We start from the raw sequence: 56276 nt of genomic DNA on the forward strand, positions 1-56276 counted from the left end.
CGCAGCATTTAGATCTGATCATGGACGTTTTGTCCGACATGCTTCTCAATTCAAAATTCGAACAGAAAGAGATTGATAAAGAACGTGGCGTTATCGGGGAAGAGCTGCGTATGTATCTGGACCAACCAATGCGCTACGTTGCGGAAATTTATGAAGAGCTTCTTTATGGGGACCAGCCTTTGGGTTGGGATACAGTTGGTACTCTGGAGTCTTTGACCAATATCAACCGAGATCAGTTTCTGGGTTACTTAGACGATTATTACCATCCGAACAACATGCTGGTTGTCATCGCCGGAGATATTACTGAGGAGAAAGCAGAAGCCCTGACCGATAAATATTTTGGTAGTTTGCAAGATAAAGAGACAAAAAAATTTCTTCCGGCCAAATTTTCACAAGCTCAGCCCGCAGTCCGGCTCTTTGAAAAAGACACGGAACAAGCCCATTTTTGTCTTGGGGTTCGTTCTTTGCCTTTGGGAAATCCAGATAGATACAAAATATCAGTTTTAAACACTGTTTTGGGAGCGGGAATGAGCAGCCGTCTTTTCCTTGAGGTCAGAGAGCGACGCGGTCTGGCCTATTACGTGCGTGGTAGTGTTGATGAGTACTTAGATGCAGGAGCAGTCACTTTTCAAGCCGGGGTCGAACCAAAGAAAATTGAGGAGGCAATCAAGGTTGTTTTGGCAGAGCTCAACAAAATAGCTGAGAAGGGGCTTTCTAGTGTAGAATTAAACAAAGCCAAAGAGTATATGAAAGGAAAACTTGTCCTTGGCTTGGAGGACTCAAGGGATGTGGCCATGATGTTTGGTCTGGAACAACTTCTGGAAAAGAAGACACGGACTCCGGAGAATATAGCTTCAGAAATTGATAAAGTAAGAGAGGAAGATGTTCAAGAAATGGCCAAGAATTTATTCAAAAACGAAGGCCTGAATTTAGCCGTAATTGGCCCTTTTAAAGACCAAGAAAATTTTGCTAGTATCACTAAACTTTAAAAATATCGTAAGAGCAACTAATAGAGAGCAAATTAGCAATTGTGCAAACTAATTGCTAGGTTAAAACTCAAACCTAGAAGGAGGTAAAAAGTGGAAAAAGTTGTTGTCATTATCAAACCAGATGGAGTCAAAAGAGCCCTAGTGGGTGAAATTATTGGCCGACTTGAAAAAGTTGGCCTGAAGATAGTTGCGATCAAGATGCTTTTGCCGGGTCGCGAGTTAGTAGAGAAGCATTATCCAGACAACCGAACTGAATTTTTGAAGGGAATGGGGGAGAAGACTCTCAAAATTTACGCTGATTTCGGCAAAGACCCGAAAGATGTTTTTGGCACAGTTGATCCTCTAGAAATCGGGAGAAAAATTAACACTTGGAATGCCGATTTCTTTACTTCTGGGCCAGTGGTGGCGATGCTGCTTTCGGGTCGTCATGCGGTCGAGAACGCACGAACCGTTGGTGGGGCGACGATGCCGATGGCCGCTATTCCGGGAACCATTAGAGGCGATTTTGCTAGTGATTCAGCTGCCTATGCCAACCCAGAAAAAAGAGCAGTCCAAAACTTAGTTCATATCTCTGGTTCAGCGCAAGAAGCAGAGTATGAGGAAGACATTTGGTTCAAAGAAGAGGAAAAAAACTCTTACAAAAGGGCCGATGAAGGCTTAGTTTAGTTAGTTGGGTCGACCTTGTAATTATAACCGGTTGTTCCACAGATAGTTACACTTGGATCCTGATAGTGGACATCACCGCTTGCTGGGGCGATTTCGAGACGTGCGTAGAGAGTAAAGGTTTGATTGGCACTAGCACTTTTGTAGCAATAGGTTGGCCAAGAATTCCTCGCCAGCGGATCCTTTGGCATGTCCGAGAGGTAAGTTTTACTCGTCCCGCCACTTATCGGAGTACAACTGAAAGCATTAACTTGTGTACTGTTGCTCCAAGTTACATTACCACTTACACAATTAAATCTAGTTCCCCCGGTGGTATCCGCAGGGTCGTTAGCCGGGTACTGGTTTCCGTCGGCATAATATTTCGCTAGTTCAGCTTGAATCACCTTTAAATCTGTAATTCTCTGAGTATCGCGGCCTTTTCTCTGAGCAGTTGTGTAAGAGGCTGCACCAAGAGAAATCAAAATAGCAATGATCGCAACTACGATCAGAAGCTCTATTAGAGTAAACCCTGACTGCGTCAGCGACTGCTTCGCTAATCGCGAAGTAAACCCTGCGGATTTATTTGACTTACTTTTTGGCAGCATACTTCTTTAATTAAAAGGCAAACTAGGTTTAAAGTCAACCTTCCTCGAAGAAATCTTCTTTAGCCACGAATTAAACAGGCAAGCTGACAAGAAATTGCGATCGAAAGCCAGTGTACTAGCTAAATTAACTTTTTTTCCAGTTTACCTCAGAGTAAAGTAATTTATCGAAATAAGCTTGTATACCTGTTTTTACCGCAGGTATAAGGTTGTTTGGAAGCTCATCTAAAGGAAACCAAGAAAGGTCGTCGCATTTATCAGGTTCTAAGTTTTTTGCTTCTCCCGACCAAGATTTTGCAAAAAAGAATATATCAAAACGTTCCTCATCACCGCTTAAACGGTGCATCAAATGATAGAAATCAAGATCTTTTTCTTTTATATCAACACCAATCTCTTCTTTAGCTTCCCGAACTGCTGCTTGAGTTGCTCTTTCACCTTGATCTACATGGCCGCCGATAAGGGTGTAGTTCCCATCCTCATAACCAGTTTTGTAGCGCCTTTGAAGGAGAACTTTGTTGTCTTGAATAAAAAGTAGATAAACGGCAGGAATAACTTTGTGATAGTCTTTCATATTTTGATCTATTGGCGGCCCCGAGAGGAGTCGAACCTCCAACCTCACCCTTAGGACGGGTTTGCTCTATCCATTGAGCTACAGGGCCAGTTAAAAATCTCCTTCTCTTATATAAGCCTTAGAAAAAATCTTGGATTCTACTTGAGTAAAAACCTTCAGAACCTGAACTTCTAAAGTAGTTTTGTTCTTTTCCAAAGTTAGTTTGTTAACTTTCAATTTTCCCAAGTAAAAATAGTCTTCATCACAAAACTCAATGGGTTTGTGGAGAGGAAAAAGTCTTTCACCAGACTTTTCTACCTTGAACTTTAAGCCTTTCCTGAGCTTCTTTTTATCAAGTTCCTTTCTATTCAACTTTAGGAGACTATTGAACTCTAATTGGTAACCCATTTTATTTGGTCGGGGTGACACGAATTGAACGTGCGACCTCTGCGTCCCGAACGCAGCGCTCTGCCCCTGAGCTACACCCCGAGGTAATCCGAGGGATCCAGGACCTTTTTTGATCAAGCTCTCAAAAAAGTCCTACACCCCGAATTTGTTAATGTCATTCTGAGGCAAAGCCGAAGAATCTCCTAGATTCTGAAACAAGTTCAGAATGACTTAATAAAGAGATTCTTCGCTTGTAGCTCAGGATGACAGAAATACTGTCAGTTCTTTGGAATTTTAGTCTAATTTGTGCTAGAATTCAAACGCTTTCGCGTTTTGCATTCATTAGGCGAAAGTCAAACCCACAATGGCAATTGGACACAAAAAACGCTTTTGGCTCTTTGTTTTTATACGAACTCTCGCTAACACACTGATCGTGGTGGGGGTAATTTTTAGTTTCATTGCTTTTTGGCCCTTTATCTCTTCTGAAATTCGTTACCGTTGGGATCAATGGCGAGATCAAAAGTACAGCATTGATACTGCGGCGGTCCCGAGTAGCGGTTTGGGAGGGCTTTTAGGCAAGCCGCCACCGATCAAGATCACCCCAGTCAACAAAGATTTCGGCATTATTATCGAAAAAATTCATGTTAACGCTCCTGTAATTACTGATGTTGACTCGACCAAGTACGCGGTTTATATCGACGCTCTCAATCGGGGAGTGGCCCATGCTCGCGGGACTGGAAAGCCTGGAGAGCCTACCAAAGAAGGCAACAACAACACCTTTCTTTTTGCTCATTCGGCAATAAATCCATTTTATGCCAAAAAATACAACGCTGTTTTTTACCTTCTGCGCAAAGTTGAAGTTGGGAACAGAATTGTGGTTTTTTACAAACAAAAAAGGTTTGACTATTTAGTTAAAGACAAACGGGTGGTGGAAGCCAGTGACGTGCGCTATTTGACCGAACCAAGCAAAAAACCCTTACTTACTCTCCAAACCTGTGACCCACCGGGTTCAAGCTTGCGGCGTTTGATCATTACCGCCGAGCCAGACCCAAAAACTACATAAAGTTAAAAAAACCTTTAGTGGAGGTCAATTGAATAGAGATTCGGTTGCTTGGCGATTGACGAGTTTAGACTGGTACTTATTATTAATTTCGAGCCGTTGGGCCAGGCAAAAACGGCCTCTAGATCAAAATTACCAGTATAAATTGTTGCTTGGTTGGATCCGTCAGATTCAATCAGACTGATTGAGGCTTTGCTGATCAAAATTAAGTGGTGGCTGTCATGACCGGACTGAGTTTCTTCCGGGTACCATAAATAAGAATCAGCTTTCGGTAAATTATAAATCTTAGCCTTATCGTCGAAACCAACGTAAGGTTTGGAGTCATAAACTAAGGCAGTGCCGTCCTTTTTTACGATCAAAACTCGCTCTTCGTCAGGAGAGAAAGAAACTGTCTTGGCTCCTTCGGAGAGTTTTTTGGCTTGACTACCGATGTGATTAAAGCGATCGCTAGTCTTTAAGGTAGAGTCTTGCAACCAACCTTTTTTGAGTTCGGATACTTTAGCACTAATATCGGTAAACTGCTTATTTTCACTGCTGGCATCGAGAAGAAAATTTTTCTCGACTTCAGCTACTTTTAAGGTTACCAAAACAGACTTTGAATCTGGGATCCACTGATATTCGGCCGAAGAAAATTTAAAAGTGCTTGAATCTTGCGCGATCAGTTTGGGTTCTTTCGAAAAGAACAAGGGTCGGTCGGAAAGATCAAGCACCCAAAGGCCTTCTTTGTCAGCGGAGTTGACCGCATAGACCAGCTTTTGGTTGTCCGGGGAGATTTTTGGCCCAAGGACTCCGGTGAAAGTAACTGCTTTCAAATTTGGGGCTGCTGGGAAAAGAAGAGCTTCTAGTGGTGTGACCAAACCGGCTCGGACTTCGACCTCCTTTTGCCAATCAATAAAACCACTCTTTTTGAGAGTGATTTTGTACTTTCCGGGGTGTAGGTTGGTGAGGTTTACATCAGTAGCTTGTTTGGGACTTTTTTCACCGTCAATGAGAACAGCTGCACCTTTGGGGGTGGTAGTGATTTGAATGATACCGGTGCCATCGATAGATCTATTTTTAAAATCAATTCGATAGCCCTTAGCATAAAGATAAGCAGCGGTTGTCACCGAAAGGGCAATAACTATCAATAGGGCCAAACCCAAAAATCTTTTTAGCATTTGAGTCTAAGTTTATCACAAGGGTGGATTCTATCCAATCAAGTAAGGTTTTGATCGTTTTAGGTAAATTTGGATCTAGTAGAGGAAAAAAGTCTTTTACAACCAAGGCGAAAAAAGTTAATATGGTTGGGCAATGTTTTCCAAGCGAATTGGTATTGATCTCGGTACAGCCAACTGTCTAGTCTATCTGGAAGGCTCTGGGGTGGTTCTCAACGAACCAACAGTTGTTGCGGTCAGTACAGAAGAAGGGGAAGTTTTGGCAGTCGGCAACGAGGCCAAAGAGATGCTCGGCAGGACTCCAGAGGGCATTGCTGCCTCACGTCCAATGCGAGACGGGGTCATTGCTGACTACTTGGTAACAGAAGCAATGCTGCGTTATTTTATCGACAAAGTTTGTGGTCGATCTAGGCTCTTTAAACCCGAAGTAATGATTTGTGTTCCTGCCGGTGTTACTTCTGTCGAACGTAGAGCAGTTTTGGATGCGACTCTCTCTGCCGGAGCCAAAACCGCTTATCTCATCGACGAACCTTTAGCAGCCGCGATTGGCGCCAAAATTCCGATCTCTCTTCCGAGTGGAAACATGATTGTTGATATTGGAGGAGGTTCAACTGAAGTAGCGGTTATTTCTCTGGGAGGGGTCGTAGTTCACAATTCAGCCCGAGTCGCCGGAAACAAAATCGATGAAGCAATCTCCCAGTATACTCGGCGCAAGTACAACCTTATTATCGGAGAACGTAGTGCAGAAGACATCAAACTGACAATTGCTAGTGCAAAAGTGGTTGACGAAGAAACGAGCATGGATGTGCGGGGTAGAGACAGCATTACCGGTCTACCGAGAACGATTGAACTGTCTTCAAAGGAGGTCACGGAGGCGATAAAAGTTCCTTTGAGCCAGATTCTTGACGCCATAAAGCAAGTGCTCGAGCAGACTCCACCTGAGTTGGCTGCGGATATCATTGAAAAAGGGGTGGTCATGAGTGGGGGGACGTCACTGCTCAAAAACTTAGACAAACTCTTTACCGACGTCCTTGGGGTACCCTGTCATATCGCCGATGAGCCTCTGCTTTGTGTTGTTCATGGAACTGGTTTGGCTTTGGAGAATATTGATTTGTACAAAAGAAGTATTATTAGAAGGTAGGAAACTAATTAAGAATGGAGAATTTTGTTTTAGTCGTTAATACACCATCATTAGTAGTTTACTATTGTACTTATATCGACCAAAAAGTTGTTTCTGAAAAACTTAAAAATTTATATTACGGTCGATATTTTCATTCACTAGGTTCATGAAAATTGGTATTGATGCTTCCAGAATCTCAATTGACGAAAAGTCAGGCACAGAAAACTATAGTTTAAACCTGATCAAGGCTTTGGCCAAGATTGATTCCAAAAATCACTATCAACTTTACTTCAACCATGACCCAAAGTTTTTTGAGCTACCAGAAACAAACTTTGCGAGCAAAATCATACCGGCCCGAAAGTTCTGGACTCAAGGACGTCTGGCTGCAGAGCTCGTCCTAAATCCAGTTGACCTGCTTTTTGTTCCAGCCCATACGATCCCAATCCTACGTCGCCCGGGCTTAAAAACCGTGGTCACGATCCACGACCTTGGCGCTGAGTATTTAGCCGCCTACCACAAGTTTCCCGATCGGATTTATTTAAATTGGTCGACTGCTTTTGTAGCCAACTATGCGAGCCACATTATTGCCGTCTCAGAAGCGACGAAAAAAGATTTAGTCAGAGAATTTAAAGTAAAAGAGGAACGTATTAGTGTCGTTTATGAGGGTGTTGATCGGAATTTTTTTAAAAAATCTCAACCAGAGCAAGTAGACCAAGTGCGAAAAAAATATGGTTTGAAAAAACCTTATTTTCTTTTCGTCGGTACGATTCAGCCTAGAAAAAATCTTTTCAACCTTATCCAAGCTTTTTCTGAGGCCAGGGTTGAGGCGGACTTGGTCATAGCTGGAAAGCCAGGCTGGTTGTTTAAAGAAATTTATGAAGCTCCAAAAAAATTTGGAATTGAAGAGAAGGTTAAATTCCTTGGTTTTACCCCAACAGAGGACTTACCGGCGCTTTATTCTGGTGCACTAAGCTTTGTCTTTCCATCACTCTACGAAGGCTTTGGTTTGCCACTTTTGGAGGCGATGGCCTGTGCTTGTCCGGTTCTAACGTCCAACCAGTCAAGCTTACCTGAAGTAGTCGGCAGGGCTGGTTTACTTGTTAATCCTAGGTCAAGCAAAGAAATTGCCCAGGCAATAGAAAAGCTCTTCAAAGACAAGCACTTGCGAGAGTCTTTGAGTCAAAAAGGTCAAGAAAGAACCCAAAATTTTTCTTGGGAAAAAACCGCCCGAGAAACGCTTGCAGTCCTTGAGAAAGTAGGGGAGTCGTGAAAAAAGAAGTTTTGGGGGTAGAAGTGAGTGACATCAGTCAAGCCGAAGCTTTGGTTCAGGTCAAGGACTTGATTGATCGAGGTGAGAAGGGCTATATTGTCACCCCCAATCCAGAAATGATTTTGGAGGCAAGGGTGGATAGTGAGTTTAGGAACAATTTAAATTCTGCTTTTCTCTCCCTTCCCGACGGCTTCTATTTGTTTCAGGCGGCAAAACTTCTTGGCAAAAATTTGCGTGAGGTGATCACCGGGGTAGACTTTACTTATTCTTTGGCCGCTCTAGCGGAAGAACACGGTTACAGGGTTTTTCTTTTAGGAGGTAAAGAAGGTGTAGCCCAAAAAGCAAAAGAAAACCTGCAAAAACTTTTTCCTAGGATCAACATTGTTGGCGCTTTTTCTGGAGGATTGCTAGAGAAAAATGAAGAAGAAATTCGGCAAAATGTTCAGAAAGAATCAATTGATATCTTAGTAGTTGCCTTTGGATATAAGAAACAAGAAGCGTGGATTGTTAGGAATTTGCCAAAGTTAGATACAAAAGTCGCGATTGGAGTGGGTGGAGCTTTGGACTATATTTCCGGAGAAGTAAATCGTGCCCCAGTTTGGATGAGAAAGATTGGTTTGGAGTGGTTTTACCGTTTGTTACATCAGCCAATCCGGATCAAACGCCAGATTAAACTACCCCTCTTTGTTTACCTCGTTTTAAAAGAAAAATTTTCGAAAAGAGCTAATTAGCAATACTTTAACCAAAGGAAAAGCCCCTGTCGGGGCAACTTTTCTTTTCGGCCCCGACAGGGGCCAAGGTTCATGAGGACATTTAGTCCTTTCTCCCGTCTCGCTTCTTAAAGCGGACGAGACGGTTCGGGCGCTGAGACCCCACCAAGTGGGCGGGGATTTATTTCTGAACCAGAGTTATTTTGACCCTGATTCGTGAGGCAGACAGAAAGACACAACTAAACAAATTTATCTCTAAAGAGGGCTGACTAACTCGACAGTGGAGTCGAGGATTTCGGCTCTTGTAAACAGGACAGGTTGTTAAAGTGCAGCTTTAGCCAAAATCCTTATGGAGGGCAGAAGGATTTTAGGTTCAATGTTAAACTGCTGCAAGCAGCCGTGGCTAGGAGGAGCAGTTTTCTGACCCGCCATTTTGCAGGGCTCACCTCACATTAGCGGGCTAGACAGTTAATTTTCCTGGCATTAAGCACAGAGTACTAGCTGTCTATATCAAAGTATTTCACAAAATTCTTGAACTGTCAATAGTAAAAACTAGCGTCAAAGAACCGAAAAAATTTGACCAAGCGGGGTAACTGCAATATAATACGACCCACTTTATGAAATCAAAACTTGACCAGAGAATTGAACTTACCCAACCGAAGGTAAGGTCCATTTATCTTTCTACTTACATACCACAGAAATGTGGCATTGCTACTTATACGAAAGACCTAACCAACGCTATCAACGTTCTTAACCCCTACAACCTTGCCGAAATCATGGCGGTTTCCGACAACGGTTATGACTACCCCTGGGAGGTCAAGTTTCGGATTAGCCAGGCAAAGAAAGAGGATTACCTTGCTGCGGCTGATTACATCAACAAATCTTCAGCTGAAATCTTTTGTCTTCAACACGAGTATGGGATTTTCGGAGGCAAAGATGGTGAGCTAGTTTTAGAGCTCTTAAAGAGAATCAAGAAGCCGGTAGTTACTACTTTCCACACGGTTTTAAAAAGTCCTAGTCCCTCACAAAAGAAAATTCTCAAGGCAGTTGCCGCTAGATCAAATGTAGTGGTTGTCATGATCGATACTATGGTTGATAGACTGACGAGCCTTTACGATATCCCGAGCGAAAAAATTGTCGTTATTCCCCATGGCGTACCGGATATACCTTACGGGCCAACACAATTTTACAAAAAGGAATTGGGCTTGGAAAATAAATTTGTTGTTTCAGTCAACAATTTGCTGGCTGACAACAAAGGCTTTGAGTACTTAATCGAGGCCATAGGAAAGGTTAAGGACAAAATTCCAGAAATACAAACAATTATTATTGGCGAGACACACCCAATTGTGAAAAAGTTTGAAGGGGAAAAGTACCGCAATTTTTTGGAGAGTAAAGTGAAACAGTTGAAACTGGAAAATTACGTCAAGTTTATCAACCGTTACGTTAGTCTAGAAGAGCTACTTAGCTATTTAAGAGCAACAGATGTTTACGTCACCCCTTACCTAGACTCTCAGGCGGCTGCAAGTGGGGCTTTGTCCTATGCGGTTGGGGCGGGAAAAGCCTGTATTTCAACACCATATATTTTTGCTAAAGAGGTGCTCAAGGACGACCGTGGTGTTTTGGTTCCTTTCAAAAACTCAGACAAAGTTGCCGCCGCCTTGTTAAAGATTTACCGTGAGCCCAAATTCCGCGCTTCCATTGAAACAAAATCTTACCAGCACGGTCGGACGATGATCTGGCCGGCAGTTGCTTTGCGTTACCTTGATCTTTACCGCCTTGTTCTTGGAGAGTCAGCTGCTGCCACAGCAAGAAGAGTGCTGACCAATATCATCAGTCCAATCTATTCTCGTGACAAACAAAACTAATTTTCCTTTAAACAAAGAAAAACTCTCAAACTCCTACAATTTTTTGGTCAAATTGACCAATCAGATTGGGATTATCCAACACACCAAGTACGGGGTTCAAGATCGAAAAAATGGTTACAGTTTGGATGACAACGCCCGGGCGATTATTGTCTGTTTGCAATGGTACAAACAGACCAAAAGCAAAAAAGCTCTGGATTTGGTCGCTACTTATCTAGCCTGGCTTTTTCATGCCAAAACTGATGAAGGCTTTTTCTACAATTTTTCCAGCTTTGACAATCAGTTTAAAGAAGTTTTTAGTGAAGACGGTTTTGGCCGGGCCTTTTGGTCTTTGGGACAGGCTTACCAGGCCAAGGCGCGAAATGATATTACTTCAACTGCCAAGACTCTCATCGATGAAATCAAAGGCAATCTAGATACACTTATATCTCCTCGGGCGATTGCTTATTGTATTTTGGGGCTGGTTAGTCTAGCCGAGGCCGAGAAGAAGAACCCAGAATGGAGTAGTTACTTGGAGAAACTGACTCGCAAACTAGTCAACTCTTACAAAAAAACCGAAAGCAAAGACTGGCATTGGTTTGAAGAGATCATTGCCTATTCTAACCATTTGTTGCCACTCTCACTTTTTGAAGCCTATTTAATTTTAGAAAAGAAAGAGTTTTTGGAGATTGCGACCAAAAGTCTTGAGTTTTTGGAAATAAATAGCGCTCTGGACGGGTTTCCTTCACCGGTGGGAAACCATGGTTGGTTGAAGAAGGGGCAGGAAAGGGCGGTTTTTGACCAACAGTCAATTGAAGCTTCTGAGGCGGTCTTGTGTTTTTTGAGCGCCTATAGGGTCAGCAAAGAAATAGGTTACCTGGAAAAAGCTCTTTCTTGGTTCAACTGGTACCACGGAAACAATATCAAAAAACTGTCTTTGATCAACAAGCAGACGGGTGGTTGCTTTGATAGTTTGATGAGCCAAGGTGTCAATGAAAACCAAGGGGCGGAATCAATCATTGCTTATCTCATGGCCGCTCTCGCGCTCTTAGATTTGAAGAAAAACCAAGAAAAAACCTTGCTTTCGCAAAGTTTGATCTTGTCATCTTAGGTCCCTTTCAAGGATAATATTGTTAATGCTGCCCCCAAACTCCAATACCAAATACGGACATTTTTCTCCAGACGGAAGAGAATACATCATTACTCGTCCCGACACCCCTAGACCTTGGATCAATATTCTGACCAACGGCCGCTATACGAGCTTGGTTTCTCACACCGGCGGAGGTTACAGTTTTCTTGACGAGCCAGTCTACAACCGGATTACTCGTGGTGTTCCCGGTGAACAAATCCTTCAAGACCGGCCGGGGCGCTATCTTTACGTTCGTGACAACGATTCTGGAGAATATTGGAGTATCAACTGGCAGCCGGTAATGGCGAAGCCGGAGTTTTGGGAAGCAAGAATTGGTTTGGGCTACAACAAAATCGTTTCTCTCAACCGCGGTATTCAAGGAGAAGTGACTTTTTTCGTTCCGGAAGGAATAAAGGCCGAGGTTTGGATGGTTAAGATCAAAAACACTACCGAGAGGGTGCGCAATCTTTCAGTCACTTCTTACGTTGAGTGGGTCTTGGGAAACTACATGAAGGATCTTTATGACCGTGTCTTCGACTCACTCTTTAATGATGCTTATTTTGAAGACAACACGGTTTTTGCTACCAAACGTCGTTGGGAGAGGCCGGACAAACCTGGTCTTCCCTGGAATCTGGTTGCCTACATGAGCGGGGATCTCGATTTTGAATGTTATGACTGTGTAAAGGAAAACTTTATTGGTCAGTACCGCTACCTCTCAAATCCAATAGCAGTTGAAAAAGGAGAGTGCCAGAATGCTTATGGAGAAAGCGAGGACGCCATTGGCTCACTGACCAAAATACTGACCCTTAAACCCAAAGAAGAGATCAGTTTTAATATTTTTGTTGGTGTCGAGCAGACAAAGAAAGAAGCCAAAAAAACGATAAAATTTCTTTCGAAAAAGGAAAATGTAATCAGAAAATTTAATGAAAGAGGGGTTTGGTGGGACAAATATCTTGATAAATTTGTGGTTGAAACCCCAGACCCTGATTTCAATTTATCCGTCAACATTTGGAACAAGTACCAGTCCTGGATTACCGCCAACTTAGGAGAAATGACTTCTTATTATCATGGCGGTGGTGATTTTGGTTTTCGCGATGAAGCCCAACATTTGTTTGGAGTTTTGCCTTTCAACCAAGATTTTGCCAAGGAATGGACCAAAAAACTTCTCGAGCACCAGGGCAGTGATGGTAAGGTCGCCCACAACTGGAACCTGACCACTGGGAAAGCAGTTGTGACTGACCACTCAGACGACCCACAGTGGTTGGTGATGGCGGTTTTGAACTTTATAAAGGAAACCGGAGAGACGCAGTTTCTTGAAGAAAGAGTTAATTTTTTGGACAAAGGAGCTGCCTCAGTCCTTGACCATCTCACTTTGGCCTTGGACTACACTCTTTATCACGTCAGTCCGAACGGAATACCTTTGCGCCGAACCGCGGATTGGAACGATGCTTTGGCAGGAGGGCACCTGGGTAAAGGGGAATCGCTGATGGTAGCGAACCAAGTGGCGAGCAATATTCTTGAACTCTTACCAATTTTGGACAAAATGGGCAAAAAAGCCAAGGCCAGAGTTTACGTCAACATTTACGATCACCTCAAAAAAACTATCAATGAACAGTACTGGGATGGGGAGTGGTATGTTCGGGCTACGGATGACGAAGGAAACTTCATTGGCAGTCAAAAAAATAAAGAAGGCAAGATTCATATCAACGGCCAAACCTGGCCTGTCATCAGTCACATTGCCAGCGGGGACCGAGCCGAAGAAGCAATGAACTCTTTGTGGAAGCATTTGCAAACTGAGTACGGGGCTTTGAGCTTTACACCAGCCTATACAAAAATGAACTCTGCTTTGGGAATCATTTCTCAATTTGCCCCAGGAACGAAAGAAAACGCAACAATTTTTTCTCATCCGAACGCCTGGGTCGTGATTGCCGAGGCGATTCTTGGTCGGGGAGACAAGGCCTACGAGGCTTGGAAGAGGAGCTCTTTTTTGACCCGCTCGAAGCAACCGGACATTTACAAAGTTGAGCCCTATGTTTATGCAGAGTTTAGCTACGGTCCACAGAACCCCCATTTTGGGCAGGGAAAATACTCCTGGATGACTGGTTCGGCGGCTTGGTTTTTGAGAGCTTGTACTGACTGGATTTTGGGAGTTCGGCCCACGGTTGATGGTTTAATCGTTGATCCTTGTATTCCCAAAAGCTGGCAGAGATTCAAGGTAAAGAGGGAGTTCCGTGGCGCAGTTTACAATATTTCAGTCAACAATGAGGCAGGGGTTTTCAAAGGAGTCAAGGAAATCAAAGTCGATGGGAAACTTTTGAAGGAAAAGATACTACCAGTTTTTAAGTCCGGGCAACACAACATCGAAGTCAAAATGGGAGAAGTAAATACTTTCAAAACTGTTCTAGAACAGTCTTCAAAAGCTAATAGTCGAACGGCAAAACAAATCAAGGTGAAAAGCTAGGTTAGAGACTGCTTCTAAACAACCTCATGTTTCATCTCACCCAAAAGCCAAAGAACCCCATCCTTTTTAAGTTTTCGAGTTTACGAGAAAACGCAAGAAAGCAAGAAGATTTGATTAGTTAATTTAGACAGTTTCCCTTTTCATTTCCCCTAATAACCAAAGCACAGCGTCTTCCTTAAGATTCGAGCAAAGCGAGAAGCGCAAGAAAGATCCAATATTTCTTACTTTTCGGACGAAGTGAGAAATGAAAAAGTGGGAAAGGCCAATTAAACGGTCTCGCGCTTCATCTCTCCGAGCAACCACAAAACCGCGTCTTTCTTATAACGTCGGTCCCCACGGGCATTGATTCTAATCGCGGGAAGCTTACCTCTTTTTCCCCAGCGCTTGATAGTCAGCGGGGAGACTCTCAAAAAGTTAGCCACTTCTTTTACAGTCAAAAGTTCTGGAAGATCATCACCTAAAGACATAAATTTATCCTAATATCCTTTCTGAGCAAGGTTCAAGTCGTTCCGACTAAGACCCTCAAATACTAAACTTAGTATGCATAGACCTACTTTAAATAAACAAAATGCCTATAAAAGATATCAGACTAAAAATTAAGATGTCAAGTGGCAAATCAGATACTGGCGGTAACATATACTAGTGTATCAGAAAAAGTACTTTACAGCGGTGGGCCTTTTAGACTCAAACCCTCTCAAAGTCCCATAGTAGTTGACTTTTAGCTTCATTTGTGCTATCATAAATATCCTTTTCGCACGCAGCAATTTGGCTGCATTTTTTGTGTTTTGTGGCTAAATTCTTGCTTGCGGGGAGTAGTAGGAGGGACAGCTATGGGCGATCACACGCCAATCTCATTGGATCAGGGACCAGAGGTGCCCAGTTGGGTACCGAAGGCAATCCTGACCCTAGTCATTGCGGTGGTCATTCTGGGTGGTATGTTCGCTGCCGGTTGGTTCGCTCACCGTGAGGTTAGCGCCGACGGTACGAAGGACCCGCAGCGTGACTTGATCGTACGGCTCGATCGCAACCGGCTCGGTTTGGTCAACTGGTCCGATGGATTTCAGGTGTGCGTCACTCTCTTGAAGAGTGATTTCACTCCTGAGGATCCGGTAGCCTGTGTCGACACTGACCAAGTCCTGAACTACACGGACTACGACTATGGACCTTCGGCCCTTCCGAGTCTCGGAGAGCTCTACGACATCCACAAAGTCGATGACCTTGGAGTTCAGAGTGGTTTGGTCTTTTACCTTCCAGGCAAAGGTCCGAACCCATTACCGACACCGACCAGTGCCGCTGAGCCGAGCCCAACACCTGGAGTGAATGTTCCCACAGCCACTCCAACCAAGTAACGGAAATCCCTCCCCGCACGTCAAGACCGCCGGGGTGCCTATTGGAACCAGTTTCCTCTAAAGGCACCCCGGCACTCCCATTTTTAGACCCCAAATTTAGTTAAAACAAACAAATTTCTTTACAAGTAAAGTAAAATACTTAAGCTATCCAGCACACGCGTTCGTTCTCCCAAACAACGAGAGGCTTGGGAAGAGCACTCTCAAAGGCGTGGGGGCGACAAAGACCGCTGGGGCAAGGAGAGAATCATGGACTGGGCAGATGGGCTCAACATAGGCCTTTTCAGTGGCCTCGCTTTTGGGATTCTCCTGACAGCGTTTATCTGGTGGAGAATTGAGTCCTCCAATGACAAGATAAGAAAAGGAGAAAAATTCCGCGCTGCTGAGCCCTTTCTTAAGAAAGAGTACTACCACGTGGCCTACCGGGCTTTCTCGGAATTTGACCGGCTTGGCTGGAAACGAGGTTGCCAGACCTGGGTCGGCTTTGTCACCTTTTTCAAGGCCGATAGGTTCCACAGGAACCCGCACATCGTCGAGCTCTTGGAAGAGGTCCACACCAAATTGGCAGCCGAGTTTCACGGTCGGGTGATGTTTGCTGGATGGGATGTGGTTTCCAACCAGTATCTCATCTACCCAAAGTGGACTTTTGAACTCTACGACAAGAAAGGAAAGCTGATAGCGCCGCAAGTTCGGAGCGACGTTGCCTACGCGAGAGAAGTCGATCACAACTCAGCTCAGCAGGAAGCTTGGCAGAACATGGTGCTAGCTCGAAACAACGCTGAGTCTGTGAAGATCTTCTACCCGGATGGAGAAATCTTCAGAATCCTTAACCGTCCGGAATTTCTACGAGCCAAGTAACATTGGTGAGGAGAACTTCGACCGCAAGGTCAGAGGCTTCCCCTCCTCGCCAAACCACCTTTTTAAACCTAATTTTCTATTTCCGAAGAAAATATATAAATATTGCTGTAAAGTTTATCAGCCTCGAATTGTGGCCTATATAATAGTAACCCTCAATATCCTTGTTATAGCCTCGGCTTTCCCAACAAAAAACCCCGGTTGCCCGGGGTCTTCTGTTGTCATTCTGAGCTATTAGCGAAGAATCTCGAGATCCTTCGTTTCACTCAGGATGACAGGTTTAGTTCAGCTCCGCTGAACGCAGGATCTTTTTTGATATAGCTCTCAAAAAAGTCCTATTTAAGTTCTACTTTAGCTCCAGCTGCTTCCAGCTTACCTTTAGCTTCGTTGGCAGCTTCTTTCCCAGCTCCCTCAAGAACTGGTTTTGGTGCGCTGTCTACCAAAGCTTTTGCTTCAGCTAGACCCAGAGTCGGGACGATTTCACGGACTGCTTTGATGACGCTGATTTTGTTTGCACCAGCATCCGCCAAAACTACGTTGAAGCTGGTCTGACCTTCGTCAGCGGCTTCGCCAGCCTCAGCTCCGCCAGCGGCAGGAGCTGCAGCGACAGCCATCGGAGCAGCGGCGGTGACGCCAAAGCGTTCCTCCAGTGCTTTAACTAAATCAGCTAGTTCGAGAACAGTCATGGTCTCGATGTCCTTGATGATTTTTTCAAGCTTGGCACTGACTGGTTTGGCTTCTTTCTTTGGCTCTTCTTTAGGTGTTTCCTCTTTAACTTCGGCCGCTACCTCTTTTACCTCTTCTTTGACTTCCTCTTTAGTCTCTTCAACAACTTCTTTCACTTCCTCAGCCGCCTCTTTTGCTTCCTGCGCAGCTTCGGTAGCTTCAGCTGCAGCATCTTCAGCCTTGTCAGCAGCTTCGGTAGCTTCGGCAGCTGCTTCCTCTACTTTTTTCTCATCGTCGTTCATTAGTTAGCACCCCCTTTCACATGAATTATGAATTCAGAATTTAGAATCAAGAAATTTTTAAGCATTGGTACTGCCCTTACTCTTTCCAATTTGATCCAAGGTGTAAACAAGATTGCGAAGGTTTGCGTTCAGTACTCTAACCACACCGTAGAGTGGGGAAGATATACCCCCAACCACTTGCCCAAGCAGGACTTCTTTGCTTGGAAGTTTGGCTAGTTCCATGATTTTTTCTTTGGAATAGGCTTCCTTGTTCAAAAAGCCGATTTTTATTTTTGGAATCTCAGTACCTTTGATAAAAGTTGCCAAAGCTTTGATTGGGCTGACCTGATCTTCATAGGCAAAAATAGCTGCAGTTGGTCCGGTCAGATCCTGCGCCGGGACTTCGTAGCCTGCTTTTTTGGCAGCAATTGAAAGTAAGGTGTTTTTGGCAACCAACATCTCAGCCTTGTCAGCCTTGAGTTTGCCTTTGAGCTCGGTCGCACCAGCTACCGAAAGACCACGAAAGTCAGTCAAAAGCAAAGCCTGAGCTTGGTTCATTTTTTCAACTAGGCTCGCAACTTCCTCTTCTTTTTTTATTCTTGATGCGGATTTTTTCTTTTCTTCGTTTTCCATAGATAATAGATATTTGTCATTCTGAGGCAAAGCCGAAGAATCTCCTAGATTCTGAAACAAGTTCAGGATGACTTAATAAAGAGATCCTTCGCCCAACACTTCAGGATGACAGTCAAAAAAACAAAAAACTCGCCGAAGCGAGGTACATTAGATCTAAGATTTAAGATGCAAGATTGAAGATAGACTCTTAAGACGCTTGCGACGCAGAGCGCAAAGCGATCTAATTCTGCATTCTGAATTCTTAATTCAAACGATGCCTCGGCTAGGTTTATCTCGTCCGCCTGCTTCGCGAAGCGAATCAAGGCGAGACTGGACTAGCTGTCTTCGGTACGTGGGCGAGTATATGTTAAGCACAAAAATTTGTCAAGATTAAAGTTCTTCTTCCGCTTTTTGGAAATCCTCTCGGAGGCGCTCAAGAGGTTGGTTATTTCTAACGTCTGTTTCCAGTCTTGCCTCCAAATTTTCCAGAGTTTCTTCGAAGCGGTTGCGCCGAGTTTTACCTTGGGAGAGAAAGCCGAAAGCAAGAACTAGGAAGACCACCAAGAGCAAGATCAAAAGGGTGATAATAATGACGAAAATAAGTAAGAAGAGGAAGGAAATCTGTTTATCAATCGTTAGGTTGACTTTGATATCCGCCTTGAAATTTACTTCCGGGCTGCTAGTGCTACCACCACCGCTTGATGGGCAAGCACTGCCCGAACAAGCCTTTTTGACCTCAAAGCTGAGTCCCTGACTATTGACACTATCGGAAAGACCAACGCGGCTGAGGTTGGCGTAAACTGAGTTAGAGCCTATTTTGTAGCCAGAAGTGATGACAAACTGCCATTTACCACTAGCTCCAATCTTGGCGTTATAAACTCGCGTGCCATTGAGAAAAAGGTTGACTGTTGAGCCCGGCGCACCCTGCCCGCTGACCGTGACTGACTCCCCACTAGTTAGACTGCTACGCGAAAGAGCGATCGTCGGGGGTAAATGGATATTGCTGACCGGGGTATCAAAATGGTTGGCGAGACTGACATCTTTGATCGTTGTCAGGGGAGTAGCCCGGCCCGCGCTGTCGGTTTGGTAAAGAGAAAAGGTATGAAGGCCGGGGTCAGAGACAATTTTTTTGCTGAAAGTTCCAGCCGAGCTAGCCTGCACTGTTCCGATGACCGAGCCACCTTCCTTGATGGTGACCAAAGCTTTGGGAGCAGCAAAACCAGAGAAGGTCGCGCTTGTCCCGGCAACATTGGCAGTGATGGTGTTCTGCGCAGCAGAGACCGAACTTGTTGAAACAAAGAAAGAAACAAGGGCAGGGAAAACTATTAAAATAGCTTTGAATTTAGTCAAGTTCTTCTTCAGCTTCTTCAAACTCCTTTTCGACTTTGCTGAGAGTTTTTTTGTTGACCTTTTCGGCACTTAAGTCTTTTTCGACCTTTTCTTCAAGTTCGACTAGAAGTTCTTTGAGCTTGCGGCGGAAGAGGGCAAAGCGGAAAAGGATAAAGAAAGTTACTAAAAGCAAAAGCAAGATTAAAACGATGAACAAAACCAAAAGTAGCCAGCTTGGAATAGTTAAGCCGAAGATAATGTAGGCTCTTGGATCCATTTCAAAGTTGATCACTTCAGATTTTGGCGAGTTGATATTGTCCGGATTGGTCGCCAGGGCGTAAATCTCGTGCTTGCCGGCGCGCAGCAGTTCTTTGTAAGTAAATTCAAACTGACCGGTGCTATCAGCTTTGACACTAGCAATCTCCACCCCGTCCAAAAAGATCTTAACTTGATAACCAGGGAAGGAGTGCCCTTTGATGAAAAGACTGTTGGCGTAGGGGATGATGCTACCGCCCGCAGGCTGCTCAATTTTGGGGGCGGGAATATCTTTGACACTGAGATCAACACTGCCGGTTCTTTCGTTGCCCGCTTGGTCGAGGGCTTTAACAAAGACAGTGTGGGCACCGGAGGCGATCGAAGGAATTTTGTAAGGGTTTTTTACCTTGATCCAGTCTCCCGCATCAAGCCTAAGTTCATAGTGGTCAACTCCCGAAGTAGCGTCCGTGGTTGAGAAGGCAATGATCGGACGGGTCTCGGCGTCTTTTTTTGGATCAGCTTCAGGACTGAAGGCCCTTGGTGGAGTTGAGTCAATCTGAAGTCGGTAATGAGTAGTTCCGCTCCACTGACTGCTACCCTTGACCCGGACATGGAAATACCAAACCCCATCAGCCAGACCCTCGTAGGTTTTCTCTTTGCCTGAGCCTTCTGAGACTTGATCTGGGGTGGTTGATGACTTGTGGTCGAGGGAATAGCTGAACTGCGTTCCTGAACCACTCCAAGAGAGTTTGGCGGTCTTTTCTTTGTACCAGCGATCTTGGTTGGGGTGGGTGCTCGAAGTGATTTGTGGGGCGGCGGTTGGGGGTGGTTGGATAGTAAAGGTGGCTGTCCCTCGACTTCCGAGGATATTGGTTCCGGCTCCGTCGTTGGCCAAAACTTTTGAATTTGAACCAACAAAGACCTTCGCAATTCCCGGAGAGTTTCCTTTGACTGTAATTGCGCCAATGTAGCCAACTGAACCTTTAAAGCCAGGAGTGGGTAGCCCGCATTGAAAGTGTGCTGAGGTAGGGCTGTAGCTGGGTGGGCTGGGGTAGAGAATACAGATTGAGCCACCGACAGAAAGGCCAGTGACCGTCAGATTGCTTACTCCTAAATAAACGTCATAAGTATTTGACGCTTGGCTTGTGGACACGTAAATCAAAACACTGAATTTATTACCCACGTTTTGAGTTCCCGAGGAAGGGGAAAGGAAAAGAGAGGCGCTTGCTGCTTGTACCGGTGCAGCTAGAAGAAAGATTGTAGTTGGAAGGTTAATCAGAACGATGAAAAGCAATTTGGAAAAGAGACTGAAGAGATGCAAGACGAATGACGAATGACGAATAGAATCGGTTTTTCCTTCCCTATTAATCTTAAATCTTAAATCTGACATCTTTTTTATCCTGTCCAATCAAAGAGCATGATGCTGAAGTCGATTAGACCCACTTTACCGTCGTCGTTGGTATCGGCCGCGGCGTTGCTCGTATTCCAGTAATAAAGCAGAATCGAAAAATCAGTCAAATTGACGTGGCTGTCACAGTTTAAATCGCTGCGTTTGCAACTGGTTACGGTTAGGGTTTTGGTTGAGCTGTTGACTGAGTCACTCAAACCAGAGCGGGTTAAATAAGCATAGATTGTGTTGCTCCCGACGCTGTAGCCAGAGCTGAGGTTAAACTGCCAGTCGCTTCCGGAGGCGACGGTTCCACTAAACTTTTGGGTTCCATTCAGAAAAACGTGAATTGTTGAGCCAGCTGCCCCCCGGCCGAGAATCTTCGTCGTTTCCCCTTTGTTGATTGAGCTTTTGGAAAGGGCGATGGTCGGAGCAAGGTGAATATCGGCTACAGCAGTATTGAGATGGGCACTGGCAGTCACCCCACTGAGGCTTGTGTCCGGAGTAGTCCGGCCCGAAGTATCAGTCTGTCGTAGAGTAAAGTCGTGACTGCCGGGGTTTGTAGTGATTTGTTTACTAAAGAGACTGCTGCCATTAGCGGTAGTAGTTCCTACGGTAGTGCCAGATTCTTTGATCGTGACTGTGGCGGAAGCTGAGGCATAGCCGGAAAAGGTTATTGTTGTTTCCGGAACGGTTGAGGTCACGTTGACGTTGGCAGCCGCCACTGGCTTAACCAGGCTAAAAAGAAGACTGACTCCAAAAATTAAGTAAAGAAAAACTAATTTTTTGACCATTTTCCTCTCAGTTTTAATAAAGCTAGAAGAACAAAGATCAAGGTTACAAAACCAGCTAGACCAAAGAGCCAAGGCCGTACCCAAAAAGAGGCGTGTTCTGTAGAGGGTAGTTTTTTGTCGGCATAAAGCAGAGTCGGAAAAGCCTGGTAAAAACCGGGACTTAAACTAGGACGAGCCAGCGAAAAAGTTTTTTCCTGCCCAGCTTTGAGAGTGAGAGATTCCAACTTAACTTCTTTGCTGGGACCGAAAAGTTTTTTTATTTCCAAAAGAAGCTGAAAATTGGTGCTTTGGGTACCTGGATTGGCTACCGAAACAGTAATCTTCTTCTCATCACCTTCAACCTTTGAAACTGAAAGCTTCTCTTCAACGCTGCCAAGGATTCTGATCGTAAAATCGACCTGCTTCGCTTCGTTGAGGCTGCCGATGAGCAGAGCTCCATAGTAGTCACCCGGACGGATTTCATCTGGTGGACTCAGCTCAATGGTTACCAGGTCGGTTCCGAAAGGTTCAAGCAAAACTGTTTTGGGGTTGACTGAGGCAAAATCAATGCTGTGTTTGGTGAGGAGAGTAGAATTCAGAGTTTCGTTTTTAGGCAGTTGATAGCCAAGCCAAGTGAGAGTGAAAGATTTGCTTTGGGCAGTGAGGTTTCTGAGCAAGAGCTGGTTTTCTACGCTAGTAGCGACATTGGTTTTGAGAGAAAATTCTTTCGGTTCAGTCTCAAAGCTAGCCGCCAGGGCTTTTCCAGGAAGGAAGAGGCAGATACTTGCAAAAATTGTGCTGAGCAGTAAATATTTCATTTTTTCCAAAGCAAAGTTAAGGCCGCTTTAGCCTCTAAATTTGATTATAGACGCAAACTCTTTGAGCAGCAAGGAAATTGACAAAGTAAGAGAGTCTATTTGATAATTAGGGTACCTGCCTGATGGAACAGCTTAACCGGCTCTCAAATTTTAAAAGCAAAAAATATTTAGGAAGTCTCTTCGCGACCCTTTTTATTCTCGTCGCTATTCCAGCAACAGTCTTTTTGTCCTTGAATGCCCGACAGACTCAAGTTCCCGCCTCTTCTTTCGTTTGCCCAAATCCTAGCTCAGAAAAAGTTGGCGAAAAACCCGATAAAGCCAAAGCTGAGATTTATCTAAAGGCGCTTCAGACAGAAACTAGTAATATCAGAGCTGAATCAAGAAAGATCGGGCTTTTGCGCAGTGAAGAGAAGATAAAACAAGATTTGTCCTTGAGAAAAAAGGATTTGGTAAAAGCAATGCAGACTTGTCCTGACAAAGCAATTCAAGCTCTTTTTTCATCCGCAGAGGTTAAAAAGTACAAGAATCTTGCTGCTGGAAGTTTAGAAGAGTTAAGGGAATTTGAAGGTTCCCTAGAAGTACGACATGTTGATTTTGCTGGAAAAAGTGGTAGCTCCTATGAGTATATCCTTCATACCAAGGAGAAAAAGAAAGTTACCATACATTTCGCTAACGGTATTCATGACTTTGTCGAATCACGAACTGTGATTAAGGTAAAGGGGGCGTTTCTGGAGAATAATTTGCTTTTGGATGGAAGCAAAAAATTCAAACACGCCAATGATATAACTGGCGGTTTTGAAGTGGTGAAACAGCCAGGAAACCCACCCGTTCTTGGCGTACAGCGTACGTTGCTAGTGAAAGGCCATTTTGCTTCAGATTTTGGTGTCGTAGATAGTTCTTTGACCATGGATAGAGTTGGTGTTATTTTTTCTAGGCTGGGAAACTTTATATATAACACTTCTTTCGGTCAGGCAGCAGTGAGTGGTGGAGTCTTGGACGGTGGCTACATGGGTCCTCCCAGTTGCCCGAATCCTTGGGATCAAAGCTTTCTGCGCACCTATCTTGACCCGAAAATTGATTTTCGGAATTACGACCGGGTTATACTTTTACTTCCTATGTCAGATTCTTGTGGGGTGGGTTATGTTTACGGCGGCAAAATGGACACTCCAACCGATGAAGGTACTTTCCCGATCTCTTTCGCCTATATTTCTTCCTTCCTTGATTTTTCGTCCCAACAAACATTTGGAACAATAGCTATTCAGCATGAGTATGGGCACGGCTTGGGCTTGGGGCACGCTGGGTTCTTTGGCTGTGCGTTGGCAAGACCCCCTAGCCCAGAATGCATACTACCCTATGAGGCTAGTGATCCGGTAGACACTATGGGGAATATTAGTTCAATGCGGTACAATAGTTTGCACCGCGAAATGCTTGGCTGGATGGGTGAGGGAAGGATGAAAGAGATAACTAGCTCAGGAACTTATACTCTCCTATCGCTGGACGATCTGTCTTTTACAGGCACCCCGCGAGCGCTAAAAATCCCGAGGGGAAATGGTCAGTATCTATACGTTGAGTATCGGCCCGACACCCGCTTGGGCAGAGGAAATCTTTCCGACGGAATTCTTTTTCATGAAAAGAGTTCATTGGGGCCAACTAGTTTGTTGTTGGATGCAAATGATCGAATGGGTAAGGGAGTTTACGGCGAACCATTTGGTTCAGCATTGACCGGTAGCGAACCTTTTATTGACAAGTATACGGGAAGTACGGTCAGACTGCTCTCAGTATCTTCCACTGCCGTAACTGTATCCGTTGTTTTGGCAGAGACGCAACCTGAAGGAGTAGATATACTAACTAATACACAGGCCGATTGGAACAAGCCGACCGGGTATTTGCATGCGGCAGGGCAAAAGAAAGACGTTGATTACGCTGATATTTACTACCAATTTGACCTGAAATGTACCTACGGTTCTTTCTGTGCCAATAGTTACAACCAGTGGAACGATTGTGGTAGCTGGCCAAGAGCTTCTTTTGACATCAGCTCCGGTGCTTGCCCAAGATTTACAACTGCCGGAAACAGCGTCAATGTTCCCACTGTAGCTGGTTTTAGATACAAATATAGGGTTTATATTGTCACCACGGGTGGTAGTAAGGAATGGATCGGTGAGAGCGATGTACCTTCTTGTTCTTCAGGCACCTGTACGACCAACATTTCTTGGCCAAGAGTGACCTACAGAGTTCATCTGCAGAAAACAAGCAACTCCAATCCTGCCTGTGGGGGAGGGGATTACAACACTGTCTCAGGATGTACTGATTTAATCACAACAGATGCCATTGGTAGCGACTCGAAAGTTACATTTCGAGGTCTACCAATCAGTACGGACTTTAAGGCAGTGGTCAAGGTGGGAGACTTCAATGGAGGAGTCCATACCGTACAGAACATTGCTAGCCTAGGTAGTTCACAGACCTACAGCAAAACTTGTACTTCATCAGGAAATTCGTGCACGATTGGGGTGCTGAATTTCAATGGAAATGAGCCTCTGGTTTGGGCGGTGAGGGCAAATAGTACTTCTGGTCCGGTTCTGAAGGATGCCTTGATTGGTAGGGCAGGTGCTGATGGAAGTTTCAGTGGCTCTTGGACGTGGGATTACACGGCAGTTGCCTATCCAAGTAGTTTCAGTAGTTGTTCTGCCGCCGGTTCAGAGTGTGTCAGTACAACTCTCTCCAACAATAATTCTTCCAACCAAGCGCTTTTGACTGGGGTGAAGGCAGGTGTTTCTTACAAGAGAGTAGTTTGTATACCGACCTGCTCTTCTAGCTCGAATACTTATCAGAACAACACTGTTACTTCCAGCCCAACCGTTGCGCCACTAGGTGCGGTTACTTCAGTGTGTTTGAGCGAAAATACTTTGACTAAACCAACCTTTGCTTGGGGGAGACCCTCCGGAGCTGTTTTTGAAAATCAGAATCTGGAAGTGCGTTTGGGGACTAGTAGCCCAATTTCCAACGGAGTTAGTCTGACTCAAACCAGCTTCACCAACCCAACTACATTTCTGCCCAACACTAGAATTTTCTGGAGGGTCAATACTAAGATTGTAGGTGGTAGTTGGATCTCCTCAGCTTTTCAGGAAGTGACGATGAATTCTTGTGGGCAGCCGGCTGGTATAGATACGCCTGGGATTGGGATAGTCGGTGATTATTACAAAAGCGTATTACCGCTGAGCACCCAGTATGCATTTTCGCGAAAGGAAGACAAGATTGACTTCAATTGGCAAACAGGCAGTCCAGATCCAAGTCTGGACCCAGACAACTTTTCTGCACGTTATATATGGACAGCGAAATTCGAGGCTGAAATTTACCGCTTTACCCTCAAGGCAGCCGGAATAACTAGGGTCTATCTGGACTGGTCAAATGAACCGTTGATGGTAATAGTCGGTCCGATGGGTGATCCACACAATGTGAATGCAATCGCCCAAACGGCTTTAAAAATGTCAGAGGGGATACATACAATCAGAATAGACTACTCGGAACTTAAAGATCGCGCTATTCTCAGGTTCAATTTTTTCAAAGCCAAAGAATGCTTAGACTTAGATGGTAGTAAAAAAATTGATTCTGCTGATCAGTTGCTTCTATCAAAGCACATTGGTGAGAAGGGTATTTCAGCTTACGACCTGACTCTCGATGGAGTAGTGAATTCCGCTGATCAGCTAAAACTAGCCCAAAACTACGGTCAAACATGCAGCTAAAGATTCATATCCTATAGTTTGACTTTTTATCCTAATTTTGCTATAATCTCTTTAATTCAGCTAGCGCAAGGAGGAGAAAATGAAGCTAGCGGCTGTTTTCACCCTCGCTTTCTTCGCTTGGTCGTGCTCGGCTGACGCTAAGTCAACGACAACCCCAGAGCCTTCTCGCACGCATTCGTTCGCTGCGGGAGGCAGTATTTCCTGGGGAGAGGCAGTCCGACTCATTCAAGACTGTAAGGTCGAAGGTGTCGGCTCCTTTCATGACGGTAGCGCCAAGCTGTGGCTCCACGATGGAACTGTTCTAACTGTTCCGGAGAGTGGAAATATCCTCAGTGTCGCCCACTCAGTTGAGGACAAGTGTGGTCAAGTTGGGGAAGTGATCGAGTGAAAGCGAGGTGCTCCGCGGGCGTTCTCAACAGACAAACCCGCCCGCGGAGAACTCCACTTACCTAGTCAGTTTACAAATCAACTCAGAGTGAAAACATTAAGAAAGTGTGGAAAGGTCGGGTTGGCAAGGAGGTTGACAGTTATTCTGATCGGAAAGATAATTTAACCACTACTAATGAACTTCAAACTACCCAAACTGAACTTTCAAAGCAAAGAACAACTAGTTTCTTTACTTGCTGTGATTGTTCTCACTACCACATTACCTTTAGTAATTTTAGCCGTTTTGAGGGCTCGGAGTTTGTCTGTACCGGCAGAAACTGGTTGGGAAACTGGTATTACCGCTATAGCAACAGATAGTGGCGCCTACCATTATGGCCCAAATATCTGGGGAACGAAGATAGTTTGGACTGATTACAAAGGTCCAGGACCAGAAGCAAATGTTTGGCTTTACGATACTTTGACTAAATCTAAGCGTCGCGTTACCAATCAGCCTTATGTTGTGCAGTCCTTTCCTGACATTTATCAGAACAAAATTGTTTGGCAGGATAATCGTGGAGGTGAAAGTAATCCAGATATTTATCTCTTTGATCTGGCGACTAATACTGAGAAACAACTGACAGACACGGTTCCTTTAGAGAGTCCCTTTTCTCGTTACTCGTATCAAGCCCACCCAAGTATTTACGGGGACAAAGTTGTTTACACTGATTATGCTAGTGGGCAAGCCAATACCACGCTGTATGATTTGTCGACCCAAGCTACCCGAAGCCTGACCAGTTTCCCAAGAGGTGAAAATTGGCCTCAATTCTATCCAAAAATTTATAAAAACCTGGTTGTCTGGGAAGACCGTCGCCATGGCAAGGGGGATATCTATCTCTTTGATTTAGAAAAAAACAAGGAGACTAGAATTACCTCCGATGATTTAAATTACTCAATACCGGACATTTGGAATGACTATATAGTTTATGAGGGTGAAGTGAAAGGCAGAAAACAAGTATTTCTTTATAATTTAAAGAAAAAAAGCCAAGTGCAGATAACGAACACTTCAGTGAATGAACGCTTACCGAAAGTTTGGCGAGATAGGATTGTTTGGTCTGGCGGTGACGGAACGAGGGAAGATTCAGTTTCTTATGGAATTATTGAGTCTGGAGGAGAGACGCTAATCCGTAATCTAGATATCTTCCAATACAACCTTGAAACTGGAAAAAAACGTAGATTATCATCGCACTTTGCAAACCAACTAGCACCAATACCCTTTGGCTATAAAGTGGTTTTTACTGATCTAAGTGCTGGTTTTAATCAAGTTTATCTTTTTGAAAATTCCTGTTTTGATCTAAACTACGATGGTCTAGTCGATAAAAAAGACCTGGATTTGCTGGCAGGACATTTTGGAGAACAAGGCGAGGATTTAATCTGGGATTTGAATGGGGATGGGAAAGTAAACTCTGCCGATCAATTATTAATCGCTAAAAATAAAGGGGTTTGTACTATTTAGTCGAGGTAAGGTCCAGTTTGAGGCTTGGACCCATGGAAGAGGTAAGGTAAACGGATTTGATCAGTTCCTTTTTGAAATTGGCTGGCCGAGAAGAGTGTATTTCCTTGATCAAACTTTCAAGATTTTCTTTGAGTTTTTTCTCATCAAAACTAGCTTTGCCAAAAACAGTATGAACGATAGGAGATTTTTCTGTTTTGATTTCGCTCATTCCGGCCGAGAGTTTTTCAACAACTGTCAGTGGATCGTCGGAGACAGTACCAGTCTTAGGGTTGGGCATCAGCCCTTTTGGTCCTAGGACCTTGGCCACTTTCGCTAGTTTCGGCATCCAAGAGGGTATAGCCACGACTTTGTCAAAGTTAATTTTACCTTTGGCAATTTCGTCTAGACTTTTCTCAGTTCCGAGCTGGGCACCGGCTTTTTTGATTTCGGGCTCGTCCTTTTCATCGGCAAAAACAAGAACAGAGATTTTCTTTCCCAAACCATGAGGAAGGTTGATAGCACGGCGAATTTGCTGATCCGATTTGGTTGAGTCGGTCCCCAAGTTGATATGAGCTTCGAGAGTAGAATCAAATTTTGTCGCCGAGGTTTTTTTCAAAAGGGAAATAGCTTCTTCAACTGGGTACTTGTTGATTTTGTCGAGACCCTCTAAAAGCTTCTGATAACGCTGGCTACGAACCTTGGCTTTGCCAACCTTTTTCCGAGCCTGTTTGACTTCCTTTTTTACTTCTTCTTCACCTGCTTCGGACAATTCGAGTCTTGGCTCAAGGTCTTTGAGTTTTCCCTCTTCAATGGCAGTTTCAATTGTTTTAACTTTTGGTCGGCCCATGATTTGAGTTAAGAGTTGCGAGTGCGGAGTGATGAGTTAGAAAATTCCTAACTCCAAACTCCTAATTCCAAAGCTCACTTCTCTACATCTACCCCCATACTGCGCGCAGTTCCGGCGACGATATTCATCGCCGCTTCAACCGTATTGGCATTCATATCTTCCATTTTGTTCTCGGCAATTTCTCGCACCTGGGCTTGAGTAAGCTTGCCAACTTTATCGCGTTGGGGAACACCGGAGCCTTTTTCTAGACCCAGGGTTTTTTTGATTGAAGCAGCCACCGGCGATTTTTTGGTGATAAAAGAAAAAGTTCGGTCTTCATAAACACTAATAACCACTGGAACAATATCGCCCCTATGCTCAGCAGTTTTTTCGTTGAAGGCTTTGACGAAGTCCATCAAGGGAAGACCGTGAGGACCCAGAGCCGTACCAACTGGAGGGGCTGGGGTAGCCTCTCCGGCGGGGAGATTTAGTTTAATGTAAGTCTTAATCTTTTTAGCCATCTTTACTCTCTACAAATTTTAAGACAAAAAAAGTAGTCTACGTCTATTTTTTAGCCCTCAGTTTAACTTTTTGAACGCCATTCTAAAACACTTCTACTGTCACTCTGAACGTAGTGAAGAGTCTCGAGTGTAGGACCGTTAAGGATCAGAGATTCTTCGTTACACTCAGAATGACATTGCGAGAGGGGATTTTAGCAGATGAAACCAAGCTTGGCAACACCTAGCTAAATAGGACTAAAGTTTCGCTACTTGTAGGAAGTCTAGCTCAACTGGGGTTTCCCGGCCGAAGATTGACACCAAAACTTTGACCTTACCTTTTTCTTCGTTAATCTCATCTACAGTTCCTAAAAATTCACTGAAAGGACCATCAACGATTCTGACTGCTTCGCCAAGAGTGAAAGAAGCTTTGTAAGTCGGAGCTTCAAACTCAGAGAATTTCTTGATGGTCGTGACTTCGCTTTCGGCTAGTGGAGTAGGTTTGTTACCCGTTCCAACGAAACCAGTGACTCCTGGGGTAGAGCGGACGGTATGCCAACTCTCATCATCAAGTTTCATTCGTACTAGGATATAGCCAGGGAAAATCTTTTCTTGGAGAGTAACTTTTTTTCCTTCGCGAACTTCGATTTTTTCCTGAGTTGGAACCATGATGTCAAAGATTTTCTCTGCCATACCAGTAGCCTTAATTTTTTGCTTTAGGGTTGCGGCGACCTTGTTTTCGTGGCCTGAATAGGTGTGAATGACGTACCAATGAGTGCCAAAAGGCACTTTGACTTCCTTTTCAGCTTTTTTTTCTTCAGCTGCCTCAGTTGTTTCCTCGAGAGCTTTAATCTCCTCAACCTTGTCCTGAGTTTGGAGCTGATCGTCTTGAACTGCTTTTTTCTTTGCCATAATTTAAAAACCCTAAATTCTATAATTCTTAGTTTTAAAACACATCGACCTGACTATAAATCTTTAGTTTCTCAGCAAACAACGTCTTGATCGAGATAACTAACCTTGAATAAGGATACCAAATAATTTCGTAAACAGAAAGTCCAGGGCACCGATGAAGGCTCCCATGACTACAGTTACTACGACTACCACTGCGGTCATGCGAATAGTTTGTCCCCGAGTAGGCCAGTTTACTTTGGCAAGTTCACTGCGGACTTCGAAAAAAAAGTTAAAAACATTTTTGAACATTTTGCTGCCGCGATTCTATCACAAGTTGAGAATTAGGTAAAGATAAGCCCAAAACTTGCTCTCTTCAAGACTCAATACCTTTGATTTCGAGCAGTTTTTCGAGCCTCTCCGTCTTGCTTTGGGCTTCTTGGACAAGCTTTTCGTTTTCCGAAAAGAGTTTGTCTTGAGCTTCTAGAGCTAAGGCGTTGGCGATAGAAGCGGCAAACTGATCAGAAAGGTTTTCCAAAAAATCGCTTTCTTCCTGGCTAAACTTGATGTGGTGGTGTCCCAGCGCCAAAAGACCGAGAAGTCTGTCCTGATAGATCAAAGGGGAAATCAACAAAGAAGACAGAGAGAGGCCCCCAAGATGGGGAAGGTGTTTTTTCACGAACTCTTCATCCGCCCGAAAAGTTTTTTTATTTTTCTCTATCCAACTTGTGAGATCAGTACGTATGTTTTCGGGGTTTAGATTTTCAGCCCGAGTTTGGAGAAGGTTGTGGGCTGAGATAGTACGCCAACCCTGGTCCTGATCTGTCCTTAAAATTATCAAACCTAGATGAGCGTTGAATTCTTTGGCCACGCGTTCTAGGACTTTAGTCAGAGTCTCAGAAAGGGGTTTACGGGCCAGGGTTTCTTGATTGAGAAACCCAACTAAGTCGCTCTCAATCAAGCGTTCGTTGAGCTGCTGACCAACCGCTAAGTTTTTCTTTTCACTATCATGGATGTCGGAAACTAGGAGTAGAGCATAGAGCCCGAGGAGAAGCACTTGAGAGGCAGTCAGAAAAAAATTGGTCACACTGTCAGGAGAGACCGTCACTTTAGTTGTTCCAGTGAGAAAATGAAGGATAAGAAATTCGAGGATCAAAATAAAGATAATTAAAGTACGAATCTTGTTGGTAGTAACTAGGGAAGAAAGAAGGATGATGGTGTAGAAAAAAACAAAGGGGCTAGCTAGACCGCCGGTGATTTGGACAATAAAGCCGATAAAAGTAAGATTGATCAAGTTCAAAATAAAGTAAATGTTGGGTTTGAAGAAAGAAGTGGGCAAGAATTTATAAATCAAAAAATTGGCCATACCAGCAGCAAGAGCAAAAAACTCAAGAAAGTAGCGGTTGGTTTGAAAAAGTGGAGTAAATTGGATGATAAGGATGGCATAGGTTACCGCTGCAACGGTGGTGATACTGCTGAGACGGCGAAAACGTTGCAGCTGAAATTTATTTAGAGTTTCCTCAGCATTGCGGCGATCAAGGGCAGCGGACATAGGCTGTTTTTAATTTTAGCTCAAATGAAGGGTAAAATCTATCTTTAATGTGCTTACTCAGGGAAATACATCGAGCGGACGATTGTGTTGGTGAAATCCAATGGGAAATTGCCGTAGGCAACCAAAATTGTGAACTTCAAAATACTACCGGAAGCATTGACCATGTAAAATTCCTCGTCCCCGTTTTTGACCTTACGACACTCGCGGGCATTGCCGAAAGTGATGTCGCAAACCGAAGCAGTCGCCTTCGGATATTGGGAAGCTAAATAGCCTGAAAGAGAAATGCCAGATTTTTCTTTTCTGACTCCAAAACCACCGGAGGACTCACCAGCGGAAAACTGAAAGGTATTTGGATCGCCCTCGGAGAGCTCGATTTTGTAACTTTCTGGGTAAATGAACTTGAAATTGAGCTCGTCAAAAGAATAAATCTTAAGAGCAACTTTGGGTTTTTTGCTTGTCACATACTTTTTGGCGACATAGCCGCGAGTAGTCGCCTCAACCAAGTACCACTTGTCCTGCTCGGAAATAATCTCCATTGTGGTTCCGTTGGGTAGAGTTTGAATGAGACGGGAAGCAGTGGTAGGTTCCTCTCGAAGGTTGAGCCCATCAACTGATTTGACATAGCCCAAAGTCTTTGGTTTCTCCTCTTTTTTTGGTTGGGCTTTTGCAGACTCAGTTGCTTGCGTAGTAGATTTGTTCGAGCGGGTCTTTTTCGATTGATTAATAAAGAAAATTATACTGAGAAAAATTGCTATACCAAGGAGGATTGCCCCGAGAATTTGGACTAAGCGGTTAGTAAAAAAATTACCAGACGATTCTTTTCGCAAAGCCGGGTAAGGTGTTTGAGTTGGCGGGGTGGGTGGTGGGGAAGACTGCCTTTCCGGCACTGGTGCGGAAGCGGGGTTTTCTGCTCTGCTAGTTGGTTCCGAAGTTTCTTCCATGAGTGCAATATTAAACGGAAATCTTTTTAGAAACAAGGAGTATTTTTTGGGGAGCGTAGGCGAGGTTCGAAAATGTCGCCTACGCTGCTCCCTCTTTTCTTCTTAACGCTCGTCTTCCAGACCGGGTAAGAGTTCATTGACGAGGTTGGCCGAGAGGAACTCTTGGATCCTTGCGGGGTCGTCAGGAAAAATACCGAGGGCCTGGCGGAACTTGAAGTCAGCCATGTCGGGAGTCAGGCTTTCCAAGCTGAGAGCACCCGCGTCCTTCAGCTTCTGACCAAGTTCGTAGCGAGTCAAGATGACCCGACCGTCTTGGAAAGGTGAGAGGATAGCACAATAGACGCCTCGGTCGGTAGCGTATTTTACCGCTTCGATCCAGGAACAGGTTTGCTTGCCTTCTGCATCTTCCCAGGGTTGGTCCGAAAGCTGACCGGCACCCTTACATTGGATGATAATCCCTTTGTATTCGCCAGAGTCGACGATGATCCTCAGCCCAATTGGGTTGGTGTCCCGCCGCGCTTCGGAAAGCGACCAGACTCGTCGCTCGTAGATCGTGTCAAGACGTAGTCCTTGAATGGCCAAAGCAGCGTCACGATGCTTCAGACCATCAAGGTGCATGATTCTTGGCCAGACATGGGCAACCGGTGGTCTACCCGGACTGTCAACGTAGTTTGGGTCGCTCTCCCTTTGTTTCTTGAGACGGCTGCCGTCGAAGACGTCGCCAACACACACCGTGTAGACACCGACGACCCCCTTGCGAACGAAGGAAGCAGCTAGGCGCAACGAATTCTCCAGTTGCATGACGGCATCAGTACCAGGCTCTTCTCGCGACATTTGAGAGCCGATCACCAAGACGGGCTTTTGCAAGGTCTGTTTGAAAACCATGCAGAAGACGGCAGTCGTTTCCGCCAGTGAGTCAGTGCCGTGGAGTACGACGAAGGCGTCGTAGTCCTGATAGACGGAGGCGATTTCCTGACACATCTGGATTCGATCCGAGTGTGGAATGTTGGTGCTATCCTGGAGTCTGTAGAACTCCTTCAGTTCGAGTTGGGTATCTCCAGGGACCTTCAAACCCTTGTACAGCTCAGCCGCAGTCAGGGCGGGTCGCAGAGGGTGGCCAACCATTCCGATGGTGCCACCAGTGTTCAGAACGAAAACCTTCATGACCATCTCTCCAGTTTGTTTTGAGCAGTGGGAGTGTGGGGATGTTTTCCCTAGAAAACTTTAGGGTCAAAGCTTACTAGGAGAAAAATCCTAAATAGGTTGCCATTTTAACCGAAAGACATCTTGTAGTCAAAAAGGATTGGGTGTGTAAGAAATTTATTGGCAGGGGCGGTCGGAGGTGCAACCTTCGGTTGCTGCTTTTGCTAACGCAAAAGTCGAACTACTTTTGGCAGGCCCGGAGGGAATCGAACCCCCAATAGTGGTTTTGGAGACCGCTGTTATACCATTTAACTACGGGCCTAAGCCTAACTAGGTAAGGCGGATTTTAACTTATTTTCAGTTTAAATTCAATGAAAATTTACTTTTTAACTTCGTTGTGAGGGGTGACTTTTCGACAATGCTGACAAAATTTGTTAAAGGCCACTCTTTCAGGGTCGTTGATTTTGTTCTTTTCAGTTGTGTAGTTTTGATTCTTGCACTCGGAGCAGGCAAGATTGATCAAAATTCTTTTACCTTTTTTTGCCATTTTTAAAAAACCTCGTTTCTATAGTTTACCTTGCTCAGTCAAATTTTCTGGAGCCGAGAGAGGAATGTTCAAGCTACGCTTGCTGATTTCGCTCTCGCGAAATACGCACCCACTTTCAGCTGTTTTAGTTTTGGAGCCGTCCGTCGGACTCGAACCGACAACCTGCTGTTTACAAAACAGCTGCTCTACCATTGAGCTAGGACGGCACATGTGCCGGGAACTATTTACAAATTGGTGCCGAGGGAAGGATTCGAACCTCCGTAGCCGTAAAGGCGCCTGATTTACAGTCAGGTACAATTGACCGCTCTGTCACCTCGGCACAAAACTTGAGTTTATTATAACTGGAGCCTGGAGTGGGGATAGACCGCTGCGCGTTCTGCGCTGGCTTCGCCATCTTTGACCCCCACTTTTCTGGAGCCGACACTGGGACTCGAACCCAGGACCTCGTTCTTACCAAGAACGCGCTCTTCCTCTGAGCCATGTCGGCAAACATTGAAAATTGTTAAGTGCTCTAAGCCCCGACTAAGTCGGGGCACAGGATGCTTTAGCATCCTACCACTGAGCCATCCAGGCCAAAAGCGCTCTAAGTCCAATGGACGCAGAATGCTCTAGCATTCTACCACTGAGCCATGTCGGCGTAAGACTGGCGAGGCGGCAAGCTTTGCTTACCACTGAGCCAGCCAGGTGAATCGAGGATGAATTATAGCAAAGAGTTTTGTTTGCGGCAATTGACTAAGAAGTAAAAGCAAAAGAGCCAACAAAACTCCACGATCGTACAATTTGTTCTACTTAAAAAAACCTTTTAATTTTTCAAAAAGGGCTGAGAAATGAGAAAGGGCCCCCGCGAAAATGTCTGTGCGGGGGCCCTTTGCTCTTTCCATGTGTTCTCGGCCGTCGTTCAGCAGGTCTTGCTTCGCAAGTTGCCGGTGGCGACGATCTGTCTGTCCGCGTTCTCGATGACGGCGGAGCAGGGGCCGGCGAGAGAGTTGTCCCAGGTACCACTGCCGTACTTGCTCTGAACCACCTTGTGGTGGGAGAGCGTGAAGTGAGTGGATCCGAAACTGGCGCAGGGACACTCACCGTTCTTGCCGGAGGCGAGACCGACGTAGCCTTCCGTGAGGCCGCTGACGACCAAGACACGGAATTCGTAGCTCACGGTGGTCCCGGTCGAGAGAGCGGTCACCACCCCAGAGGGCACTTCGCGGCTGGTCACCCGGACCAGAGCGAAGACGTCGTCGTCGCCCCTGACCTGGACGATCTGCGTCGAGGTGCGCTGGGACGGCGGGCCGCCGGCCGCCGAGGTGGTCCCGGTCGAGACGAAGGTCGCGAAGATGCCGAGAAAGACCAAAACACCGAGAATGGAAAAGAGCTTCAAGTGTGCACCTCCTAAGTGCTGCATGAATCCCTCTACGGGAGCTTGATTGATACTAAAAATTATAGCATAAATAAGACCTAAAGTCAATTACTATAAGACACTAGTAGCTGATGTTTCCTACCGGAAACCAGCTACTGCGTGTCTTGAGCTCAAGCATAGTCTGACGACTAAGTTTTTCTGAAACGCAGAGCGCTTTAGCGATCTATTGGCTTGATCTTGGTATCTTTGGAATGATTAAATAGGCTTGCTGCGAATAAAGAGTTGGGAGAAAACAAAAAAGGCCAAGCCAAACGCTTAGTCCTTTTTGTAGCCCTCGAAACCAAATGATTTCTGCCCTAGCAAGTTAGATTACTGAGTCAATCCTCCGCATCTTTAGGTGGGAACTCTGGCTCCTAGCCCAAGGGATAGGCGCACTCCGAGTCTGCCCGAATGTGGAAATTTAACAAAGAAGAATTGCTTACAGCCACTCTCCTTGTAGGGCAACTTTTTTATAGCACAATTTGTGAAAAATTCAAAGAGACAAGCTAGCCCCCGGCAATGATGTTGAGGAAGAGACGAACCAAAAAGCCGAGAATCGGAGTGATGAAGTAGCCACCAAAGAAAAAAAGTCCGAGCAAAAGGATCGGACCGTACTGTTCCATAGCTGCCCATTGCGCAGCTATGGATTTCGGTAAAACTCCTGTTACGACTTTGAAACCATCTAGTGGAGGGATAGGAATGAGGTTAAAGAAGGCCAGAGTCAAATTTAAAATAATTAAAAGAAGGAAAATCGACTCGGTATAAAGATTAAAACTGAAGAAACGATAGCCTAGACCCGCAAGAGCCGCCAGAAGAAAGTTGGAGGCTGGTCCGGCGAGGGAAATGAGGGCTGCATCGCGGCGCGGATTCTTCAAATTCCAGGGGTTAAATGGAGTTGGCTTGGCCCAACCAAAGAGGAAACCGGTTTGTAGCAAAATTAAAATCAAAGGCAAAATGATGGTTCCGAAAAGGTCAATGTGGTTAATAGGGTTCAGACTGACCCGTCCTTGAGCTCGCGCCGTTGGATCACCGAGTTTATCAGCCACCCAGGCGTGAGCCGCCTCATGGAGGCTGATTGAGAGAGCCAAAGCACCAATAGCAAGGCTCAAATTTAAAAATATTTCCGAGAGATTACCACTAGCTAAACCGTTGAGCATACAAGCTTAAGTATACATTTCTTGGCAAGCTATGTTACAATCTCACGCGAACTGGTCATCCTGAATGAAATGAAGGATCTGAGATTCTTCGCTCCCGCTCAGAATGACATTTTTAGTTTTCTAAATTTTATGTATATTTGTGAACGTTGTGGAAAAGGTCTGCAGGTGGGGATGAATGTTTCCCACTCTCACCGCCGAACCAAAAAACGCAGTTTGCCGAATCTTCACTTGACTAGCCTTTACATTGGAGGCAAGAGAGTGACCGCTCGCTACTGCACCAAATGTGTCCGCATCATGCGGGCTGCTTATCCATACACCCAGCCAACGGCTGATATGGTAGTTGTTAAAGATGTGAAGGAAAGTCCCAAAGCGAAAGTTCACGAACCCAAAAAAGAAGTAAAAGAAACCAAAAAGGGGGGCGAGCTGAAAGCCGAAGATATTGAAGATATTGTTGAAACTACCTCTGAGCCAGAAGCAGTCCCCGCGAGCTAATTTGCAATTTCCCCAAACAAAAGTATAGAATCCCTCCAACTACAGCATAGAAGGAGAGTGTGTTATGGATCAACAAGAGCTACAGGTAATGACCGTGGCCGTGGCCGTCAATGGGGAAAAGATGCGCAATCTTCTCCTGCGGCAGAACGACCCACGCAATCCCAACTGGTTCTGGGGGTTGGGAAAGATCGGCAAGAACGAGGTCTGCGTCGTTGTTGGTGGGAGACCTGACGGCAAGAAGACAGCTGTCTCGTTCAGCTTTACTCAAGAGCGTGGCCATCGGATTGAGGGCCGCGACCTACCTGTCAGAGGGATCGGCGACTGGCATGTGGCCAGTTGGAATGTTCGTACTCCGTCTCGAACCAGCTTTCCGGGAGAACCGTCACTGCTACGTCACAGCCTACGAGTGAGCCTGATCCGAGTCTCCAAGCCACACCTGCCCCGCGAGCGCAATGCTGAGAAGAGGGTGTCGAAGAAGAGGTAGAGAAGAAACTCCAAACCACACAACCGAGGGTCGCGTCCCCCGACCGACCCTCTCCCTAACCCAAGATCAAGCAAATAGATCGCTAAAGCGCTCTGCGTTTCCAAAAACTAAGTGTCAGACTATGCTTGAGCGCAGGATTCGCAGTAGCTAATCTTCTCTAGAAGATATTAGCTACGAGGATCCTATAGTGTTTGACTTTTAGCCTCCGGTATGCTATATTACGCCAGTTCTTTAAATACAATATCCTTACTGGATTACCTGATTTGGTGGTTATAAATTTTTTGACTTTCAAGTTGGGTAATTCAGTTGAAATCCGTATGAAGCGGAGGAAGGAACAGCTCATGAGAGGTCGAGTTATCTTCATCGGACTGGCCATGGTGGCCATCAGCGTTTTCGCCTTCGCCTGCGACGTCTACGGTGGATACGATGACGAGCAGACTCCGACTCAGCAGGCAGCGATCGGCACGCTGGTTGCTCAGCAGACAGTGGCGCCGCTACCGACTCCGCGCCCGGTTGGCTACTGTGTGAAGGAGATCGCCAGTGGAGAGGTGGAACTTGGGGATCGGATGCGGATCACACCGGTCAAGGATTCGGATGGCAAGGATCAGGGTCTCAACCTGATCGCGAACTTTACGGTTCTGGGCACCGACACGTTTCTCATCGCCAATGCCGCTCGGGGACCGCACTACCGGTTCCTGGTGAATCCGGCGTCAGTTGTGCCGGGGGATCAGTTGGTCAGCCCGATAATCTTCGGTCCAGCCGTCGGTATGGTCGGACGTCTCATCGACGTTACCTGTGGGGAGGTCCCGATCTTGTACTTGGAGGTCTCGTTCTGGGATCTCTGTCACCAGGTTCCCGATGCGATTGTGGTCGAGGGTAAACCGCTCCTTGATGTGATCAAGACGGACTATCGTGTCGATCCCTGCAACATCGGCGGACCTGAGTAGGGAGGGATATACATGGAATTCGGTACGAGAGTGGGAATCCTTTTCGTAGGGCTGCTGACCTTTGCCTTCCCTGGAGCGTTCGGGGTTTGGGGATTGGTGAGCTTTTACAGTGAAGGCTCAGAGCTCTTTTGGCCTCTCCTGGTGAGTTTCAGCCTCGGTGTGCCCGTTGCTGTTGTTCTCTTGGCTAGCGAGGCGCTGTTCTCGGAGAGCTAGGACGAAGAAGAGAGAGTTTTTGTAGGAGAAAGCGCTTGCGCTTTGCTTTAATGCCAGATTCCGAAACTCGGAACTGCTCCTTTCCTTCAGAAAATCTTGCGTAAGGTTTGTTGAAGAGGAGAAACGACTTGGAAACGGGTCGTTTTTCTTTGGCATTTAGCTAGGACAAATTGTACGATCGTGGAGTTTTGTTGGGTTTTAGTTTGAATTGGTGTTTATTATTACTCAAGTTTAACTCAACAAAACTACCAAGTCAGAGTGAAATCGGGGTGTCCGGACTTGAACTCTTTGAGAGCAATGGGTTTTTTCCCTTCAACTTGAACCGTCTGTTTTGGCAAGAGCTTAACCCTTAATTCTTCATTCTTAATTCTGTAAATTGTCCAGACCCCAGGCCAAGGGTGGTAGGCACGAATCAAATTACTTAAATTCTTCGGGGGATTGCCGAAATCGACATAACCGTCTTCTTTTTTCAGTATTTTTGTGTAAGTTGCCTGTTCATGTTTCTGCGCCTTAGCTTTTATTTTCTTATTGACCCAAAGATGAATGACGTGATTAATTAAATTTGAACCAGTTACAGCCAGCTTTGCGCTCAGAGTTTCAAAAGTATCGTCTTTGTTGATCCGTTGCTTGGCCGAGATGATGACTGGGCCTTCGTCCATTTTCTCATTCATTTTCATGATCGAGACACCAGTGTAAAGATCTCCGGCGGCAATGGCAGCTTGAATTGGGCTAGCACCTCGATATTTGGGCAAAACCGAGCCGTGGACGTTTAGAGAGCCACTGACAGGGATATCCAGGATCTCTTTAGGAAGAATCTTACCGTAAGAAGCAACAACAATTACCTGGGGCTTGGCGGCTTTGATTTTAGCAACAATTTCCTCGTTAACTATTCGTTTACCCGAGCTGTCTTTTTTCACGAGCCAACTTGGTTTCTCGAGAGCGATATTAAACTGTTTAGCCAGTTCTTCCACCGGAGTGACTCTTTCTTCTTGCTTACGCCCGGCGAGCTTCGGTGGTGCGGTTACTACCAAGGGAATTTCGTACTCACCGACAGTTGATTGACCGATCAAAGATCTCAAAATTGTGGCTGCAAACTCTGGCGTGCCAAAGAAAACAAGCCGAACCGGCTCAAAGGCCAAGAGATTCTCTTTTTTATCGGCAATGTGATCAACGTAGAAGGTCGAGGAGAGGTGATCGTATTCGTGCTGAACTATTCTAGCGTAAAAACCACTTAAAGTAGCCAGCTTGGTTTTGCCACGAATGTCGGTGTATTCCAGTACAATCTCGGTTGCTCGATCGAGAATACCGCGGTAGCCGGGGATGGAAAGACAGCCCTCCTCACCCTCGTCAGTCTCTTTAACCCTTTTTATCATTTTTGGATTGATGAAGGTCTCTTTCAGGGCACCGTAATCCACGATAAAGAGCCTGAGTTTTTCACCAATTTGAGGTGCAGCCAGCCCAACTCCGCCGGTGAAGGTCAGAGTTTCCTGCATATCAGCAACCATTTTTTTTACTTTCTCATCAATGACTGGAACAGGTTTGAAGGTGTATTTCCAGATTGGATCGGTTTTTTTGGTAAGGTTGAGTAACATCGAAAATTATTATAGCTTGGGAGAGCAAATAGACTCAACAGTTTGCTTGTCTAAGATATAATCTGGGAAAGAAGTGAAGGAGGCTCGGAGATGGGTATTGTAAAAAGTCTTGACCAGACCTCTGAGGGTCGGCAAGATCTCAAACGTGTTCTGGTCGACTCAGGTCTGATGGATGAATGCAAACGAATCCGTGACGAATATGCACATGCACGCGGCTACTTTGCTGAGATTCGCTTCCCACCCCGTGTGGCGGAGTTCACCCTTCGTCTCGACTGGTGGAATCCGGATAAGCCGTGTAAGTACTCAGTTAGAGTGTGGGCCAGGAGGAGAGTCAACGGTACTATCGAGATCAGAATCAACAACTGGAATCTCGACCCAGCATCTCTTCCGAGTCAGGAGGGGGTAAAGCGCCTGATTCAGAAAGCGATGGAAAACCCGCTCGTCGAGGAACTGAAGTAACGCGTCTAACCCTGTCCAAAACAAGACCCGCACTCGCCCCGCGGGTCTTCTCACTTTTAAACCTATAGCCCTTTGACTTTTATACCTAAAAATGCTAAGATGCCGCCTACTTTGGTGCTGGCAATCTGTTTTCGATTCATTCGAAACTAGTTTGCCATCACTATGGAACTCCGTCCATGGGATGTGTGTAGTGGCCGTGGGGCCGAAAGGAGTAGATCGACATGGCAGGTCTAAGAGTTTTCAGGGAAACGAGTCGGGCAATCCAGCTCTTCTTTGAGTTGGCTGGTATGCTCGGGCTTCCGGATGCAATTCGGAACATCTACACACCCTCACCTAGCCAAGATGAGGGTAGATGGGTGCCTTCGATTCTGATTTTGAGCGGTTTTGCGGGAACGGACGAACCGCTCAGGAGTCGTTTTATCCTGGAATCTGCCAAAGACGAGCAGCTCCGTCTTGGCAAGGTTATTCTGGAAGGCGATCCTAGCGATGATTGGGGACCTCCAAGTTCCGGAGCAGCTTGGCGCAGGGATTTCCTAATTCTGAATCACGAGGATGGAAGGCTGGAATTTGTCGCCCCCGGGACAGTTATCGGCAAAGCTTTCAGTCAAATGTCGGCAACTGCCAAACTGGCGATACGGCAGCGCTACTTCTACACTGGAGTAACGCCCTTCATCTTTCCCAAAGAATGAGTTGAAGAGCTCGGAGCAAGGATGAAACCGAGCAGAAGGAGAATATCATGAGAGCTCTGACCGAAGCCGAGCAGAGGATCTTCGAGATGGTCAAGGATAACACCAGCATTCAGCAGGCGCTGTCCTATCCGGATCGGCTGGTGGCGATGCGGGAGGTTCGGGCCGTTCTACGTCGCCGGCCAGATGTTCACGATTTGCCCGACGATGGTATCACCGAGGCGCCTGAGTACGCTCTGGCGAATCACCTCGTTGACTACCGTGAGCAGGTCAAGACAAGCTGAGGGAAAAAAACGAGAGATTCGGGGTGGCGGTGCGAGGTTCTATCCCTTTACCGCCACCTAAGATCTTCTCCCATTCATTAATTAAACTAACCTTTAGCTAGTACAAAATTTCCGATCGTGAAAAACTGTTGCATTTTCCCGACCAATTACTTTATATTTTAGTCAATGGCGATCATTGATGACATTCTTGTCCAGCTCATCGACTTTACTTACCACCCCTACAAAATGATGTATGGGGATCTGCGGAAAACCTACAAAGCTGAGTCAGTCCGGATTGCTCTCTCCCGAGCTCAGAAGAAAGGTTGGTTGGAGCGAAGCTGGAATGATGATGGTACTTACCTAAAATTAACTGACCTTGGTAAGGAAAGAATGCTTAAATACAAGCCAGTCAGCAAACTCTTGCCCTGGCAGATGGAGGAGGGAGAGGTCAGTTACTGCGTGGTCGTTTTCGATATTCCTGAAAAAAGCCGCTCGACCCGGGATCTACTGCGCAGAAAGCTAAAAGAAGCCGGCTTTGTCGGCTGGCAGAAAAGTGTTTGGGTGGGGAAAAATATAAATTTGGAGAAACTACGCGAGTTTTTGAAGGAAGTTGGGCTGGAAAACCATGTTTTGGCAATCGAAACTTCTGACCTTGGTGATGAAGCTTTGGTCAAAGAATTAAGCACATTCAGGTAGTACAAATTTCACGATCGTGGATTTTTGTTGGTTAAATCAAAAAAACGCACTACGAAACTACTCGTCTTGAGACCTTTTTGCTTCTGTTTCAATTTCTTTCAGCTTCCACATAAGCCGCTATGATGTTAAAAATTGATAGTGATCGCATCTTGTTTGGAAATTGCTAACTTTTAATTTCTGATTCCAGTTGTTGCAATTTCCACATGAAGAGTTTGCCGCGATTGGTCGATTTCGTATTGTAACCAATGGCAAAGACCATGGCTTCGTGGAGAAGATAGCGATTCCTTTCCTTGGAAAGCTTGATATAGAGAGCTTTGTGTTTAGGGTCGTGAAGCTGCTCAGAGAGGTAAACTCCGAAATCTTGGAACTCGTGGTGTGCATAGACTCGGCCTTTGGGTTTCCCAAACTTATCTTGAATTACTTTGGAAATGGGTTCAAAGTTAGAATCTTTCTTGTTTTCAGCCATAAATTTAGCCTGTGATCAAACTTTTTTGTAAGTCTTTGGCATCGTCATAATCTGGCTTGAGTTTGAGGACTTTTTCAATTTGCTTGAGCGCTTTTTCCTTGTCCCCGGCGGCTCGATAAATTACGGCCAAATTGTACTGAATTGACGCATCAGTCGGAGCCATCTGACCCAGTTTTTCAGCCGCCTGCAAAGTCTCAGGCCAGTATTTTTTGTCGAGCTGAGCTAGAGAATAGAGAGTTTGCAGGCTGTTCCGGGCCAAGGTAGTATGATGGGGATGCTCTCGGACGAGATCTTGGTTCAGGTCATGAGCTTCAGCAATCAGGTCGTTTTTGAGCTTTTCGTCATCAACTTCGGCCGCTAAACTGGCTTCGCCCAGCGCCAGTTCAGAGCGGTAAAGGGGTTCGCCCGGGAAAAGGGAGACTGCTTGCCTGAGATTTTTGTAATTGACCGTCTCATCGACAGTGACCCCTTGGGCATAAAAAGTATCCGCCAGCCAGATTTTTCCGACGAAAAAGAGGCTGTAAAGACCAAGAAAGACGGCGACGAGAGTTAAAAGCTGACGGCTGAGCGGGTTCTTCAAGTGTTTACTGACAAACTTTTCAAAGTAATCTGTGCTTCTGGTTTGGTCACTGATGAGGAAGGCTAGAGCCGGGAAAAGGAAAAAGAAAAGAGCGATGATGACCACAGAAAAGCCAAAAATATTTTGGACCAAGAAACCAACAAAAGCAGAGAAAAGGGCCAGCACCCAGAGGCGCTCTTCAGCCATTTTTGACTGCAAAAGATAGCGAATTGCCCAAAAAACGAAGATTCCGATGAGCAACAAATAGCTTGCTAAACCAACAATTCCAGTGTTTGCCAAGTAATTTAAATACTCATTGTGGGCCTTGTTGTAGAGATAGTCCCACTCCGCAGTTTGGTTGTGTTCGGCTGGTCGAAAAAGATAGTAACTGTAGCCAAAAGTTTCAACTCCAGTGCCGAAGAGTGGGTAGTGGCGAAAGATATCAAAAGCTCCTTGCCAGACTACCAGACGAATGCGTCCAGTTTGCGCCCCGTCAATTTCAAGTTGAGACTGACTTGATTTTTCCTCCCCCCTTGCTTCAGTTGAAGGGTTGACCCCCCGCAAGGAGAGAGCATTGCCCAAATTGGAGTTCAAAAGTAAAACTGCGACCAAAAAAGCAGCCAGCCAGAGATAATTTTTCTCCCAAACTGGAGCCAAAGTGAGCCTCAAACCGAAAAACCTTTTTATTCGGTTGGTGAGGCTTTGCCGATAGAGGGTTAGAAACAAAGAAAAGATAAGGCCAGTCGCAATCAAGCCGAGAGTTCCACCACGGGAAAGGGTGTAGGTGATAGTTAGGTAAAAGGTAAGTGAAAGAAGGAGAAAAGGAGCTTTTTGCCAAGTTTTTTTGAGAAGAAGCATCAGGGTTAGAGAGAGTGGCAGAAGCATAGCCAAATAGGCAGCGAGCCAGTTGGGTTGTCCCAGAGTAGAAAAGACCCGCCTTTCCACTGCTTCAGCCCAGTAAGTGTAGTCAATGCCGTGGTTGATCCACTTGTTGCCGACGTGTTTAGCAAAGAGGGGGTTTGGATGCTGTAAGATCCCGTAGACTGCGACTAAAGCCCCACTTACCAGACCAACTAAGATTAAAACTTTAGCTTTAGCTTTATCAAAATTGTTCGTCAAGGCAAAATAAAGCAGGCTATAAGAGAGGATTGAGAAAAAACCACCGTTAAAGCGCGAGTAATACCCATAGAGACTGGTGTGAGGATCGATGGAGAGGACAGTCGAAATTAAATTAGCCAGCAAAAAAATTAAAATTGGCCAGTCAAGAGGAGTGCGGACAAATTTGAAAGAGCGCTGCGCAAGAATCTTCAGCAGCCAGGCAGTTACAATAACCACAGTCAGCAGGTAGGTGAGGACCATTTTGTTGAATTCAAAGAGTTCGTAGTTGATCGGAAGCCAAATGAGGGGGACGAGGAAAAAAAGAAGGTAAAAGCAGGTTTCAATAGTTGTCTCGTAAACTTTGGTCCAATTCACGAGAAGATATTAACACATCAACTCACAATTCTTAATTCTTCATTCCTAATTCATTGTTAATTCTTGATTCTAACTGTGCTACACTGTTGATTCAAAGAGGGACAGCACGTGTATTTATTTGATCAATTACTCGGACAAATTTCTCATGACATCAGTATAGACTTGGGTACGGCCAACACTTTGGTTTTGGTCAAAGGTAAAGGTATCATCGTGCGTGAACCGACGGTCATTGCCCAGCACCGTAAAACCAAGCAAATTTTGGCCGTCGGTAAAGAAGCTAAAAGAATGCTTGGGAAAACTCCGCTGATGATCAATGCCATAAGACCCCTCAAAGACGGGGTAATTTCCGATCTTGAAGCAGCTGAAGCGTTGCTTAAATATTTCATCAAAAAGGTTCATGAGGGTGGCAGCAGTGGTTTACCCAAAATTCCCCGGCCCAGAATCGTCATTGGTATTCCTTCTGGGGTGACTGAAGTCGAAAGACGGGCGGTCCAGGACGCGGCTGTCAAAGCCGGAGCGCGCGAAGTTTTTCTGATTGAAGAGCCAATGGCAGCTGCCCTTGGGGCTAAACTGCCGATCGAGGAGCCACGCGGCAATATGGTCGTTGATGTTGGCGGGGGAACGACAGAAATTGCCGTTATTTCTCTTGGGGGAATGGTCATTTCCCAGTCTTTGCGAGTCGCCGGGGATGAGATGGATCAAGATATCATCAATTACGCTCGCAGCCGTTACAATCTTTTACTTGGGGAGCGGACCGCAGAAGAAATAAAGGTTAATGCTGGCAGTACTGTGCCGGCCAAGGTTGAAGGCAAGATTCCGATGCGGGGTCGGGATTTAGAAACCGGCTTGCCTGCCACGGTGATGATCAACGCCGGAGAGGTCCGCGAAGCGATCTCAGGAACAGTTCGTACTATTATTGAGGCGGTGAAGGATACTCTGGAAGAAACCCCACCGGAACTACTTGGAGATATTTTGGAATCAGGAATTGCTTTGACGGGTGGAGGATCACTTTTACCGGGCTTTGCGCAGACCCTGGAAAAAGAAACTAAAATTCCGGTTCGACTCATTGAAGATCCTTTGACTAGTGTTGTACGGGGAGCAGGTAGAGTTTTTGAGGACCGAGAGCTTTTGCGCACGGTGAAAGTTTCTACGGCTCTGCGTTAAAGGAAAAAGCATTTTATGAGTAAACTAATTGCCTCTGTCTCCAAAATCCGTTTGTTTTTTCTGATCCTCTTCGTTGGGCTGATCCTCATTTTTCTGGAGAGGTTTGGAGCACTTGATTTTGCCAAGGGGGTAGTAAGTTACCTTTCCACCCCGATCCAGCTCTCAGTTTACCGCAGCTATCAAAATCTCTCCCAGAGTCTTGACGCGGTAGTTTCCATTGGTGGTCTGCACGCTCGCAACTCCACCCTTGAGAGAGAAAATGCCCTCTTGCTAGCCGAAAACATCAAGATCCGTTCTTTGGAAAAAGAAAACGAAAATTTGCGCGCTCAACTCGGGAGTCCCAAAATTGGCTTAAAGCTAAAAGAAATAGCTTCAGTGATCGGCTTTGGGGTTGGAGGAAATCGAGACAGTTTGCTCCTTGATCAGGGTCAAAACCAAAAAATTAAGAAAGGAGATCTTGTCGTCGTTAGAAATATTTTCGTTGGTACTGTGGTTGAGGTTTCTCCTCGAACCAGTCGAGTGGCTTTGATCACTGACCCGCAGACCAAAATTCCGGCTATTACGCAGTCCGGCGCAGTGGGTGTTTTGGCTGGTCAGTTCGGTACTGAGGCACACCTGACCAACGTGATTCAGGATGATAAATTAAACGAGGGAGAACTCGTCCTGACCTCAGGAGAGGCGGACTATCCGAAAAACTTGGTTCTGGGGAAAATCACTTCCGTCAAAAAAGTTTCCCGGGAACTTTTTCAAAATGCAAAGGTTGAGAGTTTGCTACCCGCCGGAGAATTGCAAACCGTCTTTGTCATGGAAAGAAAATGAAAAACTTTTCTCACTACCTGATTATTTTTATTTTTGCTCTTGCCCAAACAACTTTTCTGCCTTTGAACTTGATACTGGGCTATTTGCTACTTACTTTTTATCGAAGGGGCTTCTACTTTGTTTTCCCAATCTTTATCTATAGCGCTGCTTTGCTAGCACTAATGGCCAGCAACTCAGTTGGCTTGACGCTATTCACCTTTTGCCTGATTCTCGGTATGGTCGGTCTGATCAAAAACTATTTGCCCGCCGCCCTCTTTATTCGAGCTTCAATATTGATTCTTGCCTTACCTGCCTATGAGCTGACTTACAGTTTCTTGTTTCGGTTTATTACTCGTTTATGAAAAAAGATAAACTCGGTCCAGTCTTTGCTGAAAATATTGAGCAAGCGGAAAGAAAAAGCCGTTTGGTCGATAACGATCAACTCAAAGAGTCAATCGTTTGGGGGACAGAGAAAGAGAGCCTGTATACCAGTAAACAAATTTCTCCCTGGCGGGTTCTACCACTCTATCTCTTTTTCCTCATTTCTTTTTTGGCTTTGAGCGCCAAAGCTTTCAGTTTACAAGTAATTCAAGGTGGAAGCTTTCTCAATGAGGCTGAAGGAAATCACGTCCGGATTGTGACCACACACGCCCCTCGAGGAGCGATTCTTGACCGTAACGGAAAAATCCTGTCCCAATCCAAGCCGGGCTTTAGTGTGGTGATTGATCCCCAAAGCTGGCCAGAAAATTACTCAAAAGAAATAAAAGAGCTTGCTAAACTCTTAAAAGTGAGAGCGGGTCAAATCGAGAAAAAGATCAAAGCTAGCAATGGTAGTGATTTGATCCAGATCAGAAGTAACATTGATCACGCCACTGCGATCAGTCTCCAAGCCCAAGAAGAAAAGTTCCCTGGCGTCCTGGTGGAGATTAACCCGCTGCGTGAGTATCTTTCCCCCAAAATCTTTTCTCCGATCATTGGCTATACCTCTGAGACTTCAGAAGAGGACCTAAAAGATCTCAGCAAAGCCTATCAACCGGGCGACAAGGTGGGTAGAGTTGGGGCCGAGGCGGCATTTGAGGACAGGTTGCGAGGCGCCAATGGCTACGATTTGATTCGCGTTGACGCTGGCGGGAAGCGAGCCGGAACTTTGGTCCACACTGAGGCGGTTTCCGGAAACGACATTACTTTGAGTATTGATTCAGACTTACAAAAATTTATCTACGAGCGGGTCAAGAACGCCATGAAAGTTTCCAAAGGTAAATCGGCAGCAGTAGTAGCAATGAATCCAAAAACTGGAGAAATCTTGTCCATGGTTTCTTTCCCCAGCTTCGACAACAATCTCTTTGCCAAGGGTTTAACCCAGAACGAGTTTACTCGGCTCTTTAACGATCCGAACTTTCCTTTGCTCAACCGCGCACTGAGTTCTGGTTTTCCACCAGGGTCAACCTTTAAATTGGTCATGGCGGCGGCTGGATTGGAGACTGGGACAGTGAGCCCGGAAACAAAGTTTGTTGACACCGGCTTTCTCCGGCTAGGAACAATTACTTTTCAGAACTGGCTTTGGCGCGAAAAACACCGGACAGATGGGACAATCAACATTACTAGAGCCTTGGCCCGCTCCAACGACATTTACTTCTTCCGTCTGGGGCAGAAACTTGGGGTTGATAATATTGACAAGTACGCTGCCCTTTTTGGACTCGGAGAAAAAACTGGAGTTGAACTGCCTGGTGAAGCAGCCGGTTTGATTCCGTCGCCGACCTGGAAGCAAGAAACGAAGGGTTTGCCGTGGTATCCAGGAGAAACCCTCAATGTCTCAATTGGTCAAGGAGATACTCTAGTTACTCCATTGCAGTTGGCAAGTGTGACTTCGGCGATTGCCAACGGTGGTAATTTGCTTCGTCCCACGATACTGCCTACCAAGACCGCTGATTACCAAAGAAAAAATTTCCTCAAACCAAAAACTTTGGGAGTGATAGTAGACGGAATGATTGGTAATCAGAGAGGGGACGGGAATACTGGTTATTTGTTCCACAACTTTCCTATTCCTACGGCTGGGAAAACTGGGAGTGCTGAAACTGGGCTGGCCAAGAAGATCGATGGTTGGTACACTGTCTTTGCACCGGTGAAAAACCCAGAGATTGTCATTACTACTTTAGTGGAAAGGGGCAATGCTCACGGAGGAGAAATTTGGGGACCAGAGGTTAAAAAAATTCTGCAGTGGTGGTTTGAGCACCGTTGAAAAAGATTAAAATAAATTTAAGACAAATGGGACAAGAATGGACAGTTGAAAAGCATCTCGGTCTTGGACAAGCTCTGATTGTTTTTCTCGTTCCCATCTTCTTCTTTATTATCACTCTGATGAATTTTTATTTTCTCAGCCCCAGTACAGAACTTTTCTTGCGCTTGCTGCCTTTGATTTTTGCGATCGTTGCCTTTTTTTGTTTTCTGAGAGTGGTCAGAACCTTGCGAGATTACCCCGAAATTCAACATTTTAAAATCAACGAAGAGGGGATCAGCCTACAATTGCCGGAAAAGGGAAACCAAGAGAGAACTCTTTCTTGGCCGGAAATGCGCGAATACGATGTTCTCGAAAGCTCAAGAAGTGGGATAAATCGAATTCAAATCAAGACTAGTCATGAAGATGAAAGTCTCGAGGTTGTTGCTCCAAGCGCAGAAATGAACAGCCTTATTGCTATCCTCGGTACCAAAGAGATAACATTTGGTTATGTCCGCTCTCGATGATAGAAAGCTAGCTTTTTTCCTTGCTTTGTATTCGATCCCAGGAATTGGACCCGCTCGTTTTCACCTTCTCCTCAAACACTTCAAGGATCCAGAAGAAGTCTGGAATCTTCCCAGGCAAACTTTAGAAAAAATTCTCAAATCCAAACTTGCCAGCCAATTTTTGCAGAGTAGAGAACAGACGGACCCGGCAAAGCTGTTGGAGGAGGTTAAAAGCAGGGGAATACAGATAGTTACAGTTGAAGATAAAACTTACCCAAAACTGCTAAAACAAATACATGATTGTCCGCCGATTTTGTTTGTGCGTGGCTCGCTGGAAAACCTAGGAAAAACACTTGCAGTGGTTGGTAGTAGAAACCCAACTTCCTACGGCCGAGAAGTTACAGAAATCTTGGTGAAAGGCTTGGTAAGGGAAGGGTTCACCATTGTTTCTGGTTTAGCTCGTGGTGTGGATTCGTTGGCAGCACAGACAGCTCTGGAGGTAGGAGGAAAAACTGTAGCAGTTTTGGGTGGGGGTCTGAGTCGAATTTACCCACCAGAAAACCTTCCTTTAGCAAAAAGAATTTTAGAAAAAGGCGCGGTTGTTTCGGAATACTTTCCAGAGGTACCCTCGGTTCCTGGAAATTTTCCCGCCCGTAATCGGATTATCTCAGGCTTATCTTTGGGGGTACTAGTTACCGAGGCGGGTGCAGTTTCAGGCACCTTAATTACCGCTGGTTTTGCAGTTGAGCAGAATCGAGAAGTCTTTGCTGTACCAGGGCCGATTTACTCCAAACTAGCTGCCGGTCCGGCCGAGCTGATTAAACAAGGCGCCAAACTCGTCATGAGTGTTGGGGATATTCTCGAGGAGCTGAAAATGAATTCAGAATCGAGAATGCAGAATGTACAGGAGAGGGAAATTAAAGCTGACACGAAAGAGGAGCAAGCGATTCTTGATTTGTTGGAAGATGAGGTCGTCCATATTGACGAAATCACCAGAAGAACCTCCTTCCACTCTGCGAAAATTTCTTCTTTGCTTACAACCATGGAACTTCAGGGTAAGGTTAAGTCGTTGGGGAATGGGAACTACGCACGGAACCATTGAGAAGGGCCCGCAAAACCGACCCTTTACAAGTTTTGATATAGTTAATGGCGATGTCCAAAAGTCTGATTATTGTTGAATCACCTACGAAGGCACGAACTCTCGGCAGGTTTCTCGGAGAAGATTTTCAAATAGAAGCCTCGATGGGTCACATCCGCGATTTGCCGAAAAGTAAAATTGGAGTTGAGGTCGAAAAGAACTTCGAGCCGACCTATATCATTCCTACGGACAAACGCAAAACCGTTGAACATCTAAAAGATCTGACCGCGAAAGCTGCCAATATTATTCTCGCCACTGACCCAGATCGTGAAGGAGAGGCAATTGCCTGGCATCTGTCCGAAATCATCCGAGAACAAAAGAAAGACGGCAAAGATTTCCAAAGAATTGTTTTCCACGAAATCACCAAAGAAGCAGTCGAGCAGGCGCTGACAAGCCCTAGAAGCATTGATCAGGCGCTTGTCGATGCTCAACAAGCCCGTCGCGTCTTGGACCGTCTGGTGGGTTATAAACTCTCACCAATTCTTTGGTTTAAGGTCAAAAAAGGACTCTCCGCTGGTCGAGTTCAATCAGTAGCAGTTCGGCTGATCGTTGACCGCGAGCGAGAAATAGACGTCTTCAAGCCAGTTGAGTATTGGAGCATTGATGCTCTTTTCAAAAAAGGCAAAGATGAGTTTGAAGCAGCCCTAACTGAAAAAGACGGCAAAAAACTCTCTATCAACAACCAAAAAGACGCAGCTGAAGTGGTTAAAGGTTTGGAAGGAGCAGAGTACAAAGTCAACAATGTTACCCAGAAAGAACTGAAGAAATCTTCTTACCCGCCTTTCACAACTTCAACCTTGACTCAGACGGCGGCCAACCGCTTGCGCTTTACTTCGAAAAAAACGATGAAGCTAGCTCAAGATCTTTATGAAGAGGGTTTGATCACTTATCACCGTACTGACTCAGTAAATCTTGCCCAAATCGCCCTGACCCAAACCAGAAAATACGTGGAAAAAAATATCGGTAAGGAATATTTACCCGACAAAGCAAGGATTTTCAAAACCACTTCCAAGTCAGCCCAAGAAGCCCATGAGGCGATCCGTCCGACCCAAGCAGACAAAGTCCCGGACTCACTAAAAAATGATCTTGATCGTGACCACTTGCGGCTTTACGAATTGATCTGGCAGCGAATGGTTGCTAGCCAGATGCGAGAAGCCATTTACGACCAAATCGCTCTTGATATCAAGGGAAACGCCTACACCTTCCGTGCCAACGGAGCGATGATCAAATTCGCCGGTTGGTTAAAAATTTACGGCCGAGAAGAGGGCGATCAACTCGATGAACGCTTCGTTCCTTTACTTAAAATCGGCGATAGTGTTGATCTCAAAGCCCTGCGGCCAAACCAGCATTTTACTGAGCCACCACCACGCTACACTGAGGCTTCACTGATCAAAGCTCTGGAAGAAAAGGGTATTGGGCGGCCGAGTACTTACGCGCCGATCATTTCTACTATTCAAGACCGTAATTATGTTGAACTTCTTGAAAGAAAGTTTAAACCAACCCCCCTTGGCACGGCCGTGACGGACTTTCTAGTCAAAAATTTTGCCCAAGAGGTAGACTATCAATTTACTGCAGAAATGGAAGATAAGCTTGACCAGGTTGCGGAAGGAAAAGAAAAGTGGCAAGAGATGATCAGGGCTTTTTGGCAGCCTTTTGAAAAACATCTTGAAGTTGTCGCCGAAAAAGCGGCTCGAGTCAAAGTTGAAGCTGAGACTGTGGATGAGATGTGCCCAGAGGGTCATCAACTCGTCATTCGCTACGGAAGATTCGGCAAATTCCTTGCCTGTGAAAAATTCCCTGATCACAAATTTACTAAAACCTTTGAAGAGAAAGTCGACGCCCTCTGTCCTGAGTCAGGCGATCCAGTGGTTATAAAAAGAACCAAACGCGGCCGACCGTTCTTTGGTTGCAGCGGATATCCAAAGTGTAAATGGATGAGCTGGACCAAGCCGGAAACAACCCCACCAGTTGACGAAGTGACAGCTCCCGCTGCCGAAGCCTAAAATTTAACCCCAAGTGCTATAATCCGTCAGGAATATGTCCTGACGTCATGTATCCTTGCAGGATATAATTCCTCCAAGAAAATCAATAAGGAGAGTGTGCGATGAGTAGCCGTCTGATCTCTGACTCTTATTTCACTGCCTATCAACTTCTGAACTCAGCCTTGTCGGATAGTGGCCCGCTCTTGATCGAGATTGAACCGCTGGTGGAGGAGTGAGATGAGGACCCACATTGCTTCTATGAATGAAGTTAGGGACTGGGTGAGCCAGTCGAAATCCGAGACTGTCGACTACATGTTTGCTAGTCACATTTTGCTCTGGTGCGATGAGGCAGTAGTTGCCAAGAGGGCGGGAAGAATCGTTGGTTTGGCCCTAATCTCTCCTGGATACTGGGAAAGGCGAGATCCAGAGATCGCTGCTCTCTACGTAGAACCGGAGTTTCGGAGCCGTGGTCTTGGGACGAAACTTGTCAGAGACGCAGTGAGACGCTGTCTGAAGCGTGGTCTTGTTCCAGTGCTTGTTCAACTACGCTCAGCCCGTTCACGAAGTATCGTTGAGGCTCTGCCTGAGAAACTGCTTCGAGCGGTTGAAGCTTTGGATTTGGTCGAGGGGGAGGATTACGACGAAATGGCAGAGCGGGAAGAAGCGGAGATAGGTCTGCAGATGGTGGTGGGAGTATGAAGCCTTTCAAGCTCTCGCCACCGGACCTTGTTAATTTGATGTGTTGGCCTCGACTTTGATTTTGGTTTTGACCGAAGATTTATTTGAATAGGAACTAGCACCGTCATTTGAGTTCGAACTTGAACTTGATTGGCAGTCCACACTGACAGAGACATCCCCACTTGAGGCTTCGTCCACTTCAACTGAATCAGAAGGAACCACCTGCGTCACTCCATTTTTCGTCACCGTACAAGTTCCAGAACCAGTTGAATTGCTTGAATCATCGTTATTTTGGTCGTCGGTGTCTGCTGAGGTAGCTCCAGAAGCTGGTTTGGAAGAATCGGTTGCTTCTTTCGAGGATTGAGTAGCTGCCTTGTTGCCCAGCTTGGTCTCGTTGCTATTTTTGATCAACTGAGTTGAAAAAGCCGCTGCGATGAAAAGAAGAACAGCAGCAATGGTGATCGTGAGGCGCAGCCGATCGTTTCTTAAATTCCCCATAGTGTTTGGCATTATCCAACTTTGACCGGATCTTGTCAAAGGACAAGCGGGCTGGTGTTATAATGCTTGCTAGAAATACCTGTGGCGGGTAGTTCTTGGGGAGGAAAGATGGCCAAGATAGATCCGCAGAGGACAGAGAAGATACGTTCCGCGGTTCGTTATTTGCTTGAGCATGGCGGAATGGTCAAGGGTGTTCAGACAAAGTTGGCTGAGCACTTCAAGACGAGCCGGCAAAGAGTCCACTAAATTACGGTGGAGGAAAGGAGAAGACAAAAAGCAAAGCAAAGCTAGCCCAAAATCCTGGTGGTGGGGTTCTTAGGGGTTTTGGTATGTGGATTCGACCAGTAATATTTCAGGCAAGACGTGCAGGATGTCAGGAGGTGAGAGAAGCAAAAAAGGGAATCCAGGCCACCTTGCGGCGAATGGATAAGTGTGGAGCAGTTCCGCACAAGCGTTACCAAGCCTACATTGCTCACTTGTGTTACTGTCCACCCTGTCGTGAGGAGCTGAAGGTGGATGATTGGAAGTTCATACCACGACTCTGTGAGCATCGGACTGGGTTTGATTTTGGGAAAGTCTGCCTTCACCTAGTCAGACTGGTTGAGTCCTAAGGTGGTTAGAGGAGGGGGAGCGATCAAACAGAACCTACCTGCCCATCCTCTAAAACTTTCAACTTATTAATTTACAAGTTTAGGATACCAACAAAAATTCACGATTGTGAAGTTTGTTCTAGCCAAACTCTTCGTTTGTCACTCTGAACCTGCCTTGTCGGCAGGCAGGTGAAGAGTCTCGAGTGTGGGTTGGTGAAGACCCTGAGATCCTTCGCTTTGCTCAGGATGACATTGAAATAGGTTAATTGAAAGGGGGAACGGCTCGATCCTCGGGGTGAGAACAGAGCCGTTCAGTGCGGTGCGCGGTGTTGATCTAGCAAGACTTGTGCCTCATGCATGGGAGGTTCGGGAGAGCGTTTGAGCGGCAACACTCTTCAAAACCTCCGTAACTTCCTCGAGGGGGAGTTTTCCTTCGGTTCGGGTAGCCCTGGTGATGATGTCCCGGAGAGCTTCGGTGCGGTGCTTGAAAGCAATCACCTCACCGTCGTCTTGACTTTCGCGACGGTAGAGCCTCCAAACTGCCTTGGCATCCTCCTGGACACGCACCAGAGTCCAGTCCCTTGGCAAACATAGGGTAGTCATGCCTGATCACCTCCTTTCTTTCCCGTCTCGCCCTTCCGGCGGATTTGCGCACTTGAGAGTCAATTAACACAAATTAAAATTACAAACAACAACCAAGCTGGCCAGGCAAGCACTTGATACACTTTGACCGACTTGTTCGAGTTACTTTCTTTCGGCTATATTAAAAAGGCAAAGGAGGTCCCACCTCTTCTGATTGGTTACTCAAGGCCAGATTAAAACAACAGGCCTTCCTATTTAAGACACTAATCAGATTTAAACAATGTGAAAGGTGGGGGCCGTCCTCTCTTTATGATTCTTTCTGACCGAGACATTCGTCTCCACCTCAAGAGCGGGAAAATCCGCATTGATCCAGCTCCAATTCTTGAAGAACAGCTTGGTAGCTGCTCAATTGACTTGCATTTGGGCAATACTTTCAAAATCTTTAACCATTCCAAATACCCGTATATTGACCCAAGGAACCCATCGATTTCCAAAGAACTGATGAAAGAGATCTCTGTTCCTGGTAGCGAAGCCTTCATCATGCGGCCAGGGGAGTTTTGTCTGGCAATTACCGAGGAATCAATTGCTTTGGCTGATGACTTGCTTGGTCGACTCGAAGGACGAAGTAGTTTGGGAAGACTGGGAATCATTGTTCACTCCACGGCGGCTCGGGTCGATCCGGGTTGGGAAGGAAAAATAGTCATGGAACTCGGAAACATTGGCGTCATGCCAGTGGCTCTTTATCCCGGGATGCGGATTTGCTCACTGACCTTTGAGCAGGTTTCGACTGTGGTGGACAACCCTTACGCGAAGAGAAAGAGCTCAAAGTATGTCAATCAAGATGCACCTTTGGCTTCAAAGTTGAGTGATGAAATGAGTGTCGAGCCTAGGTACGTCAAACACGGAAAAAAAGCGGTGCGAATTTAGAATGCAGAATGAGGAATTGTCATCCTGAGCACTTAGCGAAGGATCTATTGAGATTCTTCGGCTTCGCCTCAAGAATGACAAAATAAACA

Annotated in this window: 57 protein-coding genes, 6 tRNA genes and 1 pseudogene (2 of these 64 running past the window's edge); 33 read left to right on the forward strand and 31 right to left on the reverse strand. The window is 45.6% G+C overall.

Going from position 1 to position 56276, the window contains the following annotated elements:
* Positions 1-989 carry the 3' portion of a pitrilysin family protein gene (locus tag Q8P13_01285; GenBank protein MDP2671078.1) on the forward strand. Its footprint begins 280 nt before the window's first position, so 989 of the gene's 1269 nt are visible here — the last part of the coding sequence; its start codon lies beyond the left edge, outside the window; its stop codon occupies positions 987-989.
* A 90-nt stretch (positions 990-1079) separates the two neighbouring features.
* Positions 1080-1655 (forward strand): nucleoside-diphosphate kinase, encoded by a 576-nt coding sequence (locus Q8P13_01290; protein ID MDP2671079.1) that lies wholly within the window; start codon positions 1080-1082, stop codon positions 1653-1655.
* On the opposite strand, the gene Q8P13_01295 is transcribed toward Q8P13_01290, so the two are convergent.
* The 5 genes from Q8P13_01295 to Q8P13_01315 form a co-directional block, all read right to left on the reverse strand.
* Positions 1652-2236, reverse strand: coding sequence for a prepilin-type N-terminal cleavage/methylation domain-containing protein (locus Q8P13_01295; protein ID MDP2671080.1), 585 nt, complete (start codon positions 2234-2236; stop codon positions 1652-1654). The genes Q8P13_01290 and Q8P13_01295 overlap by 4 nt on opposite strands.
* A 124-nt stretch (positions 2237-2360) precedes the next feature.
* On the reverse strand, positions 2361-2804 hold the full coding sequence (locus Q8P13_01300; GenBank protein ID MDP2671081.1) for an NUDIX domain-containing protein: 444 nt from the start codon (positions 2802-2804) through the stop codon (positions 2361-2363).
* A 12-nt stretch (positions 2805-2816) separates the two neighbouring features.
* Positions 2817-2892, reverse strand: a tRNA-Arg gene (locus Q8P13_01305).
* Between the two features lie 2 nt (positions 2893-2894).
* Positions 2895-3191, reverse strand: coding sequence for a DUF2584 family protein (locus tag Q8P13_01310; GenBank protein MDP2671082.1), 297 nt, complete (start codon positions 3189-3191; stop codon positions 2895-2897).
* Positions 3192-3197: 6 nt separating this feature from the next.
* Positions 3198-3272, reverse strand: a tRNA-Pro gene (locus Q8P13_01315).
* 262 nt (positions 3273-3534) lie between these two features.
* Between Q8P13_01315 and Q8P13_01320 the strand changes: the two genes are divergently transcribed.
* Complete coding sequence (locus Q8P13_01320; protein MDP2671083.1) at positions 3535-4233, forward strand: sortase; 699 nt, start codon at positions 3535-3537, stop codon at positions 4231-4233.
* A 14-nt stretch (positions 4234-4247) separates the two neighbouring features.
* On the opposite strand, the gene Q8P13_01325 is transcribed toward Q8P13_01320, so the two are convergent.
* Positions 4248-5387: a PEGA domain-containing protein gene (locus Q8P13_01325; GenBank protein ID MDP2671084.1), complete on the reverse strand. Its 1140-nt coding sequence runs from the start codon at positions 5385-5387 to the stop codon at positions 4248-4250.
* 133 nt (positions 5388-5520) lie between these two features.
* Between Q8P13_01325 and Q8P13_01330 the strand changes: the two genes are divergently transcribed.
* The 6 genes from Q8P13_01330 to Q8P13_01355 all read left to right on the forward strand — a co-directional run bounded on the left by Q8P13_01330 (position 5521) and on the right by Q8P13_01355 (position 13915).
* On the forward strand, positions 5521-6525 hold the full coding sequence (locus tag Q8P13_01330; GenBank protein MDP2671085.1) for a rod shape-determining protein: 1005 nt from the start codon (positions 5521-5523) through the stop codon (positions 6523-6525).
* A gap of 145 nt (positions 6526-6670) precedes the next feature.
* Positions 6671-7774 (forward strand): glycosyltransferase family 1 protein, encoded by a 1104-nt coding sequence (locus Q8P13_01335; protein MDP2671086.1) that lies wholly within the window; start codon positions 6671-6673, stop codon positions 7772-7774.
* A complete protein-coding gene (locus Q8P13_01340) occupies positions 7771-8505 on the forward strand; it encodes a WecB/TagA/CpsF family glycosyltransferase (protein ID MDP2671087.1) in 735 nt (244 codons plus the stop codon). Before Q8P13_01335 ends, Q8P13_01340 begins: the two co-directional genes overlap by 4 nt.
* 596 nt (positions 8506-9101) lie before the next feature.
* Entirely contained in the window at positions 9102-10349 is a 1248-nt protein-coding gene (locus tag Q8P13_01345) for a glycosyltransferase family 4 protein (GenBank protein MDP2671088.1), read from the forward strand.
* Positions 10333-11436: a glycosyltransferase gene (locus Q8P13_01350; protein ID MDP2671089.1), complete on the forward strand. Its 1104-nt coding sequence runs from the start codon at positions 10333-10335 to the stop codon at positions 11434-11436. The genes Q8P13_01345 and Q8P13_01350 overlap by 17 nt, the downstream gene beginning before the upstream one ends.
* Positions 11437-11461: 25 nt before the next feature.
* Positions 11462-13915, forward strand: coding sequence for a glycosyl transferase family 36 (locus tag Q8P13_01355; GenBank protein MDP2671090.1), 2454 nt, complete (start codon positions 11462-11464; stop codon positions 13913-13915).
* 266 nt (positions 13916-14181) lie between these two features.
* Here the strand turns inward: Q8P13_01355 and Q8P13_01360 are convergent, their stop codons facing one another.
* A complete protein-coding gene (locus tag Q8P13_01360) occupies positions 14182-14382 on the reverse strand; it encodes a helix-turn-helix domain-containing protein (GenBank protein MDP2671091.1) in 201 nt (66 codons plus the stop codon).
* Between the two features lie 363 nt (positions 14383-14745).
* On the opposite strand from Q8P13_01360, the gene Q8P13_01365 reads away from it, so the two are divergent.
* Positions 14746-15264 carry a hypothetical protein gene (locus tag Q8P13_01365; protein ID MDP2671092.1) on the forward strand — a complete coding sequence of 173 codons (519 nt, stop codon included), beginning with the start codon at positions 14746-14748 and terminating at the stop codon, positions 15262-15264.
* Between the two features lie 246 nt (positions 15265-15510).
* Positions 15511-16119: a hypothetical protein gene (locus Q8P13_01370; GenBank protein ID MDP2671093.1), complete on the forward strand. Its 609-nt coding sequence runs from the start codon at positions 15511-15513 to the stop codon at positions 16117-16119.
* Between the two features lie 332 nt (positions 16120-16451).
* Here the strand turns inward: Q8P13_01370 and rplL are convergent, their stop codons facing one another.
* The 6 genes from rplL to Q8P13_01400 form a co-directional block, all read right to left on the reverse strand.
* Entirely contained in the window at positions 16452-16823 is a 372-nt protein-coding gene (gene rplL, locus Q8P13_01375) for a 50S ribosomal protein L7/L12 (protein MDP2671094.1), read from the reverse strand.
* A 318-nt stretch (positions 16824-17141) separates the two neighbouring features.
* On the reverse strand, positions 17142-17696 hold the full coding sequence (gene rplJ, locus Q8P13_01380; protein MDP2671095.1) for a 50S ribosomal protein L10: 555 nt from the start codon (positions 17694-17696) through the stop codon (positions 17142-17144).
* A 369-nt stretch (positions 17697-18065) separates the two neighbouring features.
* Positions 18066-19025, reverse strand: a complete 960-nt coding sequence (locus Q8P13_01385; GenBank protein ID MDP2671096.1) for a hypothetical protein — start codon at positions 19023-19025, stop codon at positions 18066-18068.
* Positions 19018-20649: a hypothetical protein gene (locus tag Q8P13_01390; protein ID MDP2671097.1), complete on the reverse strand. Its 1632-nt coding sequence runs from the start codon at positions 20647-20649 to the stop codon at positions 19018-19020. Before Q8P13_01390 ends, Q8P13_01385 begins: the two co-directional genes overlap by 8 nt.
* A 5-nt stretch (positions 20650-20654) precedes the next feature.
* Positions 20655-21440 (reverse strand): hypothetical protein, encoded by a 786-nt coding sequence (locus Q8P13_01395; GenBank protein ID MDP2671098.1) that lies wholly within the window; start codon positions 21438-21440, stop codon positions 20655-20657.
* Complete coding sequence (locus Q8P13_01400) at positions 21425-22237, reverse strand: hypothetical protein (protein MDP2671099.1); 813 nt, start codon at positions 22235-22237, stop codon at positions 21425-21427. The genes Q8P13_01395 and Q8P13_01400 overlap by 16 nt, the downstream gene beginning before the upstream one ends.
* Before the next feature lie 122 nt (positions 22238-22359).
* Here Q8P13_01400 and Q8P13_01405 point away from each other — a divergent pair, with 122 nt between their 5' ends.
* From Q8P13_01405 to Q8P13_01415, 3 genes are all read left to right on the forward strand, one after another.
* Complete coding sequence (locus Q8P13_01405) at positions 22360-25977, forward strand: hypothetical protein (protein MDP2671100.1); 3618 nt, start codon at positions 22360-22362, stop codon at positions 25975-25977.
* 79 nt (positions 25978-26056) lie between these two features.
* Positions 26057-26365, forward strand: a complete 309-nt coding sequence (locus tag Q8P13_01410; protein ID MDP2671101.1) for a hypothetical protein — start codon at positions 26057-26059, stop codon at positions 26363-26365.
* A gap of 174 nt (positions 26366-26539) precedes the next feature.
* Complete coding sequence (locus Q8P13_01415) at positions 26540-27856, forward strand: hypothetical protein (protein ID MDP2671102.1); 1317 nt, start codon at positions 26540-26542, stop codon at positions 27854-27856.
* Here Q8P13_01415 and rplA read toward each other — a convergent pair.
* The 12 genes from rplA to Q8P13_01475 all read right to left on the reverse strand — a co-directional run bounded on the left by rplA (position 27849) and on the right by Q8P13_01475 (position 34716).
* Positions 27849-28682, reverse strand: coding sequence for a 50S ribosomal protein L1 (rplA, locus tag Q8P13_01420; GenBank protein ID MDP2671103.1), 834 nt, complete (start codon positions 28680-28682; stop codon positions 27849-27851). The two genes, Q8P13_01415 and rplA, sit on opposite strands and share 8 nt — an antisense overlap.
* A gap of 74 nt (positions 28683-28756) precedes the next feature.
* Complete coding sequence (rplK, locus tag Q8P13_01425; GenBank protein MDP2671104.1) at positions 28757-29182, reverse strand: 50S ribosomal protein L11; 426 nt, start codon at positions 29180-29182, stop codon at positions 28757-28759.
* A gap of 234 nt (positions 29183-29416) precedes the next feature.
* On the reverse strand, positions 29417-30070 hold the full coding sequence (gene nusG, locus Q8P13_01430) for a transcription termination/antitermination protein NusG (protein MDP2671105.1): 654 nt from the start codon (positions 30068-30070) through the stop codon (positions 29417-29419).
* A 99-nt stretch (positions 30071-30169) separates the two neighbouring features.
* Positions 30170-30358, reverse strand: coding sequence for a preprotein translocase subunit SecE (gene secE, locus Q8P13_01435; GenBank protein MDP2671106.1), 189 nt, complete (start codon positions 30356-30358; stop codon positions 30170-30172).
* A 64-nt stretch (positions 30359-30422) separates the two neighbouring features.
* On the reverse strand, positions 30423-31598 hold the full coding sequence (locus Q8P13_01440; protein MDP2671107.1) for a GAF domain-containing protein: 1176 nt from the start codon (positions 31596-31598) through the stop codon (positions 30423-30425).
* Positions 31599-31651: 53 nt separating this feature from the next.
* Positions 31652-32539 (reverse strand): SH3 domain-containing protein, encoded by an 888-nt coding sequence (locus Q8P13_01445; GenBank protein ID MDP2671108.1) that lies wholly within the window; start codon positions 32537-32539, stop codon positions 31652-31654.
* A gap of 102 nt (positions 32540-32641) precedes the next feature.
* Complete coding sequence (locus Q8P13_01450) at positions 32642-33703, reverse strand: asparaginase domain-containing protein (GenBank protein ID MDP2671109.1); 1062 nt, start codon at positions 33701-33703, stop codon at positions 32642-32644.
* Positions 33704-33930: 227 nt separating this feature from the next.
* Positions 33931-34004 (reverse strand) — tRNA-Trp (locus tag Q8P13_01455).
* 57 nt (positions 34005-34061) lie between these two features.
* Positions 34062-34229: a 50S ribosomal protein L33 gene (rpmG, locus tag Q8P13_01460; GenBank protein ID MDP2671110.1), complete on the reverse strand. Its 168-nt coding sequence runs from the start codon at positions 34227-34229 to the stop codon at positions 34062-34064.
* 131 nt (positions 34230-34360) lie between these two features.
* Positions 34361-34435: transfer RNA gene (locus tag Q8P13_01465), tRNA-Thr, on the reverse strand.
* Between the two features lie 26 nt (positions 34436-34461).
* Positions 34462-34548: transfer RNA gene (locus tag Q8P13_01470), tRNA-Tyr, on the reverse strand.
* Positions 34549-34641: 93 nt separating this feature from the next.
* Positions 34642-34716, reverse strand: a tRNA-Thr gene (locus tag Q8P13_01475).
* A 381-nt stretch (positions 34717-35097) separates the two neighbouring features.
* Here Q8P13_01475 and Q8P13_01480 point away from each other — a divergent pair.
* Positions 35098-35619, forward strand: coding sequence for a hypothetical protein (locus Q8P13_01480; protein ID MDP2671111.1), 522 nt, complete (start codon positions 35098-35100; stop codon positions 35617-35619).
* 509 nt (positions 35620-36128) lie between these two features.
* Here the strand turns inward: Q8P13_01480 and Q8P13_01485 are convergent.
* On the reverse strand, positions 36129-36779 hold the full coding sequence (locus Q8P13_01485; GenBank protein ID MDP2671112.1) for a site-2 protease family protein: 651 nt from the start codon (positions 36777-36779) through the stop codon (positions 36129-36131).
* Between the two features lie 129 nt (positions 36780-36908).
* Here Q8P13_01485 and Q8P13_01490 point away from each other — a divergent pair.
* The 3 genes and pseudogenes from Q8P13_01490 to Q8P13_01500 all read left to right on the forward strand — a co-directional run bounded on the left by Q8P13_01490 (position 36909) and on the right by Q8P13_01500 (position 38702).
* A pseudogene (locus tag Q8P13_01490) lies at positions 36909-37070 on the forward strand (bL28 family ribosomal protein).
* Between the two features lie 265 nt (positions 37071-37335).
* Complete coding sequence (locus tag Q8P13_01495; protein MDP2671113.1) at positions 37336-37755, forward strand: hypothetical protein; 420 nt, start codon at positions 37336-37338, stop codon at positions 37753-37755.
* Between the two features lie 293 nt (positions 37756-38048).
* Positions 38049-38702 carry a hypothetical protein gene (locus Q8P13_01500; protein ID MDP2671114.1) on the forward strand — a complete coding sequence of 218 codons (654 nt, stop codon included), beginning with the start codon at positions 38049-38051 and terminating at the stop codon, positions 38700-38702.
* Between the two features lie 458 nt (positions 38703-39160).
* On the opposite strand, the gene fmt is transcribed toward Q8P13_01500, so the two are convergent.
* Complete coding sequence (fmt, locus tag Q8P13_01505; protein MDP2671115.1) at positions 39161-40507, reverse strand: methionyl-tRNA formyltransferase; 1347 nt, start codon at positions 40505-40507, stop codon at positions 39161-39163.
* 90 nt (positions 40508-40597) lie between these two features.
* Here fmt and Q8P13_01510 point away from each other — a divergent pair, with 90 nt between their 5' ends.
* The 4 genes from Q8P13_01510 to Q8P13_01525 all read left to right on the forward strand — a co-directional run bounded on the left by Q8P13_01510 (position 40598) and on the right by Q8P13_01525 (position 42611).
* Positions 40598-40966 carry a hypothetical protein gene (locus Q8P13_01510; GenBank protein ID MDP2671116.1) on the forward strand — a complete coding sequence of 123 codons (369 nt, stop codon included), beginning with the start codon at positions 40598-40600 and terminating at the stop codon, positions 40964-40966.
* A 221-nt stretch (positions 40967-41187) separates the two neighbouring features.
* Positions 41188-41655, forward strand: coding sequence for a hypothetical protein (locus tag Q8P13_01515; GenBank protein ID MDP2671117.1), 468 nt, complete (start codon positions 41188-41190; stop codon positions 41653-41655).
* 47 nt (positions 41656-41702) lie between these two features.
* Positions 41703-41936, forward strand: coding sequence for a hypothetical protein (locus Q8P13_01520; GenBank protein MDP2671118.1), 234 nt, complete (start codon positions 41703-41705; stop codon positions 41934-41936).
* A 165-nt stretch (positions 41937-42101) separates the two neighbouring features.
* A complete protein-coding gene (locus tag Q8P13_01525) occupies positions 42102-42611 on the forward strand; it encodes a hypothetical protein (protein ID MDP2671119.1) in 510 nt (169 codons plus the stop codon).
* A 163-nt stretch (positions 42612-42774) separates the two neighbouring features.
* On the opposite strand, the gene Q8P13_01530 is transcribed toward Q8P13_01525, so the two are convergent.
* Both Q8P13_01530 and Q8P13_01535 read right to left on the reverse strand, forming a co-directional pair.
* Positions 42775-43077 carry a hypothetical protein gene (locus Q8P13_01530; protein MDP2671120.1) on the reverse strand — a complete coding sequence of 101 codons (303 nt, stop codon included), beginning with the start codon at positions 43075-43077 and terminating at the stop codon, positions 42775-42777.
* Between the two features lie 4 nt (positions 43078-43081).
* The gene (locus Q8P13_01535; GenBank protein ID MDP2671121.1) at positions 43082-45109 is read right to left on the reverse strand and encodes an O-antigen ligase family protein; all 2028 of its coding nucleotides are present in this window, start codon (positions 45107-45109) and stop codon (positions 43082-43084) included.
* Between the two features lie 108 nt (positions 45110-45217).
* Here Q8P13_01535 and Q8P13_01540 point away from each other — a divergent pair, with 108 nt between their 5' ends.
* The 8 genes from Q8P13_01540 to Q8P13_01575 all read left to right on the forward strand — a co-directional run bounded on the left by Q8P13_01540 (position 45218) and on the right by Q8P13_01575 (position 53611).
* Positions 45218-46273 (forward strand): rod shape-determining protein, encoded by a 1056-nt coding sequence (locus Q8P13_01540; protein MDP2671122.1) that lies wholly within the window; start codon positions 45218-45220, stop codon positions 46271-46273.
* A 15-nt stretch (positions 46274-46288) separates the two neighbouring features.
* The gene (gene mreC, locus Q8P13_01545) at positions 46289-47092 is read left to right on the forward strand and encodes a rod shape-determining protein MreC (GenBank protein ID MDP2671123.1); all 804 of its coding nucleotides are present in this window, start codon (positions 46289-46291) and stop codon (positions 47090-47092) included.
* Positions 47089-47433, forward strand: a complete 345-nt coding sequence (locus tag Q8P13_01550) for a hypothetical protein (GenBank protein ID MDP2671124.1) — start codon at positions 47089-47091, stop codon at positions 47431-47433. Before mreC ends, Q8P13_01550 begins: the two co-directional genes overlap by 4 nt.
* Complete coding sequence (gene mrdA, locus Q8P13_01555) at positions 47430-49310, forward strand: penicillin-binding protein 2 (GenBank protein ID MDP2671125.1); 1881 nt, start codon at positions 47430-47432, stop codon at positions 49308-49310. The genes Q8P13_01550 and mrdA overlap by 4 nt, the downstream gene beginning before the upstream one ends.
* A gap of 26 nt (positions 49311-49336) precedes the next feature.
* Complete coding sequence (locus Q8P13_01560; GenBank protein MDP2671126.1) at positions 49337-49813, forward strand: SoxR reducing system RseC family protein; 477 nt, start codon at positions 49337-49339, stop codon at positions 49811-49813.
* Positions 49797-50894, forward strand: coding sequence for a DNA-processing protein DprA (gene dprA / locus Q8P13_01565; protein MDP2671127.1), 1098 nt, complete (start codon positions 49797-49799; stop codon positions 50892-50894). The genes Q8P13_01560 and dprA overlap by 17 nt, the downstream gene beginning before the upstream one ends.
* 50 nt (positions 50895-50944) lie before the next feature.
* Positions 50945-52933, forward strand: a complete 1989-nt coding sequence (gene topA / locus Q8P13_01570; GenBank protein ID MDP2671128.1) for a type I DNA topoisomerase — start codon at positions 50945-50947, stop codon at positions 52931-52933.
* Between the two features lie 216 nt (positions 52934-53149).
* On the forward strand, positions 53150-53611 hold the full coding sequence (locus tag Q8P13_01575; GenBank protein ID MDP2671129.1) for a GNAT family N-acetyltransferase: 462 nt from the start codon (positions 53150-53152) through the stop codon (positions 53609-53611).
* 30 nt (positions 53612-53641) lie between these two features.
* Here the strand turns inward: Q8P13_01575 and Q8P13_01580 are convergent, their stop codons facing one another.
* Positions 53642-54100 (reverse strand): hypothetical protein, encoded by a 459-nt coding sequence (locus Q8P13_01580; GenBank protein MDP2671130.1) that lies wholly within the window; start codon positions 54098-54100, stop codon positions 53642-53644.
* Between the two features lie 54 nt (positions 54101-54154).
* On the opposite strand from Q8P13_01580, the gene Q8P13_01585 reads away from it, so the two are divergent.
* The gene (locus Q8P13_01585) at positions 54155-54334 is read left to right on the forward strand and encodes a hypothetical protein (GenBank protein ID MDP2671131.1); all 180 of its coding nucleotides are present in this window, start codon (positions 54155-54157) and stop codon (positions 54332-54334) included.
* A gap of 695 nt (positions 54335-55029) precedes the next feature.
* On the opposite strand, the gene Q8P13_01590 is transcribed toward Q8P13_01585, so the two are convergent.
* Positions 55030-55281: a hypothetical protein gene (locus tag Q8P13_01590; protein MDP2671132.1), complete on the reverse strand. Its 252-nt coding sequence runs from the start codon at positions 55279-55281 to the stop codon at positions 55030-55032.
* A 288-nt stretch (positions 55282-55569) separates the two neighbouring features.
* On the opposite strand from Q8P13_01590, the gene dcd (Q8P13_01595) reads away from it, so the two are divergent.
* Together dcd (Q8P13_01595) and dcd (Q8P13_01600) are read left to right on the forward strand one after the other, a co-directional pair.
* On the forward strand, positions 55570-56187 hold the full coding sequence (dcd, locus tag Q8P13_01595; protein MDP2671133.1) for a dCTP deaminase: 618 nt from the start codon (positions 55570-55572) through the stop codon (positions 56185-56187).
* Between the two features lie 88 nt (positions 56188-56275).
* Position 56276, forward strand: a 1-nt sliver of a protein-coding gene (gene dcd, locus Q8P13_01600; GenBank protein MDP2671134.1) for a dCTP deaminase. The gene runs 500 nt beyond the window's last position; just 1 of its 501 coding nucleotides falls inside the window; the start codon is cut by the window's right edge — 1 of its three bases falls inside, at position 56276; its stop codon lies beyond the right edge, outside the window.

The sequence above is a fragment of the bacterium genome (assembly GCA_030704665.1).
In the GTDB taxonomy this organism is placed as follows: Bacteria; Patescibacteriota; Microgenomatia; order Woykebacterales; family RBG-16-39-9b; genus JAUYID01.

Excerpts from the sequence above, each read along its gene's own strand:
- rpmG (MDP2671110.1), bottom strand. The coding sequence starts at position 34,229 with ATGGCAAAAAAAGGTAAAAGAATTTTGATCAATCTTGCCTGCTCCGAG.
- dcd (MDP2671133.1), top strand. The coding sequence starts at position 55,570 with ATGATTCTTTCTGACCGAGACATTCGTCTCCACCTCAAGAGCGGGAAA.
- rplA (MDP2671103.1), bottom strand. The coding sequence starts at position 28,682 with ATGGGCCGACCAAAAGTTAAAACAATTGAAACTGCCATTGAAGAGGGA.
- Q8P13_01440 (MDP2671107.1), bottom strand. The coding sequence starts at position 31,598 with ATGTCCGCTGCCCTTGATCGCCGCAATGCTGAGGAAACTCTAAATAAA.
- Q8P13_01360 (MDP2671091.1), bottom strand. The coding sequence starts at position 14,382 with ATGTCTTTAGGTGATGATCTTCCAGAACTTTTGACTGTAAAAGAAGTG.
- Q8P13_01345 (MDP2671088.1), top strand. The coding sequence starts at position 9,102 with ATGAAATCAAAACTTGACCAGAGAATTGAACTTACCCAACCGAAGGTA.
- Q8P13_01550 (MDP2671124.1), top strand. The coding sequence starts at position 47,089 with ATGAAAAACTTTTCTCACTACCTGATTATTTTTATTTTTGCTCTTGCC.
- Q8P13_01325 (MDP2671084.1), bottom strand. The coding sequence starts at position 5,387 with ATGCTAAAAAGATTTTTGGGTTTGGCCCTATTGATAGTTATTGCCCTT.
- Q8P13_01310 (MDP2671082.1), bottom strand. The coding sequence starts at position 3,191 with ATGGGTTACCAATTAGAGTTCAATAGTCTCCTAAAGTTGAATAGAAAG.
- Q8P13_01580 (MDP2671130.1), bottom strand. The coding sequence starts at position 54,100 with ATGCCAAACACTATGGGGAATTTAAGAAACGATCGGCTGCGCCTCACG.
- Q8P13_01485 (MDP2671112.1), bottom strand. The coding sequence starts at position 36,779 with ATGCTCAACGGTTTAGCTAGTGGTAATCTCTCGGAAATATTTTTAAAT.
- Q8P13_01530 (MDP2671120.1), bottom strand. The coding sequence starts at position 43,077 with ATGGCTGAAAACAAGAAAGATTCTAACTTTGAACCCATTTCCAAAGTA.
- Q8P13_01320 (MDP2671083.1), top strand. The coding sequence starts at position 3,535 with ATGGCAATTGGACACAAAAAACGCTTTTGGCTCTTTGTTTTTATACGA.
- Q8P13_01335 (MDP2671086.1), top strand. The coding sequence starts at position 6,671 with ATGAAAATTGGTATTGATGCTTCCAGAATCTCAATTGACGAAAAGTCA.
- dprA (MDP2671127.1), top strand. The coding sequence starts at position 49,797 with ATGTCCGCTCTCGATGATAGAAAGCTAGCTTTTTTCCTTGCTTTGTAT.
- Q8P13_01510 (MDP2671116.1), top strand. The coding sequence starts at position 40,598 with ATGGGTATTGTAAAAAGTCTTGACCAGACCTCTGAGGGTCGGCAAGAT.
- Q8P13_01395 (MDP2671098.1), bottom strand. The coding sequence starts at position 21,440 with ATGGTCAAAAAATTAGTTTTTCTTTACTTAATTTTTGGAGTCAGTCTT.
- mreC (MDP2671123.1), top strand. The coding sequence starts at position 46,289 with ATGAGTAAACTAATTGCCTCTGTCTCCAAAATCCGTTTGTTTTTTCTG.
- Q8P13_01525 (MDP2671119.1), top strand. The coding sequence starts at position 42,102 with ATGGCGATCATTGATGACATTCTTGTCCAGCTCATCGACTTTACTTAC.
- Q8P13_01330 (MDP2671085.1), top strand. The coding sequence starts at position 5,521 with ATGTTTTCCAAGCGAATTGGTATTGATCTCGGTACAGCCAACTGTCTA.
- Q8P13_01390 (MDP2671097.1), bottom strand. The coding sequence starts at position 20,649 with ATGTCAGATTTAAGATTTAAGATTAATAGGGAAGGAAAAACCGATTCT.
- Q8P13_01450 (MDP2671109.1), bottom strand. The coding sequence starts at position 33,703 with ATGAAGGTTTTCGTTCTGAACACTGGTGGCACCATCGGAATGGTTGGC.
- Q8P13_01410 (MDP2671101.1), top strand. The coding sequence starts at position 26,057 with ATGAAGCTAGCGGCTGTTTTCACCCTCGCTTTCTTCGCTTGGTCGTGC.
- Q8P13_01515 (MDP2671117.1), top strand. The coding sequence starts at position 41,188 with ATGGCAGGTCTAAGAGTTTTCAGGGAAACGAGTCGGGCAATCCAGCTC.
- Q8P13_01560 (MDP2671126.1), top strand. The coding sequence starts at position 49,337 with ATGGGACAAGAATGGACAGTTGAAAAGCATCTCGGTCTTGGACAAGCT.
- Q8P13_01575 (MDP2671129.1), top strand. The coding sequence starts at position 53,150 with ATGAGGACCCACATTGCTTCTATGAATGAAGTTAGGGACTGGGTGAGC.
- mrdA (MDP2671125.1), top strand. The coding sequence starts at position 47,430 with ATGAAAAAAGATAAACTCGGTCCAGTCTTTGCTGAAAATATTGAGCAA.
- Q8P13_01400 (MDP2671099.1), bottom strand. The coding sequence starts at position 22,237 with ATGAAATATTTACTGCTCAGCACAATTTTTGCAAGTATCTGCCTCTTC.
- rplJ (MDP2671095.1), bottom strand. The coding sequence starts at position 17,696 with ATGGAAAACGAAGAAAAGAAAAAATCCGCATCAAGAATAAAAAAAGAA.
- secE (MDP2671106.1), bottom strand. The coding sequence starts at position 30,358 with ATGTTCAAAAATGTTTTTAACTTTTTTTTCGAAGTCCGCAGTGAACTT.
- Q8P13_01520 (MDP2671118.1), top strand. The coding sequence starts at position 41,703 with ATGAGAGCTCTGACCGAAGCCGAGCAGAGGATCTTCGAGATGGTCAAG.
- rplK (MDP2671104.1), bottom strand. The coding sequence starts at position 29,182 with ATGGCTAAAAAGATTAAGACTTACATTAAACTAAATCTCCCCGCCGGA.
- Q8P13_01365 (MDP2671092.1), top strand. The coding sequence starts at position 14,746 with ATGGGCGATCACACGCCAATCTCATTGGATCAGGGACCAGAGGTGCCC.
- Q8P13_01415 (MDP2671102.1), top strand. The coding sequence starts at position 26,540 with ATGAACTTCAAACTACCCAAACTGAACTTTCAAAGCAAAGAACAACTA.
- Q8P13_01370 (MDP2671093.1), top strand. The coding sequence starts at position 15,511 with ATGGACTGGGCAGATGGGCTCAACATAGGCCTTTTCAGTGGCCTCGCT.
- Q8P13_01590 (MDP2671132.1), bottom strand. The coding sequence starts at position 55,281 with ATGACTACCCTATGTTTGCCAAGGGACTGGACTCTGGTGCGTGTCCAG.
- Q8P13_01295 (MDP2671080.1), bottom strand. The coding sequence starts at position 2,236 with ATGCTGCCAAAAAGTAAGTCAAATAAATCCGCAGGGTTTACTTCGCGA.
- Q8P13_01445 (MDP2671108.1), bottom strand. The coding sequence starts at position 32,539 with ATGGAAGAAACTTCGGAACCAACTAGCAGAGCAGAAAACCCCGCTTCC.
- topA (MDP2671128.1), top strand. The coding sequence starts at position 50,945 with ATGTCCAAAAGTCTGATTATTGTTGAATCACCTACGAAGGCACGAACT.
- Q8P13_01495 (MDP2671113.1), top strand. The coding sequence starts at position 37,336 with ATGGATCAACAAGAGCTACAGGTAATGACCGTGGCCGTGGCCGTCAAT.
- fmt (MDP2671115.1), bottom strand. The coding sequence starts at position 40,507 with ATGTTACTCAACCTTACCAAAAAAACCGATCCAATCTGGAAATACACC.
- Q8P13_01355 (MDP2671090.1), top strand. The coding sequence starts at position 11,462 with ATGCTGCCCCCAAACTCCAATACCAAATACGGACATTTTTCTCCAGAC.
- nusG (MDP2671105.1), bottom strand. The coding sequence starts at position 30,070 with ATGGCAAAGAAAAAAGCAGTTCAAGACGATCAGCTCCAAACTCAGGAC.
- Q8P13_01405 (MDP2671100.1), top strand. The coding sequence starts at position 22,360 with ATGGAACAGCTTAACCGGCTCTCAAATTTTAAAAGCAAAAAATATTTA.
- Q8P13_01300 (MDP2671081.1), bottom strand. The coding sequence starts at position 2,804 with ATGAAAGACTATCACAAAGTTATTCCTGCCGTTTATCTACTTTTTATT.